At 68.7% G+C, this 57495-nt stretch carries 53 protein-coding genes, 1 pseudogene and 2 riboswitches (1 of these 56 cut by a window edge); of the genes and pseudogenes, 30 read left to right on the plus strand and 24 right to left on the minus strand.

Annotated features, from left to right (window positions below; genetic code table 11):
* The 13 genes from ABD683_RS09955 to ABD683_RS10015 all read left to right on the plus strand — a co-directional run.
* The coding region (locus tag ABD683_RS09955; protein ID WP_344769557.1) for an MmgE/PrpD family protein at positions 1-1302 on the plus strand (1302 nt) is incomplete at its 5' end.
* A complete protein-coding gene (locus ABD683_RS09960; protein ID WP_344769559.1) occupies positions 1299-3290 on the plus strand; it encodes an oxidoreductase in 1992 nt (663 codons plus the stop codon). The genes ABD683_RS09955 and ABD683_RS09960, both read left to right, overlap by 4 nt.
* Positions 3291-3315: 25 nt before the next feature.
* Entirely contained in the window at positions 3316-3669 is a 354-nt protein-coding gene (locus tag ABD683_RS09965; RefSeq protein ID WP_344769561.1) for a RidA family protein, read from the plus strand.
* A complete protein-coding gene (locus ABD683_RS09970) occupies positions 3666-4397 on the plus strand; it encodes an SDR family NAD(P)-dependent oxidoreductase (RefSeq protein WP_344769563.1) in 732 nt (243 codons plus the stop codon). Before ABD683_RS09965 ends, ABD683_RS09970 begins: the two co-directional genes overlap by 4 nt.
* A complete protein-coding gene (locus tag ABD683_RS09975) occupies positions 4394-5119 on the plus strand; it encodes an SDR family NAD(P)-dependent oxidoreductase (RefSeq protein ID WP_344769565.1) in 726 nt (241 codons plus the stop codon). The genes ABD683_RS09970 and ABD683_RS09975 overlap by 4 nt, the downstream gene beginning before the upstream one ends.
* Before the next feature lie 40 nt (positions 5120-5159).
* Positions 5160-6299 carry an NAD(P)/FAD-dependent oxidoreductase gene (locus ABD683_RS09980; protein ID WP_344769567.1) on the plus strand — a complete coding sequence of 380 codons (1140 nt, stop codon included), beginning with the start codon at positions 5160-5162 and terminating at the stop codon, positions 6297-6299.
* Positions 6296-7000 carry an SDR family oxidoreductase gene (locus ABD683_RS09985; protein ID WP_344769569.1) on the plus strand — a complete coding sequence of 235 codons (705 nt, stop codon included), beginning with the start codon at positions 6296-6298 and terminating at the stop codon, positions 6998-7000. Before ABD683_RS09980 ends, ABD683_RS09985 begins: the two co-directional genes overlap by 4 nt.
* Positions 7001-7025: 25 nt before the next feature.
* A complete protein-coding gene (locus ABD683_RS09990; RefSeq protein ID WP_344769570.1) occupies positions 7026-7382 on the plus strand; it encodes a cupin domain-containing protein in 357 nt (118 codons plus the stop codon).
* Positions 7379-8980, plus strand: a complete 1602-nt coding sequence (locus tag ABD683_RS09995) for an FAD-dependent oxidoreductase (RefSeq protein WP_344769571.1) — start codon at positions 7379-7381, stop codon at positions 8978-8980. The genes ABD683_RS09990 and ABD683_RS09995 overlap by 4 nt, the downstream gene beginning before the upstream one ends.
* A complete protein-coding gene (locus ABD683_RS10000) occupies positions 8977-9828 on the plus strand; it encodes a Rossmann-fold NAD(P)-binding domain-containing protein (RefSeq protein ID WP_344769573.1) in 852 nt (283 codons plus the stop codon). Before ABD683_RS09995 ends, ABD683_RS10000 begins: the two co-directional genes overlap by 4 nt.
* Positions 9825-11654 (plus strand): acyl-CoA dehydrogenase, encoded by a 1830-nt coding sequence (locus ABD683_RS10005; RefSeq protein ID WP_344769575.1) that lies wholly within the window; start codon positions 9825-9827, stop codon positions 11652-11654. Before ABD683_RS10000 ends, ABD683_RS10005 begins: the two co-directional genes overlap by 4 nt.
* Positions 11651-12514, plus strand: coding sequence for an NAD(P)-dependent oxidoreductase (locus ABD683_RS10010; RefSeq protein WP_344769576.1), 864 nt, complete (start codon positions 11651-11653; stop codon positions 12512-12514). Before ABD683_RS10005 ends, ABD683_RS10010 begins: the two co-directional genes overlap by 4 nt.
* On the plus strand, positions 12511-13476 hold the full coding sequence (locus ABD683_RS10015) for an EamA family transporter (protein ID WP_344769578.1): 966 nt from the start codon (positions 12511-12513) through the stop codon (positions 13474-13476). The genes ABD683_RS10010 and ABD683_RS10015 overlap by 4 nt, the downstream gene beginning before the upstream one ends.
* 60 nt (positions 13477-13536) lie before the next feature.
* On the opposite strand, the gene ABD683_RS10020 is transcribed toward ABD683_RS10015, so the two are convergent.
* Positions 13537-14346 (minus strand): alpha/beta fold hydrolase, encoded by an 810-nt coding sequence (locus ABD683_RS10020; RefSeq protein ID WP_344769580.1) that lies wholly within the window; start codon positions 14344-14346, stop codon positions 13537-13539.
* A gap of 81 nt (positions 14347-14427) precedes the next feature.
* Here ABD683_RS10020 and ABD683_RS10025 point away from each other — a divergent pair, with 81 nt between their 5' ends.
* The 5 genes from ABD683_RS10025 (at position 14428) to ABD683_RS10045 (ending at position 20518) form a co-directional block, all read left to right on the plus strand.
* Positions 14428-16149: a DUF3556 domain-containing protein gene (locus ABD683_RS10025; protein WP_344769582.1), complete on the plus strand. Its 1722-nt coding sequence runs from the start codon at positions 14428-14430 to the stop codon at positions 16147-16149.
* A 9-nt stretch (positions 16150-16158) separates the two neighbouring features.
* Positions 16159-17559 (plus strand): phytoene desaturase family protein, encoded by a 1401-nt coding sequence (locus tag ABD683_RS10030; protein WP_344769583.1) that lies wholly within the window; start codon positions 16159-16161, stop codon positions 17557-17559.
* Between the two features lie 88 nt (positions 17560-17647).
* Positions 17648-18103, plus strand: coding sequence for an FMN-binding protein (locus ABD683_RS10035; protein WP_344769585.1), 456 nt, complete (start codon positions 17648-17650; stop codon positions 18101-18103).
* Positions 18090-18956 (plus strand): FAD:protein FMN transferase, encoded by an 867-nt coding sequence (locus tag ABD683_RS10040; RefSeq protein WP_344769587.1) that lies wholly within the window; start codon positions 18090-18092, stop codon positions 18954-18956. Before ABD683_RS10035 ends, ABD683_RS10040 begins: the two co-directional genes overlap by 14 nt.
* A complete protein-coding gene (locus ABD683_RS10045; protein WP_344769589.1) occupies positions 18956-20518 on the plus strand; it encodes an FAD-dependent oxidoreductase in 1563 nt (520 codons plus the stop codon). Before ABD683_RS10040 ends, ABD683_RS10045 begins: the two co-directional genes overlap by 1 nt.
* Before the next feature lie 47 nt (positions 20519-20565).
* Here ABD683_RS10045 and ABD683_RS10050 read toward each other — a convergent pair whose 3' ends face one another.
* Positions 20566-21069: a hypothetical protein gene (locus tag ABD683_RS10050; RefSeq protein WP_344769591.1), complete on the minus strand. Its 504-nt coding sequence runs from the start codon at positions 21067-21069 to the stop codon at positions 20566-20568.
* Positions 21070-21206: 137 nt separating this feature from the next.
* Here ABD683_RS10050 and ABD683_RS10055 point away from each other — a divergent pair, with 137 nt between their 5' ends.
* Positions 21207-22130 carry a hypothetical protein gene (locus tag ABD683_RS10055; RefSeq protein ID WP_344769593.1) on the plus strand — a complete coding sequence of 308 codons (924 nt, stop codon included), beginning with the start codon at positions 21207-21209 and terminating at the stop codon, positions 22128-22130.
* Positions 22131-22181: 51 nt separating this feature from the next.
* A complete protein-coding gene (locus ABD683_RS10060; protein ID WP_344769595.1) occupies positions 22182-23783 on the plus strand; it encodes an NAD(P)/FAD-dependent oxidoreductase in 1602 nt (533 codons plus the stop codon).
* 38 nt (positions 23784-23821) lie between these two features.
* Here ABD683_RS10060 and ABD683_RS10065 read toward each other — a convergent pair whose 3' ends face one another.
* Together ABD683_RS10065 and ABD683_RS10070 are read right to left on the minus strand one after the other, a co-directional pair.
* Entirely contained in the window at positions 23822-24577 is a 756-nt protein-coding gene (locus tag ABD683_RS10065; RefSeq protein ID WP_344769596.1) for a helical backbone metal receptor, read from the minus strand.
* Positions 24574-25077 carry a thioesterase family protein gene (locus tag ABD683_RS10070; RefSeq protein WP_344769598.1) on the minus strand — a complete coding sequence of 168 codons (504 nt, stop codon included), beginning with the start codon at positions 25075-25077 and terminating at the stop codon, positions 24574-24576. Before ABD683_RS10070 ends, ABD683_RS10065 begins: the two co-directional genes overlap by 4 nt.
* Before the next feature lie 204 nt (positions 25078-25281).
* Here ABD683_RS10070 and ABD683_RS10075 point away from each other — a divergent pair, with 204 nt between their 5' ends.
* The gene (locus ABD683_RS10075; protein ID WP_344769600.1) at positions 25282-25824 is read left to right on the plus strand and encodes a hypothetical protein; all 543 of its coding nucleotides are present in this window, start codon (positions 25282-25284) and stop codon (positions 25822-25824) included.
* On the opposite strand, the gene ABD683_RS10080 is transcribed toward ABD683_RS10075, so the two are convergent.
* Positions 25821-26528, minus strand: coding sequence for a hypothetical protein (locus tag ABD683_RS10080; RefSeq protein WP_344769601.1), 708 nt, complete (start codon positions 26526-26528; stop codon positions 25821-25823). The genes ABD683_RS10075 and ABD683_RS10080 overlap by 4 nt on opposite strands.
* Positions 26529-26564: 36 nt before the next feature.
* Positions 26565-29783, minus strand: a complete 3219-nt coding sequence (gene icmF / locus ABD683_RS10085; protein ID WP_344769603.1) for a fused isobutyryl-CoA mutase/GTPase IcmF — start codon at positions 29781-29783, stop codon at positions 26565-26567.
* 86 nt (positions 29784-29869) lie between these two features.
* Between icmF and ABD683_RS10090 the strand changes: the two genes are divergently transcribed.
* Positions 29870-30370 (plus strand): MarR family winged helix-turn-helix transcriptional regulator, encoded by a 501-nt coding sequence (locus tag ABD683_RS10090; RefSeq protein WP_344769605.1) that lies wholly within the window; start codon positions 29870-29872, stop codon positions 30368-30370.
* A gap of 84 nt (positions 30371-30454) precedes the next feature.
* Here the strand turns inward: ABD683_RS10090 and ABD683_RS10095 are convergent, their stop codons facing one another.
* Complete coding sequence (locus ABD683_RS10095; protein WP_344769607.1) at positions 30455-32356, minus strand: acyl-CoA dehydrogenase family protein; 1902 nt, start codon at positions 32354-32356, stop codon at positions 30455-30457.
* A 53-nt stretch (positions 32357-32409) separates the two neighbouring features.
* Between ABD683_RS10095 and ABD683_RS10100 the strand changes: the two genes are divergently transcribed.
* From ABD683_RS10100 to ABD683_RS10110, 3 genes are read left to right on the plus strand one after another with little or no spacing between them, the layout of a single operon-like run.
* Positions 32410-32979, plus strand: a complete 570-nt coding sequence (locus ABD683_RS10100) for an antibiotic biosynthesis monooxygenase (protein WP_344769609.1) — start codon at positions 32410-32412, stop codon at positions 32977-32979.
* A complete protein-coding gene (locus ABD683_RS10105; RefSeq protein ID WP_344769610.1) occupies positions 32976-34472 on the plus strand; it encodes a cobyric acid synthase in 1497 nt (498 codons plus the stop codon). The genes ABD683_RS10100 and ABD683_RS10105 overlap by 4 nt, the downstream gene beginning before the upstream one ends.
* On the plus strand, positions 34469-35209 hold the full coding sequence (locus ABD683_RS10110) for a cobalt-precorrin-6A reductase (protein WP_344769612.1): 741 nt from the start codon (positions 34469-34471) through the stop codon (positions 35207-35209). Before ABD683_RS10105 ends, ABD683_RS10110 begins: the two co-directional genes overlap by 4 nt.
* Here ABD683_RS10110 and ABD683_RS10115 read toward each other — a convergent pair.
* Positions 35157-36107, minus strand: a complete 951-nt coding sequence (locus ABD683_RS10115) for a cobalamin biosynthesis protein (protein ID WP_344769614.1) — start codon at positions 36105-36107, stop codon at positions 35157-35159. The genes ABD683_RS10110 and ABD683_RS10115 overlap by 53 nt on opposite strands.
* A gap of 59 nt (positions 36108-36166) precedes the next feature.
* Between ABD683_RS10115 and cobU the strand changes: the two genes are divergently transcribed.
* The gene (cobU, locus tag ABD683_RS10120; protein ID WP_344769616.1) at positions 36167-36697 is read left to right on the plus strand and encodes a bifunctional adenosylcobinamide kinase/adenosylcobinamide-phosphate guanylyltransferase; all 531 of its coding nucleotides are present in this window, start codon (positions 36167-36169) and stop codon (positions 36695-36697) included.
* A gap of 95 nt (positions 36698-36792) precedes the next feature.
* On the opposite strand, the gene ABD683_RS10125 is transcribed toward cobU, so the two are convergent.
* From ABD683_RS10125 to ABD683_RS10175, 12 genes and pseudogenes are all read right to left on the minus strand, one after another.
* On the minus strand, positions 36793-37548 hold the full coding sequence (locus tag ABD683_RS10125; RefSeq protein WP_344769618.1) for an adenosylcobinamide-GDP ribazoletransferase: 756 nt from the start codon (positions 37546-37548) through the stop codon (positions 36793-36795).
* Entirely contained in the window at positions 37545-38579 is a 1035-nt protein-coding gene (gene cobT, locus ABD683_RS10130; RefSeq protein WP_344769619.1) for a nicotinate-nucleotide--dimethylbenzimidazole phosphoribosyltransferase, read from the minus strand. Before cobT ends, ABD683_RS10125 begins: the two co-directional genes overlap by 4 nt.
* Positions 38576-39382 carry a CbtA family protein gene (locus ABD683_RS10135; RefSeq protein ID WP_344769621.1) on the minus strand — a complete coding sequence of 269 codons (807 nt, stop codon included), beginning with the start codon at positions 39380-39382 and terminating at the stop codon, positions 38576-38578. Before ABD683_RS10135 ends, cobT begins: the two co-directional genes overlap by 4 nt.
* Positions 39383-39447: 65 nt before the next feature.
* Positions 39448-39660 carry a CbtB domain-containing protein gene (locus ABD683_RS10140; protein ID WP_309972225.1) on the minus strand — a complete coding sequence of 71 codons (213 nt, stop codon included), beginning with the start codon at positions 39658-39660 and terminating at the stop codon, positions 39448-39450.
* A 144-nt stretch (positions 39661-39804) separates the two neighbouring features.
* Positions 39805-40260 carry a histidine phosphatase family protein gene (locus tag ABD683_RS10145; protein WP_344769625.1) on the minus strand — a complete coding sequence of 152 codons (456 nt, stop codon included), beginning with the start codon at positions 40258-40260 and terminating at the stop codon, positions 39805-39807.
* Entirely contained in the window at positions 40257-40988 is a 732-nt protein-coding gene (cobA, locus tag ABD683_RS10150) for a uroporphyrinogen-III C-methyltransferase (protein WP_425548531.1), read from the minus strand. The genes ABD683_RS10145 and cobA overlap by 4 nt, the downstream gene beginning before the upstream one ends.
* Positions 40989-40994: 6 nt before the next feature.
* Positions 40995-41234, minus strand: a pseudogene (locus ABD683_RS18555) (NAD(P)-dependent oxidoreductase); the annotation flags it as partial.
* Positions 41225-43696, minus strand: coding sequence for a bifunctional hydrogenobyrinic acid a,c-diamide synthase/histidinol phosphate aminotransferase CobBC (gene cobBC / locus ABD683_RS10155; protein WP_344769628.1), 2472 nt, complete (start codon positions 43694-43696; stop codon positions 41225-41227). The pseudogene ABD683_RS18555 and the gene cobBC, both read right to left, overlap by 10 nt.
* Complete coding sequence (gene cobO / locus ABD683_RS10160; protein WP_344769629.1) at positions 43690-44304, minus strand: cob(I)yrinic acid a,c-diamide adenosyltransferase; 615 nt, start codon at positions 44302-44304, stop codon at positions 43690-43692. Before cobO ends, cobBC begins: the two co-directional genes overlap by 7 nt.
* The gene (locus ABD683_RS10165) at positions 44304-46307 is read right to left on the minus strand and encodes a putative cobaltochelatase (RefSeq protein WP_344769630.1); all 2004 of its coding nucleotides are present in this window, start codon (positions 46305-46307) and stop codon (positions 44304-44306) included. The genes cobO and ABD683_RS10165 overlap by 1 nt, the downstream gene beginning before the upstream one ends.
* Before the next feature lie 46 nt (positions 46308-46353).
* A riboswitch (cobalamin riboswitch) is annotated at positions 46354-46486 on the minus strand.
* A 2-nt stretch (positions 46487-46488) separates the two neighbouring features.
* The gene (locus ABD683_RS10170) at positions 46489-46707 is read right to left on the minus strand and encodes a helix-turn-helix domain-containing protein (protein ID WP_344769632.1); all 219 of its coding nucleotides are present in this window, start codon (positions 46705-46707) and stop codon (positions 46489-46491) included.
* Positions 46704-47417: a DUF2975 domain-containing protein gene (locus ABD683_RS10175; RefSeq protein ID WP_344769634.1), complete on the minus strand. Its 714-nt coding sequence runs from the start codon at positions 47415-47417 to the stop codon at positions 46704-46706. The genes ABD683_RS10170 and ABD683_RS10175 overlap by 4 nt, the downstream gene beginning before the upstream one ends.
* Before the next feature lie 25 nt (positions 47418-47442).
* Between ABD683_RS10175 and cbiE the strand changes: the two genes are divergently transcribed.
* Together cbiE and cobM are read left to right on the plus strand one after the other, a co-directional pair.
* Entirely contained in the window at positions 47443-48657 is a 1215-nt protein-coding gene (cbiE, locus tag ABD683_RS10180) for a precorrin-6y C5,15-methyltransferase (decarboxylating) subunit CbiE (RefSeq protein WP_344769636.1), read from the plus strand.
* Complete coding sequence (gene cobM, locus ABD683_RS10185) at positions 48654-49409, plus strand: precorrin-4 C(11)-methyltransferase (protein WP_344769638.1); 756 nt, start codon at positions 48654-48656, stop codon at positions 49407-49409. The genes cbiE and cobM overlap by 4 nt, the downstream gene beginning before the upstream one ends.
* A gap of 92 nt (positions 49410-49501) precedes the next feature.
* On the opposite strand, the gene ABD683_RS10190 is transcribed toward cobM, so the two are convergent.
* The 4 genes from ABD683_RS10190 to ABD683_RS10205 all read right to left on the minus strand — a co-directional run bounded on the left by ABD683_RS10190 (position 49502) and on the right by ABD683_RS10205 (position 53314).
* Entirely contained in the window at positions 49502-51010 is a 1509-nt protein-coding gene (locus tag ABD683_RS10190; protein WP_344769640.1) for a precorrin-2 C(20)-methyltransferase, read from the minus strand.
* Positions 51007-51651 carry a precorrin-8X methylmutase gene (locus ABD683_RS10195; protein WP_344769642.1) on the minus strand — a complete coding sequence of 215 codons (645 nt, stop codon included), beginning with the start codon at positions 51649-51651 and terminating at the stop codon, positions 51007-51009. Before ABD683_RS10195 ends, ABD683_RS10190 begins: the two co-directional genes overlap by 4 nt.
* Before the next feature lie 76 nt (positions 51652-51727).
* The gene (locus ABD683_RS10200) at positions 51728-52606 is read right to left on the minus strand and encodes a nitrite reductase (RefSeq protein ID WP_344769644.1); all 879 of its coding nucleotides are present in this window, start codon (positions 52604-52606) and stop codon (positions 51728-51730) included.
* Positions 52607-52618: 12 nt separating this feature from the next.
* Entirely contained in the window at positions 52619-53314 is a 696-nt protein-coding gene (locus ABD683_RS10205; protein ID WP_344769646.1) for a (2Fe-2S)-binding protein, read from the minus strand.
* Positions 53315-53321: 7 nt separating this feature from the next.
* Positions 53322-53457: riboswitch (cobalamin riboswitch) on the plus strand.
* Between the two features lie 26 nt (positions 53458-53483).
* Between ABD683_RS10205 and cobN the strand changes: the two genes are divergently transcribed.
* Together cobN and cobF are read left to right on the plus strand one after the other, a co-directional pair.
* A complete protein-coding gene (gene cobN, locus ABD683_RS10210) occupies positions 53484-57065 on the plus strand; it encodes a cobaltochelatase subunit CobN (RefSeq protein WP_344769647.1) in 3582 nt (1193 codons plus the stop codon).
* A protein-coding gene (gene cobF, locus ABD683_RS10215) for a precorrin-6A synthase (deacetylating) (protein ID WP_344769648.1) crosses the window boundary here: on the plus strand, positions 57065-57495 show its 5' portion. Its footprint extends 301 nt past the window's final position; only the first 431 of its 732 coding nucleotides appear in the window; the start codon lies at positions 57065-57067; its stop codon lies beyond the right edge, outside the window. The genes cobN and cobF overlap by 1 nt, the downstream gene beginning before the upstream one ends.

The raw sequence follows: 57495 nt of genomic DNA on the forward strand, positions 1-57495 counted from the left end.
TGGGACACCATCCCCGAAGACGTACGGAAGCGGGCGACCCAGGCCCTCAGCGACACGGTGTCGACGATGGTGGGCGGGGCGTCCACGGTGGCGGCGACGATCGCCCTCGACTTCGCGAGCGGCGCATCCGGCGACGCGCCCCTCGTGGCGCGCGGGGCGAGCGCCACGCCCGCGCACGCTGCGTTCGGCAACGGCGTCGCCGCGAGCGCACTCGACTTCGACGACGGTCACTACCTGGCCGGCGCGATCCACCCGGGCTCCGTGATCGTCCCGGCGGTCCTCGCGGTCGCAGACTCCACCACCACGATCTCCGACGCCATCGTGGCGCAGGTCGTGGGCTACGAGATCGGACTGCGAGCCGCGCACCTGCTGTGGCCCAAGCACGAGCTCGACCACTACCACGCGACGGGATGCGCCGGAGCGATCGGCGCCGCCGCCGCAGCGGCCAAGCTCCTGGGACTCGATGCCGACGGCATCGCCCGCGCCATCATGATCGGCTGGGTCCACGCGCCGATGTCGACGTTCGGCACCCCCATGGTCAAGGAGTCCATCGGGTGGGGTGCCATGACCGGCGTGGCCGCAGCGGAGCTGGCGAAGGCCGGCTTCATGAAGCGGCCAGAGGGATATGTCATCGAGGTCAACAACGTCATGCCTCCGACCCCGTTCCACCAGAAGGGTGCCGCCGAGGATCCGTTCATCACGAGCATCGGCACGACGTACGAGGTGCTGAACACCTACTTCAAGTCGTTCGGTGCATGCCGCTACACGCACGCCGCCGGCGCGGGATTCGTCGAGCTGCTCGACCAGCACCAGATCGTCCCCGAGGAGATCGTGTCGATCACGGTCGGCACGCACCACGCGGCGACGTTCCTCGACGAGACGGCGCCCAAGACGATCGACACGGCTCAGTACAGCTTCCCGATCGTGCTGGGCTCACTCGCCCTGTGGGGTGCCGCCGGAGCCCAGGAGATGGACCTGTCCCGGCTCGATGACCCCGACCGTCTCGAGTTCGCGGCAAAGGTGAAGCTGGAGCACGATCCGAGCCTCGACCAGTACTACCCGGCCCGCTACCCGAGCCGCGTCGACATCGAGACCGCCAACGGCAAGGTCAGTGGCGTGTTCCTCGACGCTCCCGGAGACCCGGGCTCGTCGTTCGGCGACGAGCAGCTGCGCGACAAGTGGGAGGTGCTCCTGGCCGGGCCGCTCGGTGACGCGACAGCGACCGCGCTCCTCGACGGTCTGCTCGAGCCGTCCGGCAAGCTGCTCGACACCCTCGCACCTGTGTGGTCCGTGCCGGCATGACCGCACCCCACCTCGCCCCGCTGATGGAGCCGCTCGACGTCGGCTCCAGGACCTTGAAGAACCGCGTCATCGTGACGGCGCACGCGACCCACAACATCGACGCGGAGAACCTCCCGAACGATGACGACGTCGCGTACTTCGAGGAGCGGGCGCGAGGTGGCGCCGCACTGGTGACGATGGGAACGACGGCGGTCCATCCGAGCTCGCCCACGCCGTACGGGATCTATCACAACTTCGACGACCGGATCATCCCCCGGTACGAGGCGTTGAGCGAGGCCGTGCACGGTCAGGGCGGGCTGATCATCCCCCAGCTGGGTCACATGGGGGCACGCACCGACGGCGAGTGGGGCCCAGTCTGGGCGCCGTCGCAGGTGTCGCATCACCTGTGGGCGAGCATCCCGTACGCCATGAGCCGCGCCGACGTCCGTACCGTGATCGACGCCTACGCCGCCGCGGCCGAGCGTGCTGTCCGTGGCGGGATGGACGGCGTGGAGCTGTCGGTCGGCCACGGCCAGATGATCAACCTGTTCCTCTCGCCGCTGACCAACCAGCGCGATGACGAGTACGGCGGCTCCGACGAGGCGCGGTTCCGGTTCTGCCGCGAGGTGATCGAGGGCGTACGCGCGGCGGTCGGCGACGCGCTCCTGTTCGTCCGCGTCAACGGCTCGGACGAGGTGCCCGGTTCGCTCGACCAGGACGCCTGGCTCGACATCGACCAGCGCATCAGCGAGCTGGGCCTCGTCGACGCCATGAACGTGTCTGCAAACTTCTACGGCTCCGTCATCCCGACGATGGCCGTGCCGCGCGGCTGCTACCTGCACTACGCGCGCGCCGTACGGCAACGTGTCGACATCCCGGTCGGCGCGGTCGGCCGGATCACCGATCCGACCATGGCGGTGCAGGCGCTGATCGACGGCGACGCCGACTTCATCGGCATGACCCGGGCGCACATCGCCGACCCCCACCTCGTGATGAAGGTCCTGGAGGACCGACCCGACGAGATCCGCCCGTGCATCGGGTGCATCCAGATGTGCCAGGGCGAGCTCGGACGCCATCGCAACGTCAAGTGTGTCTACAACGCGGTCACCGGTCGGGAGCGTCTCCTCCGGGACGTCGAGACCGAGAAGGCCGAGACTCCCCGCCGGGTCGTCGTGGTGGGTGGTGGCCCGGCGGGGCTCGAGACGGCACGGGTCAGCGCGATCCGCGGCCACGAGGTGACGTTGTTCGACGAGCGGAGCGACCTCGGTGGCGCCGTACGCATCGCGGCTCGTACCGACGGACGCGACGGGCTCGTCGACGCCGTCGACTGGCTGGCCAACGAGGTGCAGCGCCTCGGCGTGACGGTCCGCCTCAGGCGGACGGCCGAGGCCGACGACATCATGGCGCTCGAGCCGGACGTGGTGGTCCTCGCGACCGGAGCGTCCGAGGGGCTCCCGCAGTGGGCCGACCGTGAGGTACGCACCCTGCTTCCCGCCGCCGACGTCGTGTCGGGACGGCCCAGGCTGTCCGGATCCGTGGTCGTCGTCGACGAGACCGACCGCACCCTGGGCATGTCGGCGGCACTGGCTGCTGCCGAGCAGGGCTGCTCGGTCGTCCTGGTCACGGCCCGGCCGGGACCGGCCGAGCTGGTCGAGGCCGAGGTGCGCGACGACTTCCTCGAACGCCTCGTCGCCGCCAAGGTCGAGATCCGTACGTCCACGCAGGTCCGCTCGTACGACGCCGAGCGTGGTGAGCTCCACTGTGGCTACGGCGGCCTCGCCGCGCTGACCTACCAGCGGCTCGACGAGCACGGACAGCTGCTGACGGCCCCCACGACCGACACCGTGATCCACGCCGACTTCGTCGTGCACACCTGGACGGAGCCGCGCGCCGAGCTGTTCGCGGACCTGCCCGACACCGTCGACGTACGCGCCGTCGGAGACGTCCTCAACCCTCATCGCATCGAAGCCGCCGTCCATGGCGGATTCGCCCTCGCCGCAAGCATCTGAACCCCACGAGAAACGGAGCACCATCATGACCGCACCCCTTCCCCTCCGCCCGTCCGTCACCGCCGGTGACTGGGTCGTGATCTCCGGTCAGGTCGGTGTCGCCGACGGTGCGCTCGTCGAGGGTGGCGTTGCCGCCGAGACCCGTCAGGCGCTGCACAACTTCCAGGCTGTCCTCGCCGACAACGGCCTGACGGTGGCCGACGTCGTCAAGACCAACGTCTTCCTGGTCTCGATGGACGACTTCGCGGCGATGAACGAGGAGTACTCGAAGGTCTTCACCTCGGACTTCCCCGCGCGCTCGGCCGTGGCGGTGCACCAGCTGCCCATCGGAGCCACCTTCGAGATCGAGGGTTGGGCCTACCGAGGGAACGGGTCATGACCGACAGGCCGGGGTCGGTGGTCGTCACGGGAGGATCGCGCGGCATCGGCCGGGCCTTCGTCGTCGAGGCGGCAGCTCGTGGCTACGACGTCTTCTTCACTCACCGCGGACGCGGCGATGACGCGGCGGCCACGATCGCCGAGTCCGCGACCGCGGGCACGCATGTCGAAGGCGTCGCCGTCGACGTCCTCGACGTGCCCGCGCTCGTGGACTTCTCGGCCAAGGTCCTGAGCCATGGTCCGGTGCACGTGCTGATCAACAACGCCGGCACGATGGCGCACGGAACGCTCGACGAGACCACCGACGAGGGCTGGGACCGGTCGTTCGCGGTGCACGTCACGGCGCCGATGATCCTCGCCCGCGAGCTCTCCGACTCCCTCACGGCCACCGAGGGCGCGATCCTCAACATCTCGTCGACGGGCGGAGTCGTGGGATCCGTGCACGGCCCGTCGTACGGCGCGAGCAAGGCCGCGATCCTCGGCTTCAGCAAGTCGCTGGCGCGCGAGCTGGCACCCCACGTACGCGTCAACACCCTGGCCCCCGGCCCGGTCGGCACTGACATGTACGCAGAGCTTCCCGAGGACGAGCGCCGCGCCGTCGAGGACGAGACACCGCTCGGCCGGGTCGCCGAGCCACGCGAGATCGCGGTCGCCGGGCTCGACCTGTGCCACTGGACGTACGCGACGGGCCAGACCCTGATCGTCGACGGCGGAAGGATCATGTCGTGAGCGCCGGGGTGGCGGTCGTGACGGGTGGATCACGGGGGATCGGCCGGGCGATCGTGACGGAAGCCGCGCGGCGCGGGTTCGACGTCGTGTTCAGCCATCGCGGCCGTGGATCCGACAGCGCCGAGACGGTCGCGGAGTCGGCCGCAACCGGCAGGACCGTCGTCGGAGTGGCGGCGGACATGCAGGACGCCGCGCAGCTCGCTGCGCTCGCCGCCGCTGCCCGCGAGATCGGCCCGGTCAGCGTGCTCATCACGTGTGCCGGTCTCCTGCGCCACGCCGCGCTCAAGGACATCACGGACGAGGACTGGCGAGAAGCCTTCGCGGTCCATGTCACCGCCCCGATGCTGCTGGCTCGCGAGCTCGCCCCCGACCTCGCGGCGACGAACGGTGCGATCCTCAACGTCTCCTCCGACGGCGGCGTGGTCGGCTCGGTGCACGGAGCGCCGTACGGCGCGAGCAAGGCCGGCACGATCGGCCTGAGCCACACCCTGGCGCGCGAGCTGGCTCCCCGCGTCCGGGTCAACACCCTGGCGCCCGGTCCGATCGACACCGACATGTGGGCCGCCGTGGACGACGCGGCCCGGCGCAAGGTCGAGGACGCCACCCCGCTCGGCCGGGTCGGCACCAAGGGCGAGATAGCGCGAGCCGCGCTGGACATCTGTTCCTGGACGTACGTCACGGGCCAGACGCTGGTCGTCAACGGCGGACGGGTCATGCAATGAACAACTTCCCCATCAACGCGCACAGAGAGTCGTGAGCACCATGTCTGAAAGCAAGAGCGTCGGAACCGTCATCATCGGCGGCGGTATCGGCGGCGTGGCCCTGGCCTACTACCTCGCCGAGCTCGGCGAGGGCGACATCCTCGTGGTCGAGGGTCGCGAGCTGGCCAGCGGTTGCACGGGAGGGTCGATGGGCGGAGTGCGCCAGCAGTTCAGCACACCCAACGAGGTTGAGCTGGCGCTGCGTGGCCTGAACTTCTGGCAGACCTTCGAGGAGACCTTCGACTACCCGTGCACGTATCACCGCGACGGCTACCTCATGCTGACCGGACGCCAGGAGATCTACGACAAGCTGGGCGCCGCTGCCGAGGTCCAACGCGCCGGTGGCGCACCCAACGTCGAGATGGTCCTGGCCGCCGACCTGCAGAGGATCGCGCCGTGGCTCAACCCCGAGGGGCTCATCGGCGGGTGCTGGACACCTGACGACGGACGGGTCAACCCGACCGATGGCGTCTACGGCCTGGCAGCGGCCGCCCGCAAGCTCGGCGTGAAGTTCAGGCAGAACACCTACATCTCCAAGATCGAGAAGGCCAAGGGTGGCTGGACCCTGCAGACCGACGAGCCGATCAAGGCCCGTCGCGTCATCATCGCGGGCGGCCTGGGCTCGCCCGAGCTCGTCCGCCCATTCGGACTCGACCTGCCGATCACGCCGATGATGGTGCACTACGGGTTCACGACACCGGTCATCTCGGACCAGCCCCTGCCGATGACGATCGACCTCGACTCGGGCTTCTGCGTCGAGCGGGAACAGGACGCCGCGGTCGTCACGATCCTCGCGTCGTCGTCGCCCGAGACGTACGGCGTCGACGACATGCTGATGGAGTTCGCCGAGGCGGCAGCCGTACGTGCGCCGATCTTCACCGAGGTCAGCATCCGTACGACGATCAGCGCTGCGGCAGACGCCACCGGCGGCGACGGACATCCGTTCATCGGCGAGATCGAGCCAGGACTCTGGACCATGACCGGCTTCGACGGCCACGGCACGATGCAGGGACCGGCGATCGCCAAGTTCACCGCCAACCTGATGTCGGGCATCGCCGACCCGGTGCTCGACCCGGCGACGTTCGAACCGCGCCGCCACCTCGGTGAGACGCAGGAGTGGCTGAGGGCGTCCCGCAAATGAGCACCCCGCAGAAGGTCGCCCTCGTCACCGCCGGAAGCGCCGGCATCGGCGCCGGCATCGTCCGGGAGCTGGCGAGGGATCACCACGTGTACGTGATGGCCCGGTCAGAAGGCGCGGACGAGATCGCCGCCGAGGTCGGAGGCACAGCCGTACGCGGCTCCGTGACCAGCAAGGAGGACCGCGAGCGCCTGGTCAAGGCGGCGCTCGACGGCCACGGCCGGATCGACGCCGTCGCGATCAACACGGGTCACCCGCCCAAGGGTGAGCTGCTCGAGCTCACCGAGCAGGACTGGGAGGAGGGGCTCGACCTGATCTTCCGCAGCGCCGTCCACCTGGTCACGCTGGTGACGCCGACCTTCCTCGCCCAGCAGTCGGGGTCCGTCGTCGCCGTGACGACGTACGCCACGAGCACTCCCGAGCTGGCGATGCCCGTGTCGTCGGTCCTGCGCTCCGCGTTGGAGACCTGGATCAAGCTGTACGCGAACCGCTACGGCGCCGACGGCATCCGCGCCAACTCGGTCCTCCCCGGTTTCATCGCGACCCACCCGGTCGATCCCGAGCGCCTCGAGTCGATCCCGGCCGGGCGCTACGCCGACCCGCTCGAGCTGGGCCGGGTCGTCGCCTTCCTGCTGTCCGACGCCGCGTCGTTCGTGAGCGGCCAACGGATCGTCGTCGACGGCGGCATGATCCGCGTCCCCTGATCCACCACCTACCTGAGGAGCCGAGATGACCATCAGCAACGACCCCGTACGTGTCATGCCCTTCAACGCCGAGTTCACCGCCGAGAACGGACCGGTCAAGGTCGACCGCCGTTCCAAGCCGTCCGAGCTCACCGAGCTGTCCGCCGGATTCGTCGACTTCCCCGACGGCGGAAAGACCGACCCGTGGACCCTGCCGTACGAAGAGGTGTTCTACGTGATGATGGGCGAGCTCTCCCTGCACCTCGACGGCCGGACCGTCACGGCCGCGGCGGGCGAGGTCGTGACGATCGAGAAGGGTGCGACGGTCGAGTACGAAGGCACTCCCGGGACGCGGGCGTTCTTTGCCCTCGTCCCCGCCGACTGGCTCGAGACGATGGGATGAGCGAACAGTTCGACGTCGTCGTCATCGGTTCCGGTGCGGCAGGCTTGACGGCTGCCCTCACGGCGGCACACGCGGGCGCCTCGGTGCTGGTGCTCGAGGCGACGCACAAGTGGGGCGGGTCGACGGCGGTGTCCGGCGGACTCGTCTGGGCTCCCGGCCACCCGCATGATCGCGAGCAGGGCGAGACCGACAGTCGCGACGAGGCACTTGCGTACTGCCACTCGTGCGCGTACGTCCGTGACGAGCCGCGCATCGAGGCGTTCGTCGATGCCTCGCCGCAAGCGGTCCGGCTGATCGAGGAGACGACGCCGATCGAGTTCCAGGCGATCGCCTACCCTGACACGTTCTCGGAGCGGCCCGGTGGCAAGCTGTCGCGCCACCTCGAGTCGAAGCCGCTGGATCCCGGCTACCTGGGAGCGTGGCAGGACCTGTTCTGGACCAAGGACGAGCCGCACACACTGATGAGCGAGATCCTCCCGATCGGCGCGCATGTGTACGGCCTCCCCCTCGACCTCGACACCGTCAACGACCGCCGCGAGAAGGGCGTCGTCACGGGTGGCGCCGCCCTGGTCACCGGGCTGCTGATGGGTGTCGACGATGCCGGTGTCGACCGCCGCTCGGGCTGGCGCGTCACCAAGCTCCTGACCGACGGCGGCCGCGTCGTCGGCGTCGAGGCGACCCACGGTGACACGACGACAGCGATCCGTGCCCGCGGCGGCGTCGTGCTGGCCACCGGCGGATTCGAGTGGAACACCGAGCTGAGGGCTCGACTGCTCTCGACCCCCATCACACACCCCGTCACACCGCCGATCCAGCACGGCGACGGCATCCGGCTCGCTGCTGGTGTCGGCGCCGCGCTGGCGCACACGTCCGAGAACTGGGCGTGGCCCGCCGTCGTCGTCTCCAGCGACACGTGGGACGACGAGCCGCGCCACCACCTCTCGTTCAGCGAGCGCTACATGCCGCACTGCCTGTGGGTGAACGGCTCCGGCACGCGGTTCGTCAACGAGTCGAGCCACAACGCCGCGCTGTCGCTGGGCGAGGTCGACACGTCGCTGCACGTGCCGCGCAACCTCCCGGCGTGGTCGATCATGGATGCGCAGTTCCGCGAGCGCTACCAGGTGGCGGGAGTCCTCCCGGGGGAGCCCGCGACCGACTGGATCGTCGAGGCGCCGACCCTGGTCGAGCTCGCCGGGCTGATCGATGTCGATCCGGAGACACTGACGGCGTCCGTCGAACGGTTCAACGGCTTCGTACGAGCCGGTCGCGACGAGGACTTCAGTCGTGGGCAGTCCCGTTATGAGCAGGCGATGGGCGATCCGACCAGCGCGCTGCCCAACCTCGGCACGGTCGAGGTCGGACCGTTCACGGCGGTGCGCATCCACCCCAGCACCGTCGGCACCAAGGGCGGTGCCCTGACCAACTCCCGCGCTGAGGTCGTCGACCACGACGGCGCCGCGATCCGTGGCCTGTACGCCGCCGGCAACGCGATGGCGGCCGTCTTCGGTCCCGGCATCTCCGGCGGCGGCATGACGATCGGCAATGCCGTGGCGTGGGGCTGGCTCGCCGGCCGCGGAGCCGCCGAGGCGGCGTCATGACGGCGTCGATCCTCGTCACCGGTGCGACCGGCAAGACCGGTGCCGAGCTGATCACGCTCCTCGAGCGGGCGGAGGTGCCATTCTCGGGCGGCGTGCGACAGATCGACCCGGACCGCGGCTATCCGCAGGTCGAGTTCGACTGGCAGCGGCCCGAGACCTGGGCCCAGGCGCTGATGGGGGTCGAGTCGCTGTATCTCGTGAAACCCCATCACGATGCCGTGGCGGCCTTCGGCGAGCTCCTCGCCTCCGCACCGTACTTGCGCCGGGTCGTGCTGCTGTCGGAGCTCGGCCGGGAGGCCAAGCCCGACGCCGACCCGGAGCGGGCGATCGAGCTCGTCGTCGAGAACGGCGCGAGCGCCTGGACGATCCTCCGGCCGAGCTGGTTCTTCCAGAACTTCAACGGTGCCGGCGGGTTCGGTGAGTCGATCCGTACGAGCGGCGAGCTCCGGCTGCCGATCGGTGACGGCCGGCTGTCCCTGATCGACACCCGCGACGTCGCCGAGGCCGCCTTCGTGGCGCTGACCACCGACGACCACGCCGGCAGCGGGCTCGACCTCACGGGGCCGCAGGCGTTCACGATGTCCGAGGTCGCCGAGGCGATCTCCGGCGCGACCGGCCGAGACGTGGTGCACCGTGACTCGGCGCTGGCGGCCTACCGCTCGGAGCTGGTCGACGCAGGCTCGGACGTGTACGTCGTCGACTACCTCATGGACCTGATGACCGACGCCAGGAACGATCGGTATGCGGGCATCACGCACGACCTCGAGAAGGTGACCGGCAGGCCGCCGCGGACGTTGGCGGACTTCGTGGCGGAGAACGTCGACTACTGGTCGGGAGGCCCGGCATGACGGAGCTCCAGACCAAGATCCTGCCGACGCTCGACTTCCTGCTCAACGACTGGCTGCAGCTGCCGGAGCTGCTGACGCGTACGCGCTTCGAGGACCACTCCGCCGAGAGCGTCCGCGACCTGCTGAGGGCGGCGTCGACCATCGCCGCCGAGAAGTACGAGCCGGCCAACCGTGTCATCGACGACCACGAACCGGTCTTCGACAACGGCCGCGTCGTCCTCCCGAAGGTGACGCAGGAGGCATGGGACGCGTACGTCGCGTTCGGCTTCCTCCCGGCGTCACACGACGCGGAGCACGGCGGCATGCAGCTGCCGCGTACCGCTGACTTCGCGGTCAAGACGATCTTCGCGGCGGCATCCGTAGGCATCAGCCCCGCGATCCTCACCGATGCCAACGCCTCGCTGCTGATCGAGCACGGCACGCCGATGCAGCGGGACGTGTTTGCGCGGCCCCAGCTGGCGGGTCGCTGGGCGGGGACGATGTGCCTGTCGGAGTCGCAGGCCGGATCGTCGTTGTCCGACATCACGACCGTCGCCGTGCCGGACGGCGAGGATGGCGCGGACGATCCGCTCGGTCCGCGCTACCGGCTCACCGGCAACAAGATGTGGATCAGCGGTGGCGAGCACGACCTCACCGAGAACATCGTGCACCTGGTCCTCGCCAAGACTCCCGGCCCGACCGGCGAGATCGACCCCGGCACGAGGGGGATCTCCCTGTTCATCGTTCCCAAGGTGGTTGTCACGCCCGACGGCGAGCTGGGTGAGCGCAACGACGTGACGCTGGTGAGCCTCAACCACAAGCTCGGCTACCGCGGCATCCCCAACACGGCTCTGGCATTTGGCGACGGCACCCACCAGCCGCGTGGAGCAAAGGGCGCCCTGGGCCACCTCGTCGGCGCGCCCGGAGACGGGCTTCGCCAGATGTTCCACATGATGAATGCGGCCCGCATCGAGATCGGCCTCGGCGCGGCTGCGCTGGGATTCGCGGGGTACGCCGTGTCGCTCGCGTACGCCAAGGACAGGACGCAGGGACGGCCGATCACCCGCACGGGCAAGGACGCCGCGGCGCCGCAGGTCGCGCTGGTGGAGCATGCCGACGTCAAGCGGATGCTGCTGGCGCAGAAGGCTTACAGCGAGGGCGGCATCGCCCTGGGCCTGCATGCCGCGCGCCTGCTCGACGAACAACGGACGGGCACCGAGGAGGGCATCGCCGAAGCGAGCGACCTGCTGGAGATCCTCACCCCGATCGTCAAGAGCTGGCCGAGCGAATGGTGCCTCGAGGCGAACAGCCTGGCGATCCAGGTCATGGGCGGCGCGGGTTACACCAGGGACTTCCCGGTCGAGCAGTTCTGGCGCGACAGCCGCCTCAACATGATCCACGAGGGCACCCACGGCATCCAGGGACTCGACCTGCTGGGACGCAAGGTGCTCCAGGACAACGGCCGGGCGGTGGCGGCGCTCGGCGAACGGGTCTGGCGCACCATCGAGCGCGCCCGGACGCACGGTCTCGACGACCGTGCCTCGGAGCTCGAGCTCGCCTGGGCGAGCGCCGTCGCGGCAGCCACGTCGGCGTGGAGCACGGGGGACCCGCAGGACGCGCTGGCGAACGCCACGCTCTATCTCCAGGGCTTCGGCCATGTCGTGATGGCGTGGATCTGGCTCGAGCTTGCCGTCGCGGCGGCCGACAGCACGCATGCCGAGGCGCCGGGCAAGACCGCGGCCATGCACTACTTCTATGCCTACGAGCTGCCCAAGATCGATGCCTGGTTCGCCGTCGTGGCACGCCGGGAGCCGATGACCCGCGACGTCCCGGTCGGTGTCCTGTGAGCGACGTCCTGGTGCTGGGCGCCGGCCTGATGGGTACGCAGGTCGCCCGCTGCCTCGCCCGCAGCGGTCTCGACGTGGCGGTCTGGAACCGTACGCCCGAGCGTGCGGCTCCGCTTGCCGGGGACGGCATCGAGCTCCACAGCACTCCGGCGCAGGCGTTTGCGTCGGCGCCGCTCGTGGTCTCGGTCCTTGCGTCGACCGAGGCGCTCCGCAGCGTGCTCGCCCGGACCGAGGGGGCTGACCTCTCGCGCGTGACTCTCGTCAACCTGACGACGGGCACCCCCGATGACGCGGTGCAGACGAAGTGGTGGGCGGACGAGCACGGCGTGGCATACCTCGACGGGATGATCTCGGGACGTCCGGGCACGGCCGGCACCGACCAGATGCACATCGCGGTGGCCGGCCCGGAGGCAGCGTGGTCGGCTCACCGGGACACCCTCGCCCGCCTCTCGCCGGCGGTTCACCACACCGGCGAGGACGTGGTCGTCCCGTCGGTCCTCGGCCTCGCCTGCACCGGCACGTTCTTCCTCTCGACCCTGGGAGCGTTCGTCGAGGCTGCAGCGTTCGCCTCGGCGTACGGCATCGCCCCCGACCAGGTCGCCGCCGAGATCCCGCGCTACCTCGATCGCGTGGCCACCGAGGTCGAGGGATTCACGGCGCTCATGAACGCAGGTGACTTCGTCACCCCACATGCGTCCACCGACGTCTACGCCGACGCCCTGGAGGCGGCCGCGTCGTCGATGGCCTCGGTCGGCCAGCCCGGACATGTGACCCGCGGTGCGATCGAGAGCCTTCGTGTCGCCCAGGATGCCGGTCGTGGTGGTGAGAGTCCTGCGGTCGTGTTCGACGTGCTCACATGAGCACGTCGCGCTCCACGGGTGCCTCGGCCGCGACGCTGGGCATCTGGCTGGGCATCGTGTCGGCGGCGACGTCCAGCATCAGCGGGCCGATGGCGAGGTCGTTGACCGACGCAGGCTGGACCCCCGCGGCACTCACGATTGCGCGTGCGCTGGGCGCTGGTGCCCTCATGCTGGTCCCCGCGGTCGTCATGATGCGGGGCCAGTGGGAGCTCGCCCGACATGAGTCCGGCCGCATCCTGCTGCTCGGCGGAGTCGGAGTCGCAGGCACCAGCGTCTGCTACTACAACGCGATCACGCTCCTCCCGATCAGCGTGGCACTGCTGATCCAGTACTCCGCGCCCGTCCTCGTCCTCGGCTACACCTCCGTACGGCGCCGCCGCGTGCCGCACCGGACGACGCTGACCGGTGTCGCCCTCGCGATGCTGGGCCTCGTGCTCGTGGTCGGGGTGGGCGGATCGGGCGACACCGACGCGACCGGCCTGATCTGGGCGGCGTGCGGCTCGGTCTGCTTCGCGACCTACTTCGTCGCGTCGGAGGCGGTCAGCCCTGACCTGCCGGCGGTCGCGGTCACCGCGGCGGCGCTGCTTGTCGCAGGTGTCACGGTCGGGGCCGTCTGCCTCACCGGAATCATCGAGGCCACCGCGACGACGCGGGCCGTCGAGCTGGCTTCGTGGTCGATGTCCTGGATCTGGCCGCTCGCGCTGCTGGTCGTCGTCGCCACGGTCATCACCTACACCGCGAGCCTCGTGTCGGTGAGCATCCTCGGCGCCCGGGTCTCGTCGTTCGTGCTCCTGAGCGAGCTGGCTTTCGCGGTGCTGACCGCATGGGCGCTGGCGGGGGAGACGCCGCGCTGGATGCAGCTCGTCGGCGGTGCCGTGCTCGTGGGAGGCATCGTGCTCGTACGGCTGGGCGACGCCGAGGCGCAGCACACCGGACTGCTGGAGCCTGATCCGGTGGAGTGACGGGGAGGTTGCAGATCAATCTCGTGCGTCGCAGCAGCACGTGGATTGTTCAGCAGCCTCCTAGGGGTGCGCGGCGATGAACTCGTCGACGAGCCGGTTGACCTCGGCCGGCGCCTCGAGCGCGGCCAGATGGGCGGCACCGTCGATCACGACGTATGTCGACCCCGGGATCGCGTCGGCCATGGCGTGCGTCTCCGCGAGCCCGAACGTCGCATCCTCCTCGCCGGCGACGACGAGCACCGGCGTGCTGACCGTCGAGAACAGCTCACGCTGGTCCGGGCGCCGTGGGACCACGCTGCGTACGGCCCATGCCGCGGAGCTGATGTCGTTGCGCCCGGCGGTGTCGCGCACGTGCTGGACGACGGCGGGCCGGGTCTTGAGCGAGGTCGGGCCGAGGAACGCCTTGAGCACCGACGGCATCAGCGGTCCGCGGAGTCCGCCGAGCAGGCTGGCCGTACGGAGCAGCAGTCCGTACTCGAGCTTCTGGCCGAGCGGCGCCGGCGACGCGGTCGCGTTCATCAGCACCGACACGCCGACCCGCTCGGGGTGCAGCGCCGCGAACGTGCCGCCGATCATCCCACCCCACGAGTTGCCGAGCACGTGAGCCCGCTCGATGTCGAGGTGATCAAGCACCTCGCACACGACTGTGGCGCACTGCTCGAACGTGAACGGCTCCGTGAGCGCCTCGCTGGCTCCGTGGCCCGGCGGATCGACCGCGATCACGGTGAACCGGTCACGGAAGTGCTCGACCTGTGCCGACCAGAGCGCTCCGTCCATCAGCAGGCTCGGCCACATCAGGATCGCCGGTCCGGAGCCTTCGGTGCGTACATGGAGGCGACCCAGGGTGGTGGGGATGTCGAGCTCGGTCATGCACGACAACGTAATGGTCTGGCAGCACTGGCAGGGAGGCCCTACAGTTCGGAACCACTGGGGACACGGAGAAGGAGCAGCATGGGTCTCATCTCGCCCACCTTGCCGAAGCTCGACGTCGACGCCTGGCGCGCGAAGCCACGGGCCGAGCGCACCAAGGTGCTGCAGCAGCACTGGGCGCTCCACGGCTTCGGCACGCCGTACGCGATCTATCTCCTCTACGCGCTCAAGATCGGCCTCTATGTCCTCGGCGGGCTGTTGTTCGCCGCGTCGACCCCCGGTATCGACGGGCTCGGCAACCTCGGCGACTGGTGGTTCGAGCCGGTCGTGTTCCAGAAGGTCATCATCTGGACGCTGCTGTTCGAGGTGCTCGGCTTCGGCTGCGGCTTCGGTCCGCTGACGATGCGCTTCCTGCCTCCGCTCGGCACGTTCCTCTACTGGCTGCGGCCCGGCACGATCCGGCTGCCGCCGTGGCCCGATCGGGTGCGCGGGACCGCCGGCTCGCGCCGGACCATCGTCGACGTCGCGTTGTACGTCGGCGTGATCGTTGCGGCCGTTTTCGTCCTGCTGTCACCGGCCGACCGCGAGGTGACCGGCCTCGGCGGCGACTCGTTCGGCATCATCGAGATCTGGCGGTTCCTGCCGCTGCTGGTCGTCCTGCCGGTCCTCGGGCTCCGCGACAAGACGATCTTCCTGGCGGCCCGCGCCGAGCACTACTGGGTCACCGCGATCGTCTTCCTGTTCCCGTTCATCGACATGATCGTCGCCGCGAAGCTGGTCATGGTCGCGATCTGGTGGGGCGCCGCGACCTCGAAGCTCAACCACCACTTCCCGTTCGTCGTCTCGACCATGATGAGCAACGCCCCGCTGGTGCCCACGTCGGTCAAGCGGAAGCTGTGGAAGGACGCCGAGTTCGACGTGCGTCCGGGGCTGCTGTCGCGCGCCCTCGCCCACGGCGGCACGGTCATCGAGTTCGGCGTACCCCTGATCCTGCTGCTGTCACGCGGTGGCTGGGTCACCACGATCGCGCTGATCATCATGGTCCTGTTCCACCTGCAGATACTCACGGCGATCCCGATGGGCGTACCGCTGGAGTGGAACGTCCTCATGATGTTCGGCGCACTCGTCCTGTTCGGCCACCACGCCGAGTACGGCATGGGCGACGTCACGGAGCCGTTCCTCCCGTACGCCTTGCTCGCGCTCATCGTGGCCACCGTCGTCGGTGGCAACCTCCGGCCCGACCTCTTCTCGTTCCTGCCGTCGATGCGCTACTACGCCGGCACCTGGGCGACGTCGGCCTGGTTGTTCGGTGAGGGCGCCGAGCAGACGTACGCCGACAAGGTCACCAAGTCGGCGCAGCTCCCGCACCGCCAGCTGGCCAGGCTCTACGACGAGGACACCGTCGACCTGATGATCGGCAAGCTCGGCGCCTGGCGTGGGCTCCACACGCACGGCCGTGCGATGGCGGGTCTCTACCCGCACGCCGCCGACGACCACGAGCAGCGCTTCATCGTCGACGGGGAGATGGTGGCCGGCTCGGCGATCGGCTGGAACTTCGGTGACGGCCACCTGCACCACGAACGACTGCTCGCAGCGATCCAGGAGCAGTGCCAGTACGAGCCCGGCGAGCTGCGCGTGATCATGATGGAGTCTCCGCCGTTCTTTCGGCAGGTGCAGCGCTATCGCATCGTCGACGCGGCGACGGGGGTCATCGAGACGGGCGAGGTCGCGTGCTCCGAGATGCGGTCGCGCCAACCCTGGGACGGATCGACGCCGTTCAACGACGTTCGCCGCACCCCCTAGGGTCGAGTCATGACAACTGCCGTCGTCGTGGGCTCGGGCCCCAACGGGCTCGCCGCCGGTGTCGTGCTGGCGCGCGCCGGGATCGACGTCACGGTGCTGGAGGCCGAGGACGAGATCGGCGGCGGCACGCGGTCGGCGGAGCTGACGATCCCGGGCCTGGTCCATGACGTCTGCTCGGCGACGCATCCGACGGCGGTGGCATCCCCGTTCTTCCGGTCGCTCGACCTGGAGCGCCACGGCCTGGAGTGGCTGTGGCCCGAGGTCGACGCGGCGCATCCGATCGACGGTGGCCGCGCCGGCGTGCTGTTCCGCGACCTCGACCGGACGGTCGAGATGCTCGGCGTGGACGGCGCGTCGTGGCGCAAGCTCTTTGCGCCGCTCCTGGACAACAGCGACGTCCTCATCGACGAGCTGTTCCGGCCGATCGTGCACGTGCCACGGCACCCATTGATCCTCGCCGGGTTCGGTGCACGGGCGTTGCTGCCGGCCACCGCGATCGCACGCCGCTGGAAGACCGACGAGGCGAGGGGCCTGTTCGCCGGACTCGCGGGACACGCGATCTACCCGCTCGACAAGCCGACCACCGGCGGCCTGGGCCTGATGTTCGGGATGACCAGCCACGCGTACGGCTGGCCCGTCGCCAAGGGCGGTTCGGCCGCGATCGCGCATGCACTCGGCGCCGAGATCACCTCGCGCGGCGGCCGGATCGAGACGGGTCACCGGGTCACCGAGCTGCCGCAGGCCGACATCGTCATGTTCGACACCACGCCGGACGGTGTGCTCAAGATCGTGGGAGACCGGCTCCCGGGACGCGTACGCCGGCCGTTCAAGAAGTGGCGACGCGGACACGGGGTGTTCAAGGTCGACTACGCGATCGACGGCGACATCCCGTGGACCAACGAGTGGGCGCGCAAGGCGGGCACGGTGCACCTCGGCGGCACGATCGAGCAGATCAACGCCGCGGAGACCGAGGTGCACGCCGGCCGCATGCCCGAGCGCCCGTTCGTCCTGCTGTGCCAGCAGTACCTCGCCGATCCCGGACGGTCGGTCGGCGACGTGCACCCCATCTGGGCCTACGCGCACGTGCCCCAGGGCTACACCGGCGACGCCACCGAGTCCGTGACGGCGCAGATCGAGCGCTTCGCCCCCGGGTTCCGCGAGCGCATCGTCGCGACGTCCGTCAGCGGCCCGGCCCAGCTCGAGGCGCACAACGCCAACTACCTCGGCGGTGACATCGCCGGTGGCGCCACCGACCCGTGGCAGCTCCTCATGAGGCCTCGCCTGTCGACCAATCCCTACTCGCTGGGCGTCAAGGGGCTCTACATCTGCTCGGCGTCGACCCCTCCGGGCGCGGGAGTGCATGGCATGGGCGGGTTCCGCGCGGCCACCCATGCTGTGAGCCGGCTGTGAAGATGTCCGTGAAGGAACTCGCGCCGCGAGACCCTCGTTCTACCTGTTGAACGTTCACCGATCTGCCCACCAACCAGGAGACCGACCGATGAAGCTGCCGTCTCACAAGAAGTTCCTTTCCGCCTCCGCCGCGGCATCCGTGCTGCTGATCACCGCCGCGTGTGGCGGTGGCAGCGACGATCCGGCCGACGCGACACCGACCACGTCCGAGACGTCGTCGGCAGCCACGGACGGTACGTCCAGCGCGACGTTCAAGGACGGCGACTACGAGGGCAGCGGCGAGTACTCCAACCCCGCTGGCCTGTCCAAGGTCAAGGTCGAGCTGACGCTCGCCGGCGGCAAGATCACCGACATCGAGGTCACGCCCGAGGCGACCAACGGCACCTCGAAGGGCTTCCAGCAGAAGTTCGCCAGTGGCATCGCCGACGAGGTCGTCGGCAAGAGCCTCGCCGAGATCAAGGTCGACAAGGTCGGCGGGTCCTCGCTGACGGTCCAGGGCTTCAACCAGGCGATCGACGCGATCAAGGCTGATGCCACCGCCTGAGGTCTGGCAGTTCGAGGCGATCGGGACGGCCTGGCAGATCGACACGGCCCGGCCGCTCCCCGAGAACGTCATCGCCGACGTGCTCGGTCGCATCAAGCGGTTCGACAAGGCGTGGTCGCGGTTCCGCGACGACTCGCTGGTCAGTGACATCGCACGGGGTCCGGGGTCGTGGACGATGCCGGACGAGGCCGACATGCTCCTGTCGTTCTATGGCGACCTCAACGAGCTGACGGACGGGGCGGTCAACCCGCTCGTCGGCGGCACCCTCTCCGACCTCGGGTACGACGCCACCTACTCGCTCGAGCCGAAGGCCGACCCCGCCGCGGTCCCCTCGTGGGACTCGATCGAGTGGCGTGCGCCGACCCTCACGACGATCGAGCCGGTGACCCTCGACGTCGGCGCGGCCGGCAAGGGCCTGCTCGTCGACCTGGTCGCCGGGGTCCTGCGTCAGCACACCAACCAGTTCACGATCGACGCCAGCGGCGACATCTATCACCACGGGACGACCCCGATCCGGGTCGCGCTGGAGGACCCGCGCGACCCCACCCGCGCGATCGGCGTGCTCGAGCTCGAGCCCGAGGATGCTATGTGTGCGTCGGCGACCAACCGGCGCTCGTGGGGTGACGGCCTGCACCACGTGCTGGACGGTCGTACGGGTCGGCCGACCCGCGACATCATCGCGACGTGGGTCGTGGTGACGCAGTCCTGCATGCGGGCCGACGGACTCGCGACGGCCCTGTTCCTTGCCGAACCAGCACGGCTCATGTCACGTTTCAGCTACGAGTTCGTGCGCATGCACGCCGACGGCAGGGTCGAGTGGTCGCCGGAGTTCCCCGGAGAGGTGTTCGTCTGATGGAGAAGCTCAGGGACCTGCTGGATCGCCAGCTCGGACTCGTCACGATGTATCGGCTGGTCACCCTGGTCCTCATCGGACTGGCGGCGATCTACGTCGGGTTCTCGGCGACCGGCGTGATCGACGGTGTTTCCGTCAAGCACGAGCTGTTGGCACTCGTCGTCCTGCTCGTCGCGTCGTACGGCGCCAATCGGCTCTTCGCGCTGATCTGGCGCATCAAGCCGCACACCGAGTCGTCGATCATCACGGGGCTTCTGCTCTTCTTCCTGTTCGTGCCGCTGCTCTTCACCGATGTCGAGAGCTATCTGTGGCTGGCTGCCGCTGCGGCGCTCGCCAACCTCTCGAAGTACGTGCTCGCCTGGCGCGGCCGGCACATCTTCAACCCCGCCGCGGCCGGTGCGTTCCTGGTGTTCGTCGCGCAGCAGCTCTTCGGTCGCGACCTCTTCACGACCGCGACGTGGCAGGCCGCAGCGACCGACACGATGCTGCCGTTCGTCGCCATCGGCGCGTTCCTGGTGCTGTGGCGTACGCGGCGCCTCGACGTCGGCCTGCTGTTCATCGTGCTGGCCGCAGTGTTGACGGTGCTCGCGCTCAATGACCGCACGCCCGGACTCGGTGACGCCGTCGAGTCCACGTTCCAGTCCTATCCCGTCGTGTTCCTCGCCGGATTCATGGTGAGTGAGCCGTTGACACTTCCGCCACGTCGCAAGCAGCAATGGGCGGTTGCGGCAGTGGTGGCGCTGGTGTTCGCCTACCCGAGCTACATCACGCTGCTGACCGACACCCCGCCTGACCTGGGGTGGATCATGGATCAGCCCCAGGAGCTCTCTCTGCTGGTCGGCAACCTGGTGGCCTTCGCCTTCGCCCGTCGCAAGGGTGTGGCCCTCGATCTCGTGGCCAGGCGTCAGCTGACGCCGGAGACCCACGAGTTCACGTTCAGGCCCAAGCGGCCGATGTCGTTCAGGCCGGGTCAGTTCGTCGAGCTCACGGTCCCGCACAAGGGTGCTGACACCCGGGGCCTGCGCCGATCGTTCAGCATCAGCTCGCCGCCGGGTCCCGACGGCACGATGACGCTGGCGCTGCGCGTGCCCGACAAGTCGTCGAGCTTCAAACGTGCGATGGTCGGCCTCGAGCCGGGCGCGCGGGTGCACGCCACCGGCATCGGCGGAGACTTCGTGCTGCCCGCCGACCCCACGACCCCGGTGCTCCTGGTTGCCGGCGGCATCGGGATCACCCCCTTCATCAGCCAGCTGCAGCACCAGCCCGACCGCGATGCGGTGCTCGTCTACGGGGTCAACGCACCCGAGGAGATCGCGTACGCCGACGTGCTCGCCGGGTTCCGGGTCGTGATCGTCTCGCCGGTCGCACCTGAGCACCTGCCGACCCGGTGGCGCCATGTCGAGGCACCGTTCATCTCGGTCGACCTGGTGGCGACGGCGGTCCCGGACCTTGGCGAACGGCTCGCGTACGTCTCCGGCCCGCCCGCGATGGTCAACTCCGTACGCGCGGGTCTCGCGAGACGCTGCAAGCGCGTCAGGACCGACTACTTCACGGGTTACTAGACGACGAAGCGCCCCGCACCCGTCGGGTGCGAGGCGCTTCGAGTGAATCAGGCGTTCTGCTGGCGCTTGCGGGCGGCGAACGCGATGCCCGAGGCGGTGACGACGCCACCACCGAGGAGCAGCCACGTCAGGTCGAGTCCGCCGTCGTCGGTGGTGGCGGTGAGCTCGGTCTCGGCCGGTCCGCCGGCGAACAGTGCGTCGGTGCGGTCGATCGAGTCGGCCGATCCATGGGCGCTGACGACCTCGACAGCCGTGTCGGCCTTCTGGGTGTCGACCGTCGGCACGGCGACCGTCTGGTTGCCGCCCTGGGGCTGTGCCTGCGGCTTGGGGGCCTTGTCCTCGGGCTTGGGCTGGGGCAGCGGCGCCTTGTCCTGCGGAGGCTTGGGCTGCGGCAGCGGCGCCTTGTCGCCGGGTCCCTTGGGCTCGTCGGGGATGGCGATCGGGAAGTTCGGGTCGATCGGGTCGGCGGTTGCCGCCGCGACGTTGACCATGGTGAGGCCGACCGTGGCGAGCGGGACGGCGATGACGAGGTTGCGGATCGTGCGGTTCATGATGACTCCTGGTGTGAGGTGCTTTCGGCTGGTCTGTGGTGTTGCTTGTAGGTAGGAGCACCAGACCCCACAACTCCTGACACCTTTTTCCAGAAATCTTTTTCGGGCCGTTTCCTCGGGTGTGATGGGATGAGCGGGTGACCGAGACCCGTCGACCACCTTCCGTGACGATGGCATGCGTGTACGTCGGCCTGACCAGCCTGATCGTGTTCGGCTACCTGGTCTCGGCGCTCTCCGACTGGGGATCGATCGAGCTGCAAGAATCCGTGCGCGACGCCCTGGACGACCCGGCTTTCGACGGCGTCAACCTCTCGGTCACCGAGGTCATCGAGTGGCTGCGCCGCATCGCGTACGTCGTCGTGTTCCTGTCGATCGCCGGCATCGTCTTTGCCGTGTTCGCCGCGCGCGGTCATCGCGGCTCACGGGTCTACCTGACCGTGATGTGTGGTCTCGCCTTCGTCGGGTTCGTCGCCGTCGGCGGACTCGCCGGACTGCTCCCGGCGGCGCTGGCCGTCGTGTGCGCGATGCAGCTGTGGTCGCCGGAGTCACGGGCGTGGTTCGACGCCAAGAACGGCGTGACCCCGGCTCGTCCGGCCGAGCCGATCGTGGTTCCCGCTGCTGCTCCTGCTGCAGTCGCGGCGCCGACGCGTGAGCTGGCGAAGCCCGAACGCATCGCGGGTCTCGTGACGATGATCGGCTCGTGGCTCGTCGTGATGTTCTCCGCCTACTTCGTGCTCGTCTACACGACGGCGCGTGAGTCCTACGTTGACTCGATCTCGAAGGGTTCGACCAGGCGCGCGTTCGACGACCTCGGTGTCGAACCGTCCGATTTCGTGACCTGGATGTTCATCTACTTCGTGGTGTGCGGGGTGCTGGCGCTCCTGGCATGTGCCTCGGCGGCGCTGCTCCTGCGGGGTGTCTCACGGGCGCGCACCACCACGATGGTGCTCGCTGTCGTGTCGCTCCCGATGTCGGTCGCGCTGGTCGGCGTCGGCTGGCCGTGGACGGCCGCAGCCATCGTGGTGATCGTCATGCTCAACAAGCGCGAAGCCCGGGTCTAGATCACACCGCGCGGATTCGGCGCAGGGTAGCTGCACCGATAAACTGGTGGCATGGCCAAGAGCTCACCGTCCCGCCCGCACGTTGTCGTCGTCGGAGGCGGATTCGGTGGAATCGCTGCCGTCCGCAAGCTCAAGCGAGCCGATGTCGACGTCACCCTGATTGATCGCCACACCTACAACACGTTCCAGCCGCTCCTCTACCAGGTCGCGACCGCCAGCCTCAACCCCGGCGACGTGACGTGGTTCCTCCGCGCGATCCGCGCCAAGCAGAAGAACGTGCGTTTCATCAAGGGCACCGTCCTCACGATGGACCACGCCACCAAGACGCTGGGCCTCGAGAGTGGTCTCACGGTCTCGTACGACCACCTGATCCTTGCCTCGGGCGTGACCACCAACTTCTTCGGCGTCCCGGGTGCCGAGGAGTTCGCGATGCCGCTCTACAAGCGTTCGCAGGCTCTCGCCGTGCGTGACCGCATGTTCGCCGCGCTCGAGAACGCCGTCATCAACCGCATCGACGAGGACCTGCGCATCGTGGTCGTCGGTGGCGGCGCCACAGGCGTCGAGACGGCCGGCGCCTTCGCCGAGCTGCGCAACAACGACATGCCGACGACCTACCCCGAGCTCGACCGCAAGCGCATCCACATCACTTTGGTGGAGATGGGTCCGCACGTGCTCGGGCCGTTCCATCCCAACCTGCGCGAGTACGCTCGCAAGGCTCTGGAGAAGCGTGACGTCGACCTGCGCCTTGAGACCACGGTCAAGGAGGTACGCAGCGACGGCGTCGTGATCGTGAAGGGCGACAAGGAGGAGTTCCTCCAAGCCGGCATCGTGGTCTGGGCCAGTGGTGTAACAGCCCACAGCACCCTCGGCGACTGGAACGTCCCGCAGGGTCGCGGTGGCCGCATCGTGACCGGCGCACACTGGGACGTCGAGGGCCTCAAGGACGTCTACGCCATCGGTGACGTCGCGATCAGCCCCGAACCTCTCCCGCAGCTGGCCCAGCCCGCGATCCAGGCCGGCAAGCACGTCGCCAAGCTGATCGACCGTGCGCAGGACGGCAAGGACATGAAGTCCTTCAAGTACCGCGACAAGGGCACCATGGCCACGATCGGCCGCGCCTCGGCGATCGCGCAGATCAAGGGCCTGCCGCGGCTCAAGGGCTTCCCGGCGTGGTTCATCTGGGTCGCCCTCCACATCGCCACGCTGCTGGGCAACCGCAACCGGTTCGCCACCATGATCAACCTGACGGCCAAGTACCTCGCCTGGGGCAGCCACAACGCGATCGTCGGCGAGACGCCGCTCGTGGTGGCCGACAACCCGACGACCGTACGTGCGCTCGAGCAGCGCTATGGCGAGGGCAAGTCGCGCTCGCTCGCCAAGAAGGCGACCGCTGCGGCCAAGAAGACCGCCAAGAAGGCCACGCCGAGCAAGAAGGCGGCGGCCAAGAAGACTGTTGCCACACCGGCGAAGACGCCCGCCAGGGTCGCCGCCACGCCAGCGAAGGCCGTCGCGAAGAAGGCGCCGGTGAAGGCGGCTGCCAAGAAGGCCACGCCCGCGAAGAACGCACCGGCCAAAACTGCAGCCAAGAAGGCCCCCGCAAAGAAGGCACCGGCCAAAACTGCAGCCAAGAAGGCCCCCGCGAAGCGCTCCTGAGCGCTACTCGACCAACGGAGATGGCTCGGGCGGCCTTGCTACTCGACTGACGAGATCGCGGCGAGGAGCTCGGCTCTTGCCGTGAGCATGGAGGGGCCGTACCAGGTCAGGGCGCGACCTGAGACCAGCACCGTCGGCGCCTGGGTGAACGCCTCGGGCCCGTCATCGGCGGTGAACACGTACGGCTCGTCCGGCAGCAGCACGAGGTCGATGTCACCACGATCGATGTCGCCCAGCTCGGTGTGCGGGTAGCGATCGGCTGACTCGCCGAAGGCGTTGACCAGGCCGAGGCGGTTGAGGACGTCGCCGGTGAACGTACGGGAGCCGACCACCATCCACGGATCCCGCCAGATCGGTACGGCGACGCGTCGACCGCTCGACTCGACCGGCACATCCCACACCGACCGCGCTTCGCCGAGCCACCCGGGCTCGTCCCAGCCCAGGGCCTCGAACATGCGCGCCATCGAGGCAAACGCCTGGTCGACCGTCTCGATCTCCGTGACCCAGACGGCGATCCCGGCCGCGCGGAGCCGCTCGACGTCGAGCTCGCGATTCTCCTCGCGGTTGGCCAGCACGATGTCGGGCTCGAGAGCGGCGATGGCAGCGCGGTCTGGGTTCTTGGTGCCGCGGACTCGCGGCACGTCGAGGTCCGCTGGATGCGTGCACCAGTCGGTGGCACCGACCAGCGCCTCGGGCCGAGTCGCGGCCACCGCCTCGGTCAGCGACGGCACGAGCGAGACCACTCGACGAGCCGGCGCGGTCAGCTCGACCGGGTGGCCGAGGTCGTCCTTCATCGCTTGCGAAGGCCCATCGCGCCGCACACCGGAGCGTCCCAGCCCAGCGCATCGCCGGCGTTGATCAGCTCGTCCAGACCTGCGGCGATGTCGGGCGTGAAGTCGACCGCGGCCCGCGTCTCGGTGCTGACATGGACCAGGGTCGTCTCCTGGGTGCAGGCCAGTGCCTTCTTCTGCTGGTCGACGACGAACGAGATCCCGTGCAGCACGCGCGCCGAGCGTTCGATGAGCCGGGTGTGGATCGTGAAGCGCTCGCCGAGTCGGAGCTCGCCGTAGTAGCGCATGTGCTGCTCAACCGTGAAGATGCTCTTCTGGTGGTCGTCGATGTATGTCTCGCCCAGGCCAGCAACGATCGTGGACTTCCACATGGAGTGCGAGCACAACCGGAAGTAGTCGCCGATGTTCATGTGACCGTTCTCGTCGATGAACTCTTCGGGAACCGTCTGGTCGAAGTAGGCCGGAAGCTGAACGATCTGCTCGTACGTGGGGAGGCTGGTCACGCTGCGACGATACTGGCCGCGGTTCAGGTAGCGTCACGGCCCATGAATCTCACACGTGCCGTCGCCGCTGCGACCCTCTTTGCCATCACCCTGGCGCTGTCGGGATGTGGGGGGTCGGATTCGAAGTCGGCCGACGAACTGAGCTCGCTCTCGGCCGACGCGCTCTATGACAAGACACAAGACGCGCTTGCAGACGCGCCTTCCGTGACGATGGCCGGCGACTTCAGCAACGAGGACCAGAAGGTGGATCTCGACTTCACCTATGTGCGATCTGGAGACGCGTTCGGCACATTTGTGATCGACGGTCTGAAGCTTGAGATGCGATCTGTAGGAGAAGACTTCTTCGTGAAGGGTGATTCTGCGTATTGGGGCGGAATGGGACGGCAGCGGGGATTCAGCGAAGACGTTGTCGCGAAGATGCAGGAGATTGTCAGCAACAAATGGGTCCGATTCGATTCCGGACCGATCGAAGGGTTGGACCAGTTCGATCGCCAGAGCATGCTCAACCTGGTGGGAGCGGGCAGTGATCTCGTCCTCGGAGGGCGCGAGACGATCGACGGTGTTGAGTGCCTGTCGCTGACGGACTCCGTCGCCACGTTGTACGTCGACGCCAAGTCCGGCCTGCCAGTCAGTCTCGACACGGGAGAGGGCAATCCGATCACGTTCACCTATGACGGCGGAGAGTCTCCAGGCGCTCCGGCTGACGTATTCGACTTCGAGTCGGAGTTTGGCCCGGGTGCGGCCTAGCCGCCGAGGGAGCCGACCGCTCGGGCGATGACCAGCAGGGATGTCAGCAATGCTGCCGTTGCCTCGACGCCCATCAGGGCTTTGGCGCGGACCGAGAGCGGCATCGTGTCGGTCGGGCTGAACGCGCTGGAGTTGGTCAGGGAGACGTACAGGTAGTCGGGGAACGTCGCGATCCAGCCGGAGTTCTTGCTTGCCGATCCGGCGACCTCGGCGACGGCGTCATGGTTCTCGTCCTGCGAGAACCGCCAGTCGGCCGGCTGCATGTCGGCATGGGTCTTGACGCGGCGAGCGACCGGGCCGCCGCGATCGATCTCCCAGAACAGCAGGCCGAAGCCGATCACCCCCGTCACCCACACCTGACCTGCAGCGATGAGCAGCGGGCCACCGGCGGTGCCCTTCTCCGTCATCGCATCGACCAGCATCCCGAGCGCGACGAGGTTGGACATGATCACGAGCGACGACAGGACGATTGACGCCTTGCGGGACCACCGGGTCTCGCGCGTCATCCGAGTGGGGTTGGTGGCGATCAGCGCGATGAGCAGCGCCACCTCTATGGCCGGAATGACGTAGCGCGGGCCGATGAGCAGAGTCTTCGGCAGTGCTGCGTACGCGGCGATCGCGATGATGACCGCGATCGCCGGTGGCAGCCGGTGCTCACCTCTGGCGTTGCGTCGGCGCTTGAGCTCGTCTTCGGCCTTGGTCATGCCCAAACGCTAGACCCGCACCACGTACGACGCGCGTCAGACATTGCGGCGGTACTGGCCGCCGACCTCGAAGAACGCCTCCGTGACCTGCTGCAGCGAGCAGACGCGGGCGGCGTCCATCAACGCGGCGAACACGTTCTCGTGGTTGATCGCGGCGTGCTTGAGCCTGTCGATCGCCTCCGTGGCCTCGACGCTGTGCGCGGCGTGGAACTCCTGCACGCGGCGCAGCTGCGACGACTTCTCGTCCTCGGTTGCCCGAGCCAGCTCGACGGGGTGGGCCTCGCGCTCCGGGTGCGGGTTGAGGAACGTGTTGACGCCGACGATCGGCAGCGAGCCGTCGTGCTTGCGCTGCTCGTACAGCATCGACTCGTCTTGGATGCGGCCACGCTGGTAGCCGGTCTCCATCGCGCCGAGCACGCCGCCGCGCTCGTTGATGCGGTCGAACTCCAGGAGCACGGCCTCCTCGAGCAGGTCGGTGAGCTCGTCGATGACGTAGGCGCCCTGCGTCGGGTTCTCGTTCATCGCCAGGCCCCACTCGCGGTTGATGACGAGCTGGATCGCCAGCGCCCGGCGTACGGACTCCTCCGACGGGGTCGTGACGGCCTCGTCGTACGCATTGGTGTGCAGGCTGTTGGCGTTGTCATAGATCGCGATGAGTGCCTGCAACGTCGTGCGGATGTCGTTGAAGCTCATCTCCTGCGCGTGCAGGGAGCGGCCGGACGTCTGCACGTGGTACTTGAGCTTCTGCGAGCGCTCGTTGGCGCCGTACTTGTCGCGCATCGTGATGGCCCAGATGCGGCGGGCGACCCGGCCGAGGACGGAGTACTCGACATCCATGCCGTTGGAGAAGAAGAACGACAGGTTGGGTGCGAAGTCGTTGATGTCCATGCCGCGCGCGAGGTAGGCCTCGACGTACGTGAACCCGTTGGCCAGGGTGAACGCGAGCTGGCTGATCGGGTTGGCCCCGGCCTCGGCGATGTGATAGCCGGAGATGCTGACGGAGTAGAAGTTGCGGACCTCGTTGGCGATGAACCACTCCTGGATGTCGGCCATCATCCGCAGGCTGAACTCGGTGGAGAACAGGCAGGTGTTCTGGCCCTGGTCCTCCTTGAGGATGTCGGCCTGGACGGTGCCGCGTACGTTCTGCATCGCGTGCCTCGCCAGCACGCCGTGCTCGTCGGCATCGGGCTCACGGCCGTGCTCCTCGCGGAACAGGTCGACCTGCTGGTCGATCGCGGTGTTGAGGAAGAACGCCAGCACGGTGGGTGCGGGACCGTTGATCGTCATCGACACCGAGGTGGTCGGGGAGATGAGGTCGAAGCCGTCGTACAACGCCTTCATGTCGTCGAGCGTCGCGACGGAGACGCCGGACGTGCCGACCTTGCCGTAGATGTCGGGGCGCAGATCGGGGTCGCGGCCATACAGCGTGACGGAGTCGAAGGCGGTCGACAGGCGCGTGGCCTGGCCGTCCTCGGAGAGCAGCTTGAAGCGACGGTTGGTGCGGAACGGGTCGCCCTCGCCGGCGAACATGCGTGCGGGGTCCTCGCCCTCTCGCTTGAACGGGAAGACGCCGGCGGTGAACGGGAAGTGGCCCGGAAGGTTTTCGCGGCGCCAGTACGTGACCAGGTCGCCGTGATCGGTGTGCTTGGGCAGGCTGACGCGGCGTACCTTCGTGCCGGACAGCGACTCACGGGTCAACGCCGTACGGTTCTCGGTGCTGCGGATGTTGACGACCATCTCGTCGCCGTCGTACGACTCGACGACCGACGGCCAGCGCTCGATCTGCTCGGCGACGTCGACCGGCAGCTCTTGCCTTGCCGCCTTGAGCAGCGCGTCGAGCTCTTCTGACTCAAGCTCCTGCGCCACGGCGTCGAGGCGCTGCACGCGGCGGGCCTGCTCGGCGACCTTCTCGGTGGTCGCGTGGTAGCCGCGTACGGTCTCGGTGATCTCCGAGAGGTAGCGGGTGCGCTCCGGCGGCACGACCTGTGCGATGCCGCTGGAATGGCGGACGTCGGTGAGCGGCAGGACGCCTTCGCTGATCTCGAGTCCTGCAGGGGCCAGCAGCGTGATCAGGTGCTGGTAGAGCGCGGTCACGCCGTCGTCGTTGAACGTCGCCGCCGACGTACCGAACACCGGCATGTCCTCGGGCTTCTTGCCGAACGCCTCACGGTTGCGCACGAGCTGGTGGCCGACGTCGCGGAGCGCGTCCTTGGCGCCGCGGCGCTCGAACTTGTTGATCGCCACGACGTCGGCGAAGTCGAGCATGTCGATCTTCTCCAGCTGCGAGGCGGCGCCGAACTCGGGTGTCATGACGTACATCGAGGTGTCGACGAACGGCACGATCGCGGCGTCACCCTGGCCGATGCCGGGGGTCTCGATGATGACGAGGTCGTGGCCCGCGGCCTTGAACAGGTCGATGACGTCGGGCAGGCACTCGGGCACCTCGTGGTTGCCGCGGGTCGCCAGCGAGCGGAAGTAGATGCGGTCGCCGTCGAGGGAGTTCATCCGGATGCGGTCGCCGAGCAGTGCGCCGCCGCCGCGCCGCCGCGTGGGGTCGATCGCGATGACGCCGATGCGGAGCTTGTCCTGCTGGTCGAGGCGGAAGCGCCGGACGATCTCGTCGGTCAGTGACGACTTGCCGGAACCGCCCGTGCCGGTGATGCCGAGGACCGGCGTGCCGGAGCTGGCTGACGTCTTGCGGATCTCCTCGATGAAGTCCTGGCCGAGACGCCCGAGCTCGGCGCCCGTGACAGCCCGGGAGAGTGCACCGCGGTCGCCGGACCGTACGGCGTCGGCGCCCGGCTGGCTCTCGTCCCACAGATCGGTGTCGCAGGCCTCGATCATCGTGTTGATCATGCCGACGAGGCCGAGGCGCTGGCCGTCCTCGGGGGAGAAGATCGTGACGCCGGCCGTGCGGAGCCGCTCGATCTCCGCGGGGACGATCACGCCGCCACCGCCGCCGTACACCTTGACGTGTCCGGCACCGCGCTCGCGCAGCGACTCGGTGAGGTACTCGAAGTACTCGACGTGTCCGCCCTGATAGGAGCTGACCGCGACGCCCTGCACGTCTTCGTCGATCGCGGCGTCGACGACCTCGGCAACCGAGCGGTTGTGCCCGAGGTGGATCACCTCGGCGCCCTGCGACTGGAGGATGCGTCGCATGATGTTGATCGACGCGTCGTGCCCGTCGAACAGCGCGGACGCTGTGACGAAACGTACGGGATGCTTCGGCTCGTGCAGAGTCTTCTCGTTCATCGTCCCTCAGTATGTCGGGTGCAAGAATTGCTAGGTACTAAAATAGTCGGGCGTCCAACTAATTGCCACCTGTCTAGGATGTGAGCGTGCCCACGGACCCGAAGCTCCCATTCGATCCGATCGAGCGCGCGGCCAGCATCTGGTCCAACCGCATCGGCGAATCCACACCCATGAAGCTCGCCACGTCCATCATGCGAGTCCAGCAGCTCATTCTCTCCGAGCTCGACGCCGCGCTGAGACCGTACGAGATCACGTTCGCCCGTTACGAGGTGCTCGTGCTGATCTCGTTCAGCGCCGAGGGCTCGCTGCCGCTCAGCAAGATCGGTGAGCGTCTCATGGTGCACCCGACCTCGGTGACCAATGCGATCGACCGGCTCGAGGCGCAGGGGCTCGTGAAGCGCCGCCCGGATGTGGCGGACCGCCGGCGTACGTTCGCCGAGCTCACCGCCAAGGGCAAGGACGTCATGGCCGCGTCGACCAAGGCACTCATGTCGATCGACTTCGCGATCGACGGTCTCGACGCCAAGGACCAGGAAAAGACCTACGAGCTCCTGAAGGCCCTCCGCTCCTCAGCCGGAGACTTCTAAAGGAGACTCCTGACCCAGATTTGATGGGTTTTGGCCCGTTTCAGGGCCGCAGAAGGGCCAAGATCCATCAAATCTCGGGGATCGCTAGTGGAGCATGACGGCGTTGAGGGAGTCCTCGGGGACGCCGAAGCCCTCGATCAGCGCGAGGGTGTGCGGGCGGAGCTTGACCAGCAGCTCGTTGACCAGTGACGTGACGGTCTTGGCGCGGGTGTCGGCGAGGCGGTTGTGCCCCATGAACCACGCGAGGTCCTCCTCGATCGTCGTCAGCGCATACAGCGAGCAGACATCGCGGAGCACGTCCTGCGCCTCCTGGTCCTCGCAGCGGGCGATGCCGGCGGTGAACGCCTCGAGCACGATGCGGTCGATGTGCACCCGGCCGGCCCGGATCACGTGGTCCTGTGCCGCGTTGAACACCTCGAACGCAGCCTTGGGGTCGTCCTTGTCGGCGCGGCGCAGACGCCGTGCCGCGGTCTCGAGGACGTGCTGCTCGCGGTCCTCGAACAGGTCGAGCTGTGCGCCACGGTCGAGCAGGTCGTGGTCGTCGTCGCTCTTGCCGGGTCGCGCGTCGATCAGCCGCTGGATCAGCTGGGACGCCGCGGTGCGTTCCTTGACGACGTCGGCGACGGTGCCGGCGGCGAACCGTACGAGGCCCACCGGGTCGAGACCGCCGACCTCCTGCGCGTACGCCGTGAGCAGCTCCTTGGCCACGAGCTGGAACAGCACGTGGTTGTCGCCCTCGAACGTCGTGAAGACGTCGGTGTCGCCCTTGAGCGTCGTGAGGCGGTTCTCGGCGAGATAGCCGGCGCCACCGCAGGCCTCGCGAGCCTCCTGGATCGCCTTCGTCGCGTGCCAGGTCTGAGCGGCCTTGAGCCCGGCAGCGCGGCCCTCCAGCTCGCGCGACTCCTGCGGATCCGGTTCGTCGGTGGTCTGCAGGCGGTGCATGCGGGCGGTCAGCTGGTTCTGGGCGAAGCGGTAGGCGTACGACTTGGCAATCAGCGGGAGCAGCCGGCGCTGGTGCATCCGGTAGTCCATCAGCGTGACCTCGTCGCCCGGCGCCGGCCCGAACTGCTTCCGCTCCAGCGCATAGCGCCCGGCAATGCTGAGGGCCACCTCGCAGGCGGCGCTGGCCGAGCCGCCGACGCTGACTCGGCCGCGCACGAGGGTGCCGAGCATCGTGAAGAAGCGCCGGTTGACGTTGTCGATCGGCGACGAGTAGGTGCCTCCCTCATCGACCTGGCCGTACTTGTTGAGCAGGTTGTCGCGTGGGATGCGGACGTGGTCGAACATGATGCGGCCGTTGTCGACACCACCCAGGCCGCCCTTGTGTCCGCAGTCGGACGTCGTGACACCGGGCAGGTCGTTGCCCTCCTTGTCACGCAGCGGCACCACGAAGCAGTGGACGCCATGGTTCTCGCCCTTGGTGATGAGCTGTGCAAACACTGCGCCGACCTCGGCGTGCAGTGCGGCGCCGCCGATGTAGTCCTTGCGCGACGACGGTGTCGGCGAGTTGATCACGAACTGCTGGGTCTCGATGTCGTACGTCGCCGTCGTCTCGATGCTCTGCACGTCGCTGCCGTGACCCGTCTCGGTCATCGCGAAGCAGCCGATGAGGTCGAGGTTGATCAGGTCGCGGATGTAGAGGTCGTGGTGCTTCTTGGTGCCGAGGTTCTCGATGGCACCACCGAACAGTCCCCACTGGACGCCGGCCTTGACCATGAGCGAGAGGTCGAACTGCGCGAGCATGCCGATGCCCGTGACGGCCATGCCTGGATCGCCGGTGCCACCGTTCTCGACCTTGAAGCCCGAGGCGGGGACGCCGGTCGGCACGAGCTTGCGCATCTGCTCGAGTCCGCGCATGCGTGCCTGCTCGAGGTTGAGGTCGTGGTCGTACGCGAGGTCAAGACCCGCGAGCTCGACGCGGGACTTCTCACGTACGTGACGCCACTTGCCGTCCAGCGAGATGCGGAGCTCATCACCCAGGGTCATGCCCAAACGGTACTCGGCGGCGCGAGGTGATGCGCCGGTCCTAGTCTGTTGCCATGACTGGGCCTGTCACCGTCTCGATCACGCGTCAGGTCGACCCTGCGCAGGAAGACCAGATGCTGGCCTGGCTGCGTGCCGGCACGGAGCTGGCCACACGGTTCGACGGATTCCTGGGCTCGGGCTGGATCCGTCCCCAGAAGGACTCCACCGACTGGCACATGCTCTATCGCTTCTCCTCGCAGGAGGCTCTCGAGGCGTGGGAGCTCTCGGCGCAGCGCCGTTGGTGGCTCGACTCGGGCCAGGGCTTCGTCGATGAGTCGAGGCGAGAGCACCGTACGGGTATCGAGGGGTGGTTCGACGAGCCGTCGGGCGTCGACGTCCAGGACCTCCGCCCAGCAGCGCCGCCACCACCGCGCTGGAAGCAGATGTGCGCGATCTTCCTGGTGTTCTTCCCGCTGAGCGTCGCCTCCAACTACCTCGCCAAGGACGTCGCCTCCGAGTGGTGGCTCCCGCTGCGCGTGCTCGTCACGGTTGGCGTGATGACGCCGATCATGACCTATCTCGCGCTGCCCTGGATCACCGGCGTGCTGCGCGGCTGGCTCAACGCGGCACCGCGGAAGACATGAGGAGCGGCACCGCGGCGCTGCTTGTCGCCGGTACGACCTCGGATGCCGGCAAGAGCGTCGTCACCACGGGGCTGTGCCGGGCCTTCGCCCGCCGGGGCCTCAAGGTCGCGCCCTACAAGGCGCAGAACATGTCGAACAACTCGATGGTCTGTGCGGGGCCGGACGGTGGGTTCGCGGAGATCGGGCGAGCCCAGTGGGTCCAGGCGCTCGCCGCCGGAGCCGTGCCGGAGGCGGCCATGAACCCGGTGCTCCTCAAGCCCGGTGGCGACCGGCGCAGCCATGTCGTCGTCATGGGCAAGCCGGCCGGTGAGATCTCGTCGGCGGAGTTCATCGGCGGTCGTACGCACCTGGAGCAGTCGGCCCACGATGCGTACGACGACCTGGCCAGCCGCTACGACCTCGTCGTGGCCGAGGGTGCCGGCAGTCCGACCGAGATCAACCTGCGCGCCGGCGACTACGTCAACATGGGCCTGGCCAGACACGCCGACATCCCGACGGTCGTGGTCGGCGACATCGACCGTGGCGGGGTGTTCGCCGCGATGTACGGCACCGTGGCACTGCTGTCGGCCGAGGACCAGCGACTGCTCGCCGGGTTCGTCGTCAACAAGTTCCGCGGAGACGAGACGCTCCTCAAGCCTGGACTCGATCGGCTCGAGGAGCTCACCGGCCGCCGGGTGTTCGGCGTCCTCCCGTGGAGCCCTGACGTGTGGCTCGACTCCGAGGATGCGCTCGATCTCTCCGGTCGCCGCGCGGCAGCTGGCGGGGCGCTCAAGGTCGCCGTCGTACGACTGCCGCGCATCAGCAACTTCACCGACGTCGACGCTCTCGGCATCGAACCCGGGGTGGACGTCGTGTTCGCCTCCGACGCGCGCGCTGTCAGCGATGCCGACCTGGTGGTGCTGCCGGGTACGCGGGCGACGATCTCCGACCTGGCCTGGCTGCGGTCACGCGGGCTCGACCGGGCGATCCGCGAGCACGCCGATGCGGGCCTGCCGGTGCTGGGCATCTGTGGCGGGTTCCAGATGCTGGGGCGGAGCATCGTCGATCCCGAGGGTGTCGAGGGCTCGGCAGGAGCTGCGGTCGACGGCCTGGGGATGCTCGACGTCGACACGACATTCGCTGCGGAGAAGGTGTTGCGGCTGCCCACCGGCTTGGCCCTGGGCGCTGAGGCGTCCGGCTACGAGATCCATCACGGGCGCATCACTCGCGGAGACGCTGAGGAGTTCCTCGGAGGTGCTCGCTCCGGCAACGTCTTCGGGACCATGTGGCACGGCAGCCTGGAGTCCGATGACTTCCGTCGAGCCTTCCTGGCAGAAGCGGCGGCCATGGCAGGGCGGACGTACGAGGTGGCGGACATGAGCTTCGCCGAACGCCGAGAGGCGCGGCTCGACCTGCTGGCGGATCTCGTGGAGGACCGCCTCGACGTCGACGCACTGCTCGGCATCGCGACGAACGGTGCACCGTCCGTACCGACCTTGCCCCCGGGCGCATGACGACACTGGTGCTCGGCGGCACGGGTGAGGCCCGCGAGCTCGCCGTCCTGCTGCAAGATGCGGGTGTCTCGTTCGTGTCGTCGCTGGCCGGTCGGGTCGCCCGGCCCCGGTTGCCGGTCGGTGAGGTGCAGATCGGCGGATTCGGTGGAGTCGACGGGCTGCGGTCCTATCTCCGGGAGCACCGCATCACGGCTGTCGTCGATGCGACGCACCCGTTTGCCACGGGTATGAGCGCCAACGCCTTGGCTGCCTGCTCGGAAGATCGCGTACCCCTGCTGCGGCTCGAGCGACCGGGGTGGTCAGCGGCGCCGGGGGCCGATCGCTGGCACTGGGTCGATGACCACGACGAGGCCGCCGGGCTCACGGCGACGCTGGGTGACCGGCCATTCCTGACCGTGGGCCGTCAGTCGCTGGGCCGGTTCGTCGATGCGCTCAACGACACGGCCGCGCTCGTCAGGGTCGTGGACGAGCCGGACATCGACCTGCCGGAGCGCTGGACGTTGCTGCTGAGTCGTGGGCCGTACGAGCTCGAGGACGAGCGGGCGCTCATGACCGATGTCGACGTGCTGGTGACCAAGGACTCCGGCGGCAGCTTCACCTGGTCCAAGATGCAGGTCGCCAACGAGCGTGACATCCCGGTCGTCATCGTCCGGCGTTCGGCGGTCCCGGTGGGTGTCGAGGTCGTCAGCGACGCTGCTGCTGCCGCCGCCTGGGTCGCAGCGCGACCAGGACGCTGACCGCCAGGGCGGCAAGTCCGACGGCGTCGGCGAGCTGGACGGAACGGTCGATGTCCCGTGGGGACGCGCCGGGACCGTCGCCCAGGGCCGGTCGATGCTCGACTCGTTCTCCGTACGTGTTGGTGCCGCCCAGCCGAACGCCCAGGGCTCCCGCAAATGCCGCCTCGACGGGTCCTGCGTTGGGGCTGGGGTGGCCGCCGGCATCGCGGGCCCAGGCCGTGACCGCCGCCCGAGGCGAGCCGCCGACGACGGGCGCGAGCGTCGCGCCGAGGAACGCCGCGGCGCGGGCCGGCACGAGGTTGAGGACGTCGTCGAGTCGCGCCGCGGCCCAGCCGAACTGGCGGTAGCGCGGGCTCAGGTGACCGACCATCGCATCGAGGGTGTTGGCGGCGCGGTAGGCGACGAGGCCGCTGATTCCGCCGACGGCACCGGCGAGCAGGGGAGCCACCACGGCATCGGAGGTGTTCTCGGCGACCGACTCGACGGTGGCGCGGGAGATCTCGTCGGCGTCGAGCTCGGACGGATCGCGCCCCACCAGGTGTGTGAGCTGTCGGCGCGCAGCCGGCAGGTCGCCGGCAGCCAGCAAGGCGTGAACGCGTTCGGCCTCCCGCGAGAGCGAGCGACCACCGAGCACGGCCCAGGTCGATGCGGCGGTGAGGAGCGTACGCACGACGGGCCGCCGGGATGTCAGACGCTCGGTGACCAGGCCGGCTGCGGCCGTGGCGCCGACCAGGATCGACGTGTAGGCAATCCCGGTCGCGCGGTCGTCGCGGTACATCCGCTGCTCGAGGCGGCCGGCCACCGTGCCGAAGCCGGCGACCGGATGGAAGCGGCTCGGATCCCCGAAGACGCGATCGGCGGCGTAGCCCAGAGCCAGACCCGCAGCGCGTGCGCGCATTCGGCCTCCTCGGGTGCGTGTCGTCGTCGGTAGGGTGCACCTGACAGTAGCGAGGTGCCATGAAGGTTCTGATCACGGGCGGCGTACGCTCCGGCAAGTCGTTTCACGCCGAGTCGTTGGTGCTCGCCGAGCCGCACGTCACGTACGTGGCGCCGGGCCCGCCCGCTGACCCCGAGGGCGATCCCGAGTGGGCCGAGCGGATCGCGGTGCACCAGAGTCGGCGACCTTCTCACTGGACGACGGTCGAGAGCGCAGACCTGGCGGGGGCGATCCGTGCCGCCGATGGTGCGGTGCTGATCGACTGTCTCGGCACCTGGCTCACCTCGACCATCGATGAGCTCGACGGCTGGAATGCGGTGCGGGACGACTGGGAGCCGGTGCTGTTCGAACGTCTCGATGACGCGCTGGCTGCGATGTCTGAGCATCAGGGCACCCTCGTCGTGGTGACCAACGAGGTCGGTATGAGCGTGGTGCCAGAGCACCGTTCGGGCCGGGTCTTCCGAGATCTGCTCGGGACCGTCAACCAGCGCGTCGCCGAGGAGTGCGACGACGTGCTGCTGGTCGTGGCCGGCCGTGTGCTGAAGCTGTGACGGTTTCCCAGCAGGTCCCCTGAACCTGTCACTCCTCCCTTGTTGCAACAGTGGAGGAGTGACAGGAACCTGGCTCCTGCTGGGAAACCTGGGACTCAGGTTGCGGCGAAGAGCATCGCGGCGAGGGTGACCTCGATCGCGGCGCCGAACACGTCGCCGGTGACGCCGCCGAACCTGCGCACGCAGCGGTACGTCAGCGCTGCACCGACCGCGAGGCCGGCACCGGCGACGACGATCCCGTGCCACCACGGCCAGCCGGCCCAGTCGAGCACGCCGCAGCACAGCAGTGCGACGACGAGCCAGGTCAGCAGGGTTGTCGTACGGGGCACCGTCCCGGCGTATGTCACGGCGAGCCCGTCGAGCCGGGCCGCGGGAACTCCCCGGGCGCAGGTCACCGACAGGATCGCCCGCGAGCAGCACACGAGCAGTCCGGCGACAACGGGTCCGCGCGGAGCAGAGATGACGGCCGCGAGCGACGCCGCCTGGATGCCGAGCACCAGGACGAGCGCCGCAGCGCCGGCGGGCCCGGCCGTGCCGCCCTTCATGACCTCGAGCGAGCGGTCCCGGTCGTACGACGCGGTCAGCCCGTCGGCGACGTCGGAGAGGCCGTCGAGGTGCAGTGCGCGGCTGCCGAGGGCCAGTGCGCCGACCGCGACGAACGCGACCGCCCATGGAGCGAGCTCCAGCTCGCGGCCGCCCCAGCAGACCAGGCCCACCAGCAGCCCCAGCGGCGCTACGGCAAGCGGCGCCAGCAGCATCGCCCGTCCGGCGACGTCCCGGTCGACCGCTGTCGGCGGCCGCCACCGCAGGGCGGTCAGGGTGCCGACGGCGAGTCGCCAGGAGTTGATCACATCAGGTCGGCGAGCAACGCCACGTCGGAAAGCAGCAGGGCCGCCGAGCGTACGAGCGGCACCGCGGCGACTGCGCCGCTGCCTTCGCCGAGCCGCATCCCGACGTCGAGGATCGGCTCCAGGCCGAGCTTGTCGAGCGCGAACGACTGGGCCGGCTCGGTCGAGCGATGTCCGGCGGCGAACCAGGCGGCAGCACCCGGAGCCAGTCGATCGGCCATGACGGCCGCGGCCACCGAGATGACACCGTCGAGCAGCACGGGAATCCCGGCTCGGGCAGCGGCGGCCATGAAGCCAGCCGCGGCTGCGAGATCGGCGCTGCCCAGTGCCGTGAGGGTGTCGATCGGATCGGACGTACGTTCACCGGCACGGTCGAGCGCCTGCTGGACGACGGCCATCTTGTGCGCGAGGGCGGACTCATCGATCCCGGTACCGCGCCCCGTCACCTCCATGGCGGGGAGACCGAGCGAGGCGGCGATCAACGCCGCCGCCGGAGTCGTGTTGCCGATGCCCATGTCGCCGCTGATCAACAGCTGCGCACCGGCAGCGATCTCCTCGGCGGCGACGGTCTCACCGGCGGCGATCGCCTGGAGCGTCTCCTCGGTGGTCAGCGCATCCTCGAGATGGATCGCGCCGCTGCCGCGTCGCACCTTGAAGGCCGTGACCTCGGGAGCCACGCCCTCGAGATCGTCATCGACGCCGAGATCGAGCACGCGTACGGACACGCCGTGCTGGGCGGCGAGCACCGAGACTCCCGCCTTGCCGATCAGGAACGTGCGCACCATGGCCGGGGTGATCGCCTTGGGGAACGCCGAGACGCCGTGGTCGGAGACGCCGTGGTCGCCGGCGAAGATCACCGCGCGGACGTGGTCGACCGGAGCCGGCGGTACGACACCCTGTGTCGCGGCGACCCAGATGGCGAGGTCGCCCAGCTGGCCGAGTGCGCCCGGGGGTGTTGCGAGGCCACCGAGGCGCTCGGTCGCTTCGGCGGTGATCGCCGGGGATGGCGGGCTGACTGGCGTGTAGGCGTTCACAGGCTTGCCGCCAGATCCTTGCGAGCCGCGGTGAGCGATTCCTGGGTGTGGAGCGTGCCGATCAGGCCAGTCAGCGCAATGCCCAGGGTGCCCCAGAGCGTCGCCAGGGTCATGAGCGAGCCGCGGCGGAAGTACCACAGCGTGTCGGCTGGGAAGTCGCCGATCTCGTTGACGGTCGGCATGAGCTGGCCTGCCAGGATCACGACACCGAGATAGGTCGCCGCGCTGACGATCGCGGCGGTGTAGGTCCCGAGCCGTCCGACGAGAGCGCGGAACAACACGACGACGGCGATCATCGTGATCACCGAGATCGCGAGCATCACGAAGTACTGAACCGTGCGGTCACCGATGGTGTCGGCATTGCCGACAGCCGGTGGGGTGGCGGGGTACTTGAGGAACGGGACCAGCGCCACCGAGACGAAGCCAAGAGCCGTGACGAGTGCCGTCGACTGGCTCGGCCGGAGGCGGCCGATGCGACCCAGCGCGAAGGCGGCGGCCAGGGCGACGATGCCGCCCAAAGCGATGCCGGTCGCCACGGTCGCGGTGAGAAGGCCCCACGTCGACTGGGTCTGGCGGGACACCGCGGTGCCACCCTCTTCGTCGTGGGAGTGCTCAGTCGCGCCCTCCTCATGCGTGTGCTCGGTGGAGTCGTCGTGGGAGTGTGCGGCGGGTTCGCCGGCGGCCTCGACCTGGATCGCGGCGTCGACAGAAGGTTCGCCGGCGATGTATGCCACGGCGAAGGTCAGGATGCCGGCGATGAGGCCGGCGAGAAGTCCTCGTACGAGGAGGTTGCGGGGGGTCATGGAAGTCCGTTCAGGTATGCCGAAAGGGCCGGACCGCCAATGCGGATCCGGCGGGGAGAGGTGGATCAGTGGCAGGGGAAGCCGAGGAGGTGGCGTCCATCGTGGACCCACTCGTGAATGGCTGTGCCCGCCGGGATCGACACTGCACCCTGGTCGGCGCTGATGAAGAACAGGACGAAGGCTCCGATGAGACCGAAGAACAGCGCCCAAGGGGCGAGCTCGCGGACGGGGATCGACGCGATCTCGATCTCGGGTGTGGCGGTGATGACCTGTGACATGGATTCTCCTGACGGGATGATTGCGTCCCATGAATGGAATTGACGTCCGAGATCTTGGGTCTGGCTTCACTCGCTGATGCGGGTGTCACAGTAGCGCTACTGCGCCGGAGTCCCACCGGCTTCCTCGACCTCGGTGCAGTCATCCTAGGGCATCGCGACGGCGGCCTGTCGAGTGTCCGGATCGACCTGGGTGATGGATCCGTTGGCGGGCACCCCGGGCAGGCTTCCCGTGAGCAGCTCGACGGCGTATCCGATGACGTCGCCGTGGCTCACTGCGACCGTGTCGGCCGGCAGATCGCGGGCGAGAAGCGTACGAATACGAGCCTGGACGCGGCTCTTGTCCTCGTCGAGACCCTTCTCCAGGAGCAGCGGTTCTTCGACGACGTCGAGGCCCAGGCGGTCGGCGATCACGTCCGCGGTCTGCCGGGCGCGTACGGCCGGCGAGCTGAGGATGCGTACGACGCTTCGGCCGAGCAGCGCCTCAGCGGCCAGGGCGGCCTGCTCGCGGCCCAGGTCGGTCAGCGGCGGGCTGAGCTCGTGCCCCTGCATGCGATCCATGGCATTCCACGTCGACTGGCCATGCCGCACCCACAGGATCACGCCAGTCCTTCGATGTCGGCGACCTGGCCGATCACGGCGACCGCGGGGGCGCCGATGTCGGCCGCGGCCTCGTCGATCGTCGCAAGGGTCGCCCGTACGACGCGCTGGCTGGGCATCGTGCCATCCGCGATCACGGCCGCCGGCGTGTCGGGATCGAGACCACCGTCAGCGAGGGCGGCGCAGATCGCGCTGAGCGTGCGTACGCCCATCAGCACCACGATCGTCGTGCCGGAGGTCGCCAGGGCCGCGTAGTCGAGGGTCGACTCGGGATGGCCGGGCGGTACGTGGCCGGAGATCACCGTGAAGCCCTGGGTGAGTCCGCGATGTGTGACAGGGATGCCGGCAGATGCCGGCGCGGCGATCGACGAGCTGACGCCCGGTATGACGCGTGCCTCGATGCCGGCATGGATGCAGGCGAGGAGCTCCTCGCTGCCACGACCGAACACGAAGTTGTCACCGCCCTTGAACCGCACGACCTTCTTGCCGGACTTGGCGTGCTCCACCAAGAGCTGGTTGATCTCGTCCTGGCTCGTCGATCGGCCGCCGGGGATCTTGGCGACATCGATGATCTCGACGTCGGGACGGGCCCAGGCAAGGGCGGCCAGCGGTGCGAGCCGGTCGGTGATGATCACGTCGGCCTGCTCGATGGCCTCGCGCCCGGCGACCGTCACAAGACCCGGATCGCCGGGCCCACCGCCCACCAGCGTGACGCTGCCGCGATCGAGGATCTGCTCGGGAGCGGCGTGGTCGCTGTGACCCGTGAGGACGATTCCCGCCGCCTCGAGATCGCTCATCTCGACCTCGCGGGCGTGCCAGCTGATCAGTCCGCGCTCGGCGAGGTCTTCGATCGACGCCGTGGCCGTGGGCGCGACGACCGTGACGACGGCGCCTTCCTCGAGCAACGTCGCGACCTGGGCGGTGGCGCGGCCGTCGCCGCCGACCACGAGCGCATGTGTTCCGGGTGTCAGGTCCATGGCCCCTCGATTCGAAGCGTGGCGAGCAGCTTGCGGGTGGTGTCGGGCCGGCGCACCGCGATGCGTACCCAGGTGTCGTCGAGACCCGGGAACGAGTCGGCGCGACGCACGGCGTAGCCAGCGGATCGGAGTCGTTCGTGTGCGCCGGCGCCGATCTTGGCCAGGACGAAGGGAGCCGCGGCCGGCACGTGGTGGATGCCAAGTTCGGTGAGCCCGTCGGTGAGCACGCGTCGGTGCTGGCCGATCCTGGTCGTACGCCTCGCGGCCTCGGCCAGCGCCTCAGGGTCTGATGTCGCAACCATCGCGGCGATGGCAGCCGTCGAGACCGACCACGGAGCCTGGTGTGCCTTGAGCTCGGCGAGCAGCTGGGGCGACCCCAGGACGTACCCGGCACGTACGCCGGGGATCGACCAGAGCTTGGTCAGGCTTCGGACGACCAGCAGCTGGGGGTCGGGGATCGCGGCGAGCGTGTGCCGTTCGTCCGGAACCGAGTCCATGAACGCCTCGTCGACCACGACGACCCGACCCGGGCGCATGAGCGCGCGCAACGACTGCTCGGGGTGCAGGACGCTGGTGGGATTGGTCGGGTTGCCGATCATGACGAGGTCGGCGTCGTCCGGGACGAGCGCGGGATCGAGCACGAATCCGTTCGCCGGATCCGTGAGGACGTGCTCGGGCTGGTGGCCGGCCGCGAGGAGAGCCACGTCGGGCTCGGTGAACTGTGGGTGCACGATGACCGGGCGACGCCACGGCCGCGCGCGGGCGATCAGCCCGAACGCCTCGGCGGCGCCGGCGGTGGCGAGGACCTCGTCGGGCTGTCGGCCGTGGCGCTGGGCGATGGCGTGCTCTGCTGCGGCCGGATCCGGGTAGGCGCCGATGTCGTCGAGGCTCTTGCGGAGCGCGGAGTCGAGCCACGCAGGACGGGCGTCGTCATGGATGTTGACCGCAAGATCGATGAGCCCGTCGGAGAGCTCCCGATCCCCGTGCCAGGTGAGGGCTGGCGCGATGATCTCTCGGTCGGTGAGCAGTGGGTGGTCGAGTGCCGGTGAGGAACGAGCGGGCGTATCGAGACCTCGAGAAGTCGGGTCGTACGCGTGCACGGCATTCGCGAATCGTTGGGCGATGTCGGGGTGACCGGCCCAGTGGGTGTGGAGGTACGACGCATGCAGCGTCGACGAGCCGAAGCCGACCGGCGTCCCGTCCACGAGCCAGGCCGCCTCGGCAGCCATGGGCGTGACGGTCGTGCGGTGGAACTCGTGGCCCGTGACGCGCGTACCGGCGGTGCCGGTCAGCTGGTCGGCCGGGATGATCGCGGTGCGATAGGAGAGCGTGAGCCGGGGTGTCATGACGGCTTCGGCGTCGAGCGCGCCCACCATCGGCATGCCGTCGACCGAGCGGCACAGGTAGAGCAGGCCGGCGCACTCGGCGTACGTCGGCATGCCCGAGTCGACTGCCGCCCGCAACGCCTCACGCAGTGGAGCGTTGGCGGACAGGCCGGAGGCGTGCACCTCGGGGAAGCCGCCACCGAGGTAGAGGCCGGCGGTTCGGTCCGGCAGCGTCTCGTCGGTGAGCGGGTCGAACGTCACGACCTCGCAGCCGGCCGCGCGGAGCAGCTCCTCGGTCTCGGCATACCGGAACGTGAACGCACGGCCGCCGGCCATCGCCACGATTGGAAGTTCGGTTCCTAGGGAGGCCGCCCGCGGCCGACCGGGAGCGAGCGCCAGCGAGCGAAGGACGTCGGCCGCTTTCCACGGCTCGGCGTCGAGATCCGGAGCCGAGTGCGCGAGTGCGAGGAGCTGGTCGAGGTCGATCTTCTCGGCGATCTGGTCCGCCAGCTGATCGAGCGCGTGCGCCGCGTCGTCTCGTTCGGCAGCAGGTATGAGTCCGAGGTGGCGCGACGGCGCGACGATCCCGTCATCGCGCTGCAGCACGCCGAGCACCGGCAGACCCGTCGACCCGAGAGCGCTGATGACCTCGCCCGCATGGCGCGGCGAGCCCGCCTTGTTGAGGATGACGCCGACGATGCGTACGGACGGGTCGAACGCGACCATGCCCTGCACCAGTGCGGCGATCGAGCGGGACGCGTGCGAGATGTCGACGACGAGGACCACGGGCGTACGGGTGACCGTTGCGACGTGGGCGGTCGACGCAAACCCCTCGCCACCAATCTGTCCGTCGTACAGTCCCATGACGCCCTCGATGATCGCGAGATCCGCGTTGCCGGCACCGTGCAGCAGCAGCGGAACCAGGCGGTCCTCGCCGACCAGGTGCGGGTCGAGGTTGCGGCCCGGCTTGCCGGTCGCGAGCGCGTGATAGCCCGGGTCGATGTAGTCGGGGCCGACCTTGTGTCCCGACACGTCGTGGCCGGCGCGCGCCAGCGCCGCCATCAGGCCGGTGGCGACCGTGGTCTTGCCGTGGCCGGAGGCGGGCGCGGCAATCACCAGTCGAGGCAGGTTCACCATTCGATGCCTCGCTGGCCCTTCTGCCCGTTGTCGAAGGGGTGCTTGACGTGCTTCATCTCGGTCACGAGATCGGCGATCTCGACGAGGCGCGGGTCGGCGCCGCGACCCGTGATGACGACGTACTGGCGGCCGGGCCGGTCGGCGAGCGTCTCGATGACGTCATCGATGTCGACCCAGCCCCATTTGATCAGGTACGTGAACTCGTCGAGGACATACAGGTCGTGGGTCTCTTCGGCGAGCCGGCGCTTGACCTCGGCCCACCCCTCGGCGGCATCGGCGGCGTGGTCCTCGTCGGACCCTTCCTTGCGCGACCATGACCAGCCGGCACCCATCTTGTGCCACTCGACGGGTCCACCCTCGCCGGTCTCGTCGTGCAGGGCGCCGAGGCGTTCGAGCACGGTCTGCTCACCGATGCGCCACTTGGCGGACTTCACGAACTGGAACACTCCGATGTTCCAACCCTGGTTCCAGGCACGGATCGCCAACCCGAACGCGGCGGTCGACTTGCCCTTGCCGTCGCCGGTGTGGACCATCAGCAGCGGTCGGTTGCGCCGCTCCTTGGTGGTGAGGCCGTCATCGGGAATGGATGTGGGCTGACCCTTGACCATCAGGCGGCTCCCTTGACTGCGTCGGTGAGGGCAGCGGCGCTGACCTCACCGAGGGGGATGTATTCAGCCATCAGGTGGTCGGCGAGCTGGTGTGCGAGTCCCATGCGGAACGTGCCGGTCTCGCAGTCGATGACGAGGCTCGCGACGCCGGTGGCGCCGAGGTGCTTCGCCACCTGATGTGCCCTGCCGAGGGCGTTCTCGCCGTAGGTTGCCCGGCCGTCGGTGATGACGACCAGCAGCGGACGACGACGCGGATCGCGTACGCGCTCGAGGCGCAGCACGTCGGTGGTCTTGAGCAACGCCTCGGCGAGCGGCGTACGGCCACCGGCGGGCAGCTCGGCGAGCCGGGTCGCGGCGATGTCGATCGAGCCAGTCGGCGGGAGCGCGAGCTCGGCGTGGTCCTGGCGGAACGTGATCAGTCCGACCTTGTCCCGTCGCTGGTAGGCGTCCATCAGCAGCGACAGGATCGCGGTCTTGACCTGCTCCATCCGCTTGCGCGCTGCCATGGAACCTGAGGCATCGACGCAGAACAGGATCAGGTTGGACTCGTGTCCTTCCTTGACGGCCAGCCGCAGGTCGTCGCTGCGGAACTGCAGGTTGTGCACGCGGCCCCGGGCGTGCTGGTGCGGGGCGGCGGCACGGATCGTCTCCAGGAGGTGGATCGAGCCGCCCTCGCCGGTACGCCGTTGGGCGCCAATGCGCCGGCCGGTCTCGGTGATGGCGCGCGAACGCTTGCCGGACTCACCCGCCCCGGTGCCACCTACCGTGAACAGCTTGGGCCGGTAGGGCTGCTGCGGGGCAGCGACCGTTATCTCGCTGCTGCCGCCGGCCTGCTGAGGCCGTTCGTGCTGGGCCGTGTTGTCAGGCTTCGGGACCTCGTCTGGTGAGCTTGTAGAAGCCTCGGCGTCGCCCGCCTCGGACTCGGAGGCCTGGGACTCCTGCGTCGCTGGCTCGGATTCGTCTGCACCGTCGCCTTCGGGCTCCGGCGGTGGCTCGTCGTCGTTGAGGATCTGGTCGAGCAGGTCCTCGTCGATCCCGGGGGCGTCGAACGGGTTGCGCCGGCGACGATGCGGCAACGCGAGTCGGGCGGCCGCTCGGATGTCTTCGCGGAGCACGCTGGTGCGGCCGTTCCATGCAGCATGGGCGGCAGCCGCGCGAGCGGTGACGATGTCGGCACGCATGCCGTCGACCTCGAACGCTGCACACACCTCAGCGATCTTGAGCAACGCCCAGTCGCTGAGGACGACCTCGTCGACGAGCTTCTGCGCAGCCTCGATGCGGTCAGTCAGCGTCGCCTCGTGTTCGGCGTACCGGGCGGCGAACCCATCGGGATCGGCTTCGTACGCGAGTCGCCGGCGTACGACCTCGACCCGGGCTTCCGGGTCCCGTGGTGCAGCGACCTCGACCGTGAGGCCGAACCGGTCGAGGAGCTGCGGGCGAAGCTCGCCTTCTTCGGGGTTCATGGTGCCGACGAGGACGAAGCGGGCGGCGTGCTCGACCGAGACCCCGTCGCGCTCGACGGTCGAGCGACCCATCGCCGCGGCGTCGAGCAGAAGATCGACGAGGTGGTCGTGCAGCAGGTTGACCTCGTCGACGTAGAGAATGCCGCGATGTGCTCGGGCCAGCAGGCCGGGCTCGTACTCGGTGACACCGTCCGACAGGGCCTTCTCGAGGTGGAGCGAGCCGAGTACGCGATCCTCGGTGGCGCCGACGGGAAGCTCGACGAGCCGTACGGGCCGGGTCTCGACGTCGGCATCGGCCGCGAACGGACCGTCAGGCGACAGCGGGTTCGACTCGCGGGGATCGGTCGAGAACCGGTCGCCGGCGATGACGTCGATCTGCGGCAGCACGGAGGCGAGGGCGCGGACCATGGTCGACTTGGCGGTGCCCTTCTCGCCGCGCACGAGCACGCCGCCGATGGCGGGTGAGATCGTCGAAAGGGTCAGGGCGAGCGCCATGTCGTCGGATCCGACGACAGCGCTGAAAGGGTAGTGCTGTGGCATGTGGGGCTCCCGCTCGATCTGCCATCGATGACGGGCACGGTTGCGTCCGCCATTCAGCCTCGAGGCCGGTCTTCGGACTTCCCGGGTCTGACGCCGGGTCACCGCAGCGGGCCCTGTGCCGGATTTGCACCGGCTTCCCGATTCTCCCCGTGAGGGGCACCTCGAGACTGTGCTGGCAAGACTATCGGTTGTCGTCGTATGCCAATAGTTCGCCGGGTTGGCAGTCCAGAACATCGCAGATACGGGTCAGTGTGCTGAACCGGATTGCTTTGGCCTTGCCGGTCTTCAGGATCGACAGGTTGACCAGAGAGATGTCGACCGCGACCGACAATTCGGTGAGAGTCATGCCGCGTCGCTCGAGCATGTCTTCGAGTGTGATGCGGATGCGGTGATCGCTCATATCGTTGCGTCAGAATCCGCCTGGAGCGCTGCCGCTCGAATCATGATGCGGCCGATGCTCACGACGCCAACTGCGCCGATGAGAGCCGGCACGGACACGCCGATCGATCCGTCTGTCCACGACATCGAGTCGACCATGGAGGAGAGCAACAACCCCTCGCCGAGCCACTTGAGGAACCCGGCCATCAACAGACCGGCCAACAGCAGCCAGCCCAGACGCGTGATGCGCTGTGCCAGCTCGACCGAGAACAAGCCGTGTCGCCGCGCGTACCGGATGATCCGGCGGGTCAGCAGGACGAAGGCGAAGAACACGATGGCCGAAGGTGCCTGGGTGAGCCCGCTGGAGGCATGCTGGCGAAGGCCCGGGTCGCCGTCGCAGAGCTGCGTCCCGTCGGGGTCGATGCTCACCTTGCGGTGAATGCCGTCCTCCTTCCGGACATCGCCGTACGGGTCCTCAGTCAGGCCGAACGTCCTGAGATCTGTCGTGACGCACACACTCTCGCCACCCATGCCGAGGGTGCTGCCTCCCCAACCGAAGATGGCCGAAGCCGTGACCAGCAGGATCAGCACACCCAACAGCGTCGCGAAGAAACTTGTCACGAAGTCGAGCGGACCTAGCGGGTCGTGCGTCTTGGGCCTTTTCACCGAGCGTTCCTTATCGATAATCGTTGTTATCGACAAACGATAAGCCCATCGGGCGACCGTTGTCACGCATCAGGCAGATATCGTCACGGGCATGAACACACAGGTCACGGTCGTCGGTATCGGTGCAGACGGCTGGACCGGACTCTCGGCCTCGGCACAGGCTCTCATCGAGTCAGCCGATGTCGTGCTCGGTGGAAAGCGCCACCTGGCGATGCTGCCCGCTGCCGACCAGACCCGCGAGGCCTGGCCGTCGCCGCTGCGCGACGGGCTGCCGGCGCTGCTCGAGAAGTACGACGGCCTGCAAGTCGTGGCACTCGCCTCCGGCGACCCACTCGTGTCTGGCATCGCGACAACACTTGTCGACCTGCTGGGCAAGGACTGCGTCGAGATCGTGCCCGCACTTTCCTCGGTCGCCCTCGCTCGCGCTCGCATGCGCTGGTCGGCCGAGTCGACCGAAGTGGTGACACTGGTCGGCCGCGACCCCAACGTCGTGGCGCGCTCGCTCGCGCCGGGCCTGCGACTTCTCGTGCTCTCGTCCGACGGTTCGACGCCGGCAGAGGTTGCGCGGCTGCTCACGGCAGCGGGCTACGGCGCGAGCCCCTTGACGGTGCTGGCCGATCTCGGCTCGGACACCGAGTCGCGTACCGATGGGTTCGCCGCGTCATGGGGCGACCAGCGCGTGTCCGATCTCAACGTCGCTGCCGTCGAGCTCATCAGCTCCGGTGCCGCGGCGCTCGGCTTCGTCGCCGGCCTGCCGGAGAGCGCGTTCGAGCATGACGGGCAGATCACCAAGCGTGACGTACGCGCATCGGCGCTGGCTCGCCTCGCACCGCTTCCGGGCCAGCTGCTCTGGGATGTCGGTGCGGGCGCTGGCTCGGTCGCGATCGAGTGGCTGCGTGCACATCCCACGTGCCAGGCGATCGCGATCGAGGCGCGAGAGGATCGAGCCGAACGCATCGCTCGCAATGCGGCGACCCTCGGCGTACCGGCTCTCAATGTCCTGACCGGGCATGCGCCCGAGGCTCTGGAGGGTCTCGACGCCCCCGATGCGATCTTCATCGGCGGCGGGGCATCAGAGGATGGCGTCCTCGACGCCTGCTGGGCGGCACTCCGTCCTGGAGGCCGACTCGTCGTGCACGGCGTGACGCTCGAGACCGACTCGGAGCTGGCGGTGCGTTACTCGCAGCTGGGCGGAGAGCTGACTCGCCTCCATGTCGAGCACGCCGCACCGATCGGCCGGTTCACCGGCTGGACCCCTGCCCGCGCCATCACGCAGTGGGCCGTCACCAAGGGTGACGACGCGTGACCGTGCACTTCGTTGGCGCCGGCCCAGGTGCGGCTGACCTGCTGACGCTGCGCGCCGTCTCGCTGCTCAATGTCGCTGACGTGTGCGTCTATGCCGGTACCTACATCGACGAAGCCGTTCTTGACCACTGCCCTGCCGGTGCGCAGCTCGTCGATACGCAGGACCTCGACCTCGACCAGATCACGGCCCGGCTTGTCGATGCCCACGCTGCAGGCCTTGAGGTCGTACGGCTTTGCTCCGGCGATCCGTCGATCTACTCCGCACTGCACGAGCAGACCAAGCGGCTCGACATCCACGGGGTGCCGTGGGACGTGACCCCGGGCGTACCGGCGTACGCAGCAGCCGCAGCCCTGCTCGGTGCTGAGCTCACGGTGCCCGAGGTCGTTCAGTCGGTGGTGCTGACCCGTACCCAGGCGCGATCGACGGCGATGCCGTCAGGTGAAGCGCTGGTCAACTTTGCGGCGACGGGTTCGACTCTGGTCCTGCATCTCGCGATCACACGCGCTCGAACTCTCGCCGCCGAGTTGGCAGAAGCGTATGGATCCGACTGCCCCGTCGCGGTCGTCGCGAACGCGAGCCAGCCGACTGAAGTCGTGCTGCGCGGAACCCTCGGCGACATCGCCGATCAGGTCGAAGCCGCCGGGCTACGCCAGGCCGCCGTCATCCTCGTCGGCAAGGCGCTCGCCGAGGACGTACGCGGCGCCGAGTCCTACCTCTACGATCCGAAGCGCGACCGTTCGAGCAAGTCGTAGGGAGACCGCAGCGACCTTCGCCGTCTAGGATCGGTGGACTCTCAACCGAAAGAGCCGTCATACGGTTGAGAGCTCACCGCCACTGGGTGTTACTAGTCCGCGAAGCGGGGGGTCCAGACCTGACCGGCTGAGGTCGTGCGGGTACCGCTGGCACCGATGATCAGCAGGCACTTCATGTCGATCGTGTCGGGATCGAGCTTCTCGAGGGTGGTGACCGTGAGCGACTCCTCGTCGCGTCCGACGTCTCTACCCACAACGACGACAGTGTCGCCAGCGCGATGCTCGAGCAGGATCGCCTGGGCCTCGGCAACCTGAGTCGTACGAGATCGCGACGCAGGGTTGTAGATCGCCAGCACGAGGTCGGCCTCGGCGACGGCACGCAACCGCTGCTCGATGAGCGACCACGGCTTGAGCCGATCCGACAGGCTCATCACCGCGAAGTCGCCACCGATCGGTGCACCCGCGCGCGCTGCGACGGCCTGTACCGCGGAGACGCCGGGCAGGACACGGACCGGGACATCGGCGTACGCCTCGTCCTCGGCGGCTTCAAACACCGCCGCGGCCATGCCGAAGATCCCCGCATCGCCACCCGACACGACCGCGACGCGTTCACCCTTGAGCGCCAGGTCGAGGGCGAGACGTGCCCGGTCGACCTCGACGGTGTTGCCGGAGGCGTGCCGGGTCAGGCCCTCGCGCTGCGGGACCCGGTTGACGTACGGCGCGTAACCGACGATGTGCTGAACGTTGGCGAGCGCTTCGGTGACCTCGGGGGTGATCCATCGATCGGGCCCGGGTCCGAGACCGATGACCAGAAGCTCGGCGGCTGACATTCCCTTCGGTCGTTCGTCCCTCACGCCCTCACGGTCGGCCGCGGGCGGCCTCCCAAGGGAACGGGTTGGGACGACGATCAGGGAGAAGTACGGGACCGAACCGGGATCGACGTCGGCGACGGGCAGCCACCGCTCCTCGGGCATTGACGCGCGCTCGACGTAGAGGGCGCCGTCGAGTCGACCGGTCTGGCGAAGTGCCGAGACGACCTTGGGGAACGTGCGGCCGAGCTTCATGATGATCGCGCCGTCGGTGTCGGCGAGGCGCCTGGCCAGCTCGGCCTCATCGAGGGTGCCGGGCAGGATCGTGAGCACATCGGTCTGACGTACGAGGGGCGACGCGACGGTTGCCGTGGCGGCCGCGAATGAGGTGACACCGGGCACGACCTCGGTCTCGAACCGATCGGACAGCCGGTCGTGCATGTACATGTAGGACCCGTAGAACAACGGATCACCTTCGGCGAGGACGACGACGGTACGGCCCGCCTCGAGGTGCACCGCAAGCCGAGCGGCCGACTCCTCGTAGAACTCGGCCATCGCGCCGGCATAGCCGCCGGGATGAGCCGTCGTGCCCGTCGTCACGGGGTAGCGGAGCTCTTCCTCGATCGCGCCTTCAGGAATGAGGTCGGCGGCGATACGGCGGGCATTCGACTGCTTGCCGACTCCGGCGTGGAACGCGATGACGTCGGCCGCGGCGATCAGGCGGGCGGCCTTGAGCGTGATGAGCTCGGGGTCGCCGGGACCGAGCCCGACGCCATACAAGCGGCCGGTCACTCGCGCTCCTGCGCGATCGCATTGAGCGCCGATGCGGCCATGGCCGATCCGCCGCGTCGGCCGTGAACCGTCAGGTACGGAATGTCGAGCTCGAACGAGGCGAGGGCTTCCTTGGACTCCGCAGCACCGATGAAGCCCACCGGCGTACCGATGATTGCCGCCGGGCGCGGTGCGCCGTCGAGCAACATCTCGAGGAGGTGGAAGAGTGCGGTCGGGGCATTGCCGAACGCCACCACAGCACCTTCGAGGCGGTCCTCCCACAATGAGACAGCCGCGGCCGAGCGGGTCGTCGCCCATTCCTTCGCCAACCCAGGGACGCGCTCATCGCGCAGGAAGCACAGCACCTCGTTGTCCTTCGGCAGCCGTGCGCGGGTCACTCCCGAGGCGACCATGGTGGCGTCCGTCAGGATCGGCGCACCCGACTCGAGTGCGCCACGTGCCGCCGCGACCAAGCGAGGATGGATCTCGAGGTCGCGGGTCAGGTCGACCTGACCGCAGGCGTGCACCATGCGTACGGCGACCTTCTCGGCATCGGCCGGTATGTGCGACAGCTCGGCCTCGGCGCGGATCGTCGCGAACGAGTCGACGTAGATCGCCGGGCCATCGGCCACGTAGTCGTAGTGGCGGGTGGGACGCTTCATTCCGCCGCCTCCGTATGAACAGCACGGTACGGAGACGACGGAATGAATTCGCTGTTGTTTCGCTCGCTTCGCTCGCTCATTCAGACTCCAGATCGGGGATGACGACGCTCCGCCACGGCGTCACGATCACCTCGGTGCCGGCGCGATCGAGGATCGTGGCGGCGAGCTCAGAGGTGAGCAGTCCGTCGGGCACCGCAACATGCTCGGCGCTGCGGCCATCGTCCTGCGCGATGATGCCGTACGGCGGCGGGAGGGCGCTGACCTGGGTCCGCAGGTCACGGGCATGGTGCTCGTTGAGCAGCTCTTCGCCGCCTTGGGGAAGCTCGTCGACGTGCCACAGCGCGGTCTCGCCGTCACCGCGCAGGGCGAGGAACCTGCGCGCGTACGACAGCAGTGCTTCGGGTGCGTCCTCGAGGGGGACGAGCGGACCCCACAGATGTGAGCCGATCCGCAGCTGCACCGTCTTGGCGTCCACGGCCATCAGTCCGAGGTCCAAGGACCGTGACTCGATGTCGCCACGGCCATCATCGAGCACGAACAAGAAGCGTCCGGCGAGTGACGCGAGATCGGGATCAGCGCACAGCTGCCGGTCGAGCTCGAGGGCTGTCTCGCGGAGGTCTGCCTGACCACCGACGCGCCCCGTGAGAGGCGACACCATGACATTGCGGACGAGCTCATGGCTGGGCGACGGCAGCAGCCCGGCCCGGGAGAGGGCGTCCACCAGATCGGACGGCACGCAGCTGTCCGAGTGCTGGATGCCGCGGAGCTGCAGATTGGTCCGCTTGGTCAGCAGGACCGTGCCGTCGGCGTACGTGTCGGAGATGACGACCAGATCCCGCAGGGCCGAGGTCGGCAGGACGCCACCGATGAGTCGCAGCCGTACGATCGCTCCGTCGTCGGCGATCCACGGACGCAGGACGCCCGGGCACCGGTCGGAATGGGAGCGATTCTTCACCCCGTCATGGTGTCACGCGGGCGTTGGTGCCTCGTCCAGCACGCAGTCGCCACAGATCCCGGCGCCCGGCACTCGATAGAACAGGCAGCACGAATGACGCGTGAACGGAGGGCCGAGGTCGCCGGTGCCCTGCAGGGTTCCTGACGCGAGCAGGTCGCGGACGAGCTCGGTGGCGCGATCGGCCTTGTCGGGGCGAGCGGCGCGCAGCATCGTGAGTGCGCCCGCCAGGCTTGACGCGACATTGCCCCACAGCACCTGCTCCGACACGGTGAACGTACGGGCGAAGGCCTCCAGCACGGGAGCCACGATCGGCTGCAGGACCTGCTGGTCGAGACCGTGTGACGTCGTCGGCGCCGAAGCGCTCCTGGCGAGCGGCCACGGGCCGCTGACGGTTGGCTGCCACCACAGGGCAGCGAGCGAGAGGCTGGGGAGGTGATCGGCCAGTGCTGCGCACGCGAACGGCGGTGACACCAGCCGCGCCGCCAGACCGAGGAACACGATCGAGGCCGTGGCGCGCTCCTCGATCTCATCGACCGTGACTCGCGATCGCTCGGCGAGCATCTCGCGTGCAGCCCTCACCCGCTCGGCCAGAACGTCGGGCCGTTCGACCAGCTCGCTCAGCGGTCGCCACCCAGCATCGGCGGTCCAGCGGTCGAGGACGAAGAACGGTCCGACCGCCGCAGCGAGGTCGAGCGCCGCGTCATCCATACGGGTCATCATCTCGTACGTCGAGGTGCCGGTAGTCTGTGATCACTTCCACGACGCAGGAATCCGGTGCGACTCCGGAGCGGTTCCGCCACTGTGACAGCCGATGAGGCCAGCCAGACACTGAGCGTGGAGCAACCCACCACACGGGGCGAGAACCCCGAGGAGGAACATGACGCGCATCGCGCTGCTGTCCACGTCCGACACCGACCTGTTGTCGGCCCGCTCGAGCGGCGCTGACTACGTGTTGGCCAACCCGTCGCGGCTCGACGTCGCCACCGAGTTGCCTCCCGTGATCGAGGGAGCCGACCTCATCGTCGTACGCATCCTCGGTACGGCGAGCTCGTGGCGCGAAGGACTCGACACCGTGCTGGCCTCGGGTGCTCCCGTCGTCGTCCTCGGTGGCGAGCAGACCCCCGACGCCGAGCTGATGAGCCACTCGACCGTGCCGGTCGGCACCGCCGCGGAGGCGCACCGCTACCTCGCCGAAGGCGGCCCGGCCAACGTCAGCCAGCTGCACGCATTCCTGTCGGACACCGTCCTGCTCACCGGTCTGGGCTTCGAGCCGCCCGCCGTCCTGCCCGAATGGGGTGTCGCGGAGCGAACGATCGGCGCTGATCGTCCGCGTATCGGCGTCCTCTACTACCGGGCGCATGAGGCCTCGGGCAACAGCGGGTTCGCGCACCAGCTCGCCGATGCGATCGACGCGACCGGCGAGGCGTACGGCGTGCCGATCTTCAGCTCATCGCTGCGGGCCGCTCCGGACGCGCTCTTCACCGAGCTGGCGACTCTCGACGCGTTGGTCGTCACGGTGCTCGCGGCCGGCGGCACCAAGCCCGGCACCGTGAGCGCCGGCGGTGATGACGAGGCGTGGGACGTCGAGCGCATGAAGGCTCTCGACATCCCGATCCTGCAGGGCCTGTGCCTGACCTCGAGCCGCGAGGACTGGGCGGCCTCGGACGACGGCGTCACGCCGCTCGACTCGGCCAGCCAGATCGCGATCCCCGAGTTCGACGGTCGCATCATCACGGCACCGTTCTCGTTCAAGGAGATCGACGAGGACGGACTGCCGCGCTACGTCGCCGACCCCGAGCGATGTGCCCGGGTCGCCGGCATCGCGGTCGCCCACGCCCGCCTGCGCCATACGCCGCCATCCGAGCGCAAGATCGTGCTGATGCTGTCGGCCTACCCGACCAAGCACAGCCGCGTCGGCAACGCGGTCGGGCTCGACACCCCGGTGTCGACGATCCGCCTGCTGCGCGAGATGCGCGACGCGGGCTACGACCTCGGCGCACCAGGGGAGATTCCCGGTCTGGAGCTCGACGACCTCACCGAAGCAGGTGACGCGCTGATCCACGCGCTCATCGCGGCCGGCGGCCAGGACGAGGAGTGGCTCACCCAGGTGCAGCTGACCGAGAGCCACGTACGCATCCCCGCCGCTCAGTACGAGGGTTGGTTCGAGGGCTTCCACCCCGACCTGCGCGACGCGATGCTTGAAGCGTGGGGCCCCGCCCCCGGCAAGCTGTTTGTGAATGATCAGCAGGAGATCGTGCTGGCCACGATCCGGGCCGGCAACATCGTGCTGATGATCCAGCCCCCCCGCGGGTATGGCGAGAACCCCGTTGCGATCTATCACGATCCCGACATGGCTCCGTCGCACCACTATCTGGCTGCCTACCGCTGGGTCGAGCAATCATTCGGTGCCCATGCCGTCGTCCACCTCGGCAAGCACGGCTCGATGGAGTGGCTGCCCGGCAAGAACGCCGCACTGTCGGCGTCCTGCGGCACCGACGCCGCGATCGGCAACCTGCCGCTGATCTATCCGTTCCTCGTCAACGACCCGGGCGAGGGCGCGCAGGCCAAGCGCCGCGCGCACGCCACGATCGTCGACCACCTGATCCCGCCGATGGCACGCGCCGAGTCGTACGGCGACATCGCCAAGCTCGAGCAGCTGCTCGACGAGTACGCCAACATCGCGGCGATGGACCCGGCCAAGCTTCCGGCGATCCGGTCGCAGATCTGGACCCACATGCGGGCCGCGGAGATGCACCGTGATCTCGGCCTCGACGACATCCCGGACGAGGACGACTTCGACGACTTCATCTTCAACGTCGACGGCTGGCTGTGCGAGATCAAGGACGCCCAGATCCGCGACGGCCTGCACGTGCTCGGCCAGGCTCCCCGGGGCGAGGCGCGGGTCAACCTTGTGCTTTCGATCCTGCGGGCAAGCCAGATCTGGGGTGGCGAGACCGGAGCCGTCCCCGGCCTGCGTGCCGCGCTCGGCCTCAAGGACGGGTCGCAGCTCGGCGACATCGACGAGATCGAGGTCGAGGCCAGGACGCTGATCCAGGCCATGGAGGACGCCAACTGGGAGGCCGCGACGGCTCGCACCCTGACGGATGCGCCCGAGGTCGTACGAGTCCTCGAGTTCGCCGCCACCGAGGTCGTGCCGCGACTGGCCAAGACCACCGACGAGCTCGACCACGTGCTGCACGCGCTCGACGGCGGGTTCATCCCGGCAGGCCCGTCGGGCTCGCCGCTGCGTGGACTGGTCAACGTGCTGCCGACCGGACGCAACTTCTACACCGTCGACCCCAAGGCCGTGCCGTCCCGACTCGCGTGGGAGACCGGCCGGGCCATGGCCGACTCGCTGATCGAGCGCCACCTCGCCGACACCGGCGACTACCCGCGATCGGTGGGCCTCTCGGTCTGGGGCACGTCGGCCATGCGTACGTCCGGCGACGACATCGCCGAGGTGTTGGCGCTGATCGGTGTCGAGCCCGAATGGGATCCCGCATCGCGTCGAGTCAACGGCCTGCGCGTCGTGCCGCTCGACGATCTGGGCCGTCCCCGCATCGACGTGACGGTACGCATCTCTGGCTTCTTCCGTGACGCGTTTCCGCACGTCATTGGCATCCTCGACGATGCCATCAGTCAGGTCGCCGAGCTCGACGAGCCCGACGACCAGAACTACGTACGCGCGCACGCGCAGCGCGATCTCGCCGTCCACGGAGATCAGCGCCGGGCCACGACACGCATCTTCGGGTCCAAGCCCGGCTCGTACGGCGCCGGCATCCTGCAGGTCATCGAGGCTGGCAACTGGCGCGACGACAAGGACCTCGCCGAGGTCTACACCGCGTGGGGCGGCTTCGCGTATGGCCGCGACCTCGACGGTGCACCGGCCGCCGACGACATGCGCGCCAACTACAAGCGCATCGCGGTCGCGGCCAAGAACATCGACACCCGTGAGCACGACATCGCCGACTCCGACGACTACTTCCAGTACCACGGCGGCATGGTCGCCACGGTGCGTGCGCTGACCGGCACCGACCCCAAGGCGTACGTCGGGGACTCGACGACACCTGACGCCGTACGCACGCGCACCCTGCAGGAGGAGACGACTCGGGTGTTCCGCGCCCGCGTCGTCAACCCGCGGTGGATCGGTGCGATGCAGCGCCACGGCTACAAGGGCGCGTTCGAGCTCGCCGCGACGGTCGACTACCTCTATGGCTTCGACGCCACGACCGGCGTCGTGCACGACTGGATGTACGAGACCCTCGCCAAGGAGTACGTGCTCGACGAGGTCAACCAGGAGTTCATGAAGAAGTCGAACCCCTGGGCGCTGCGCGGCATCATCGAGCGGCTCAACGAGGCGGCCGAACGCGACCTGTGGGCCGATCCGGATCCTGACGTGCTCGCCGAGATGCAGCAGGTCTACCTCGACATCGAGGGCGACTTGGAAGACAAGGGCTGATGCGGCGCATCCGCGTCATCGGCATCGGTCCGGGAGACCCCGACCAGGTGACGCTCGAGGCGGTCGCCGCGATGCGCTCGGTGGCGTACTTCGTGGTGGCCGAGAAGGCCGACGACGATCCGCTGCTCGCCGCGCGTCAGGCGCTGCTGGCCCGGCACGTTCCAGGCGCCAAGGTCGCCGCGGTACGTGATCCCGAGCGCGACCGCGCCGACCCTGCGGATTACCAGGGCGCGGTCAGCAACTGGCACGAGTCGCGCGCCGAGGCGTACGAGCGGGTGATCCTCGACCAGCCCGGTGACGTCGGGTTCCTCGTATGGGGCGATCCCGCGTTCTACGACTCCACGATCCGCATCGTCGAACGCATCCTGGCCCGTGGCAACGTCGAGGCCGAGTGGGACGTCATCCCCGGGATCTCGAGCCTGCAGCTGCT

This window comes from Aeromicrobium panaciterrae (genome assembly GCF_039537165.1).
GTDB classification, from domain to species: domain Bacteria; phylum Actinomycetota; class Actinomycetes; order Propionibacteriales; family Nocardioidaceae; genus Aeromicrobium; species Aeromicrobium panaciterrae.

Bases quoted from the DNA above. Each gene is read 5' to 3' on its own strand.
- ABD683_RS10045 (WP_344769589.1), top strand. From the start codon at position 18,956: ATGGAGAAGCTCAGGGACCTGCTGGATCGCCAGCTCGGACTCGTCACG.
- ABD683_RS09980 (WP_344769567.1), top strand. From the start codon at position 5,160: ATGTCTGAAAGCAAGAGCGTCGGAACCGTCATCATCGGCGGCGGTATC.
- cobBC (WP_344769628.1), bottom strand. From the start codon at position 43,696: ATGGTGAACCTGCCTCGACTGGTGATTGCCGCGCCCGCCTCCGGCCAC.
- ABD683_RS09990 (WP_344769570.1), top strand. From the start codon at position 7,026: ATGACCATCAGCAACGACCCCGTACGTGTCATGCCCTTCAACGCCGAG.
- ABD683_RS10195 (WP_344769642.1), bottom strand. From the start codon at position 51,651: ATGAAGCGTCCCACCCGCCACTACGACTACGTGGCCGATGGCCCGGCG.
- ABD683_RS10005 (WP_344769575.1), top strand. From the start codon at position 9,825: ATGACGGAGCTCCAGACCAAGATCCTGCCGACGCTCGACTTCCTGCTC.
- ABD683_RS10100 (WP_344769609.1), top strand. From the start codon at position 32,410: ATGACTGGGCCTGTCACCGTCTCGATCACGCGTCAGGTCGACCCTGCG.
- ABD683_RS10065 (WP_344769596.1), bottom strand. From the start codon at position 24,577: ATGAAGGACGACCTCGGCCACCCGGTCGAGCTGACCGCGCCGGCTCGT.
- ABD683_RS10110 (WP_344769612.1), top strand. From the start codon at position 34,469: ATGACGACACTGGTGCTCGGCGGCACGGGTGAGGCCCGCGAGCTCGCC.
- cobO (WP_344769629.1), bottom strand. From the start codon at position 44,304: ATGGTCAAGGGTCAGCCCACATCCATTCCCGATGACGGCCTCACCACC.
- ABD683_RS10035 (WP_344769585.1), top strand. From the start codon at position 17,648: ATGAAGCTGCCGTCTCACAAGAAGTTCCTTTCCGCCTCCGCCGCGGCA.
- ABD683_RS09995 (WP_344769571.1), top strand. From the start codon at position 7,379: ATGAGCGAACAGTTCGACGTCGTCGTCATCGGTTCCGGTGCGGCAGGC.
- ABD683_RS10060 (WP_344769595.1), top strand. From the start codon at position 22,182: ATGGCCAAGAGCTCACCGTCCCGCCCGCACGTTGTCGTCGTCGGAGGC.
- ABD683_RS10135 (WP_344769621.1), bottom strand. From the start codon at position 39,382: ATGACCCCCCGCAACCTCCTCGTACGAGGACTTCTCGCCGGCCTCATC.
- ABD683_RS10020 (WP_344769580.1), bottom strand. From the start codon at position 14,346: ATGACCGAGCTCGACATCCCCACCACCCTGGGTCGCCTCCATGTACGC.
- ABD683_RS09985 (WP_344769569.1), top strand. From the start codon at position 6,296: ATGAGCACCCCGCAGAAGGTCGCCCTCGTCACCGCCGGAAGCGCCGGC.
- ABD683_RS10105 (WP_344769610.1), top strand. From the start codon at position 32,976: ATGAGGAGCGGCACCGCGGCGCTGCTTGTCGCCGGTACGACCTCGGAT.
- ABD683_RS10170 (WP_344769632.1), bottom strand. From the start codon at position 46,707: ATGAGCGATCACCGCATCCGCATCACACTCGAAGACATGCTCGAGCGA.
- ABD683_RS10015 (WP_344769578.1), top strand. From the start codon at position 12,511: ATGAGCACGTCGCGCTCCACGGGTGCCTCGGCCGCGACGCTGGGCATC.
- ABD683_RS10000 (WP_344769573.1), top strand. From the start codon at position 8,977: ATGACGGCGTCGATCCTCGTCACCGGTGCGACCGGCAAGACCGGTGCC.
- cbiE (WP_344769636.1), top strand. From the start codon at position 47,443: ATGAACACACAGGTCACGGTCGTCGGTATCGGTGCAGACGGCTGGACC.
- ABD683_RS10165 (WP_344769630.1), bottom strand. From the start codon at position 46,307: ATGCCACAGCACTACCCTTTCAGCGCTGTCGTCGGATCCGACGACATG.
- ABD683_RS10030 (WP_344769583.1), top strand. From the start codon at position 16,159: ATGACAACTGCCGTCGTCGTGGGCTCGGGCCCCAACGGGCTCGCCGCC.
- ABD683_RS10205 (WP_344769646.1), bottom strand. From the start codon at position 53,314: ATGGATGACGCGGCGCTCGACCTCGCTGCGGCGGTCGGACCGTTCTTC.
- ABD683_RS10040 (WP_344769587.1), top strand. From the start codon at position 18,090: ATGCCACCGCCTGAGGTCTGGCAGTTCGAGGCGATCGGGACGGCCTGG.
- cobN (WP_344769647.1), top strand. From the start codon at position 53,484: ATGACGCGCATCGCGCTGCTGTCCACGTCCGACACCGACCTGTTGTCG.
- cobU (WP_344769616.1), top strand. From the start codon at position 36,167: ATGAAGGTTCTGATCACGGGCGGCGTACGCTCCGGCAAGTCGTTTCAC.
- ABD683_RS10095 (WP_344769607.1), bottom strand. From the start codon at position 32,356: ATGACCCTGGGTGATGAGCTCCGCATCTCGCTGGACGGCAAGTGGCGT.
- ABD683_RS09960 (WP_344769559.1), top strand. From the start codon at position 1,299: ATGACCGCACCCCACCTCGCCCCGCTGATGGAGCCGCTCGACGTCGGC.
- ABD683_RS09965 (WP_344769561.1), top strand. From the start codon at position 3,316: ATGACCGCACCCCTTCCCCTCCGCCCGTCCGTCACCGCCGGTGACTGG.
- ABD683_RS10025 (WP_344769582.1), top strand. From the start codon at position 14,428: ATGGGTCTCATCTCGCCCACCTTGCCGAAGCTCGACGTCGACGCCTGG.
- icmF (WP_344769603.1), bottom strand. From the start codon at position 29,783: ATGAACGAGAAGACTCTGCACGAGCCGAAGCATCCCGTACGTTTCGTC.
- ABD683_RS10080 (WP_344769601.1), bottom strand. From the start codon at position 26,528: ATGACCAAGGCCGAAGACGAGCTCAAGCGCCGACGCAACGCCAGAGGT.
- ABD683_RS10115 (WP_344769614.1), bottom strand. From the start codon at position 36,107: ATGCGCGCACGCGCTGCGGGTCTGGCTCTGGGCTACGCCGCCGATCGC.
- ABD683_RS10050 (WP_344769591.1), bottom strand. From the start codon at position 21,069: ATGAACCGCACGATCCGCAACCTCGTCATCGCCGTCCCGCTCGCCACG.
- ABD683_RS09970 (WP_344769563.1), top strand. From the start codon at position 3,666: ATGACCGACAGGCCGGGGTCGGTGGTCGTCACGGGAGGATCGCGCGGC.
- ABD683_RS10140 (WP_309972225.1), bottom strand. From the start codon at position 39,660: ATGTCACAGGTCATCACCGCCACACCCGAGATCGAGATCGCGTCGATC.